We start from the raw sequence: 49,644 nt of genomic DNA, 5'->3' as shown, positions 1-49,644 counted from the left end.
CCGGTCGTGAAGACCGGGAGCACTGTGGGAGTGGACGAATCACGTTGTCTCCCGCAACCAGCCTCAATGGAACCCGGTCGTGAAGACCGGGAGCACCGACCGGGTCCGCGGTCGACGCCGAGTCGAGTTAGGCCTCAATGGAACCCGGTCGTGAAGACCGGGAGCACTGTGGGAGTGGACGAATCACGTTGTCTCCCGCAACCAGCCTCAATGGAACCCGGTCGTGAAGACCGGGAGCACGCTATGGACAAAACCCGCAGTGCCCATCAAGCCAAGTTGCCTCAATGGAACCCGGTCGTGAAGACCGGGAGCACGGCGGCACGATGCATAGGCTTCCCACAACGCCCACACCGCCTCAATGGAACCCGGTCGTGAAGACCGGGAGCACGCCATGTCAACGGCAGTGCCCCCACCCCCGGCGGTCATGCCTCAATGGAACCCGGTCGTGAAGACCGGGAGCACATCGCCTGGGCTTCACCGGGGTCCACAAGGAAAGCATCGCCTCAATGGAACCCGGTCGTGAAGACCGGGAGCACTCGCAAAGGAACTATTGGAATGGTCCGGTGGTTCTAAGCCTCAATGGAACCCGGTCGTGAAGACCGGGAGCACACCGAGCCGGGTGAGGATCTCCGCGCTGGTCAGCACCGCCTCAATGGAACCCGGTCGTGAAGACCGGGAGCACCTCGGTGTCGGCCCGGCTGTCGTCGTCGCCGCGCATGCCTCAATGGAACCCGGTCGTGAAGACCGGGAGCACAATAACCCATTCCGGTGGTCCGTCATGCTGATCTTGCCTCAATGGAACCCGGTCGTGAAGACCGGGAGCACACTCGCGCATGGACATGTTCTATCGGACATCACCGACAGCCTCAATGGAACCCGGTCGTGAAGACCGGGAGCACGTGTACTCGTATGCCGGTGAGTCAACTGAAGACATTCGCCTCAATGGAACCCGGTCGTGAAGACCGGGAGCACCCGCATCGGCGCACGCTACGCCGCCGAGAAGGCAGAGCCTCAATGGAACCCGGTCGTGAAGACCGGGAGCACTGGCACGAGGTGTTTCTGCCGTGACTGTGGGGCAGAAACGCCTCAATGGAACCCGGTCGTGAAGACCGGGAGCACTCGTCGATCGGGGCGATGTCGTCCGACTCGCCCAAGAGGCCTCAATGGAACCCGGTCGTGAAGACCGGGAGCACCCGTCAGCGCCGATGCAGGTCAGGTCATTGCCTGGCGAGCCTCAATGGAACCCGGTCGTGAAGACCGGGAGCACACCGGGGACCTGAATCCGCAGATGCACGTATCACCGTGGCCTCAATGGAACCCGGTCGTGAAGACCGGGAGCACTTGCTACGGTGGCGTCCACTTCTTCCACGGGGGCTACGCCTCAATGGAACCCGGTCGTGAAGACCGGGAGCACGAAGCTGCCCGCCGATGCGCCGCCGACGGAGACGATGCCTCAATGGAACCCGGTCGTGAAGACCGGGAGCACGTCGCGGTGCCCGAGTTGGAGATGCCGCCGTTGTCGCCTCAATGGAACCCGGTCGTGAAGACCGGGAGCACCTGGTCGCTGACGTCGTCGCCCCGAGCAGCGGCGACGGGCCTCAATGGAACCCGGTCGTGAAGACCGGGAGCACCGGGTGCCGCAGGCGTGGTGTGGGTGTTTTACCGATAGCCTCAATGGAACCAGGTCGTGAAGACCGGGAGCACAAGCCATCGACCCGATCGGGTGGCTCGGCGGCGCCAAGGCCTCAATGGAACCCGGTCGTGAAGACCGGGAGCACTGGTTCGTGCCCGGGATCTTCTGCACCTTCGTGACGGTGCCTCAATGGAACCCGGTCGTGAAGACCGGGAGCACGACGGCACTCCCCTCGTGGACATCGCCGTTGTTCAGGCCTCAATGGAACCCGGTCGTGAAGACCGGGAGCACGTCAACGATCTGCGGTCGTTGATCCGCCTGGCCTTGCCGCCTCAATGGAACCCGGTCGTGAAGACCGGGAGCACCCGACGGCATGTGCACCGCATCATCTGAGCGCCACCGCCTCAATGGAACCCGGTCGTGAAGACCGGGAGCACCCAACCGATTGACAGGTATGGCCGAGGTTCCCGCCCTTGCCTCAATGGAACCCGGTCGTGAAGACCGGGAGCACGCGCGAATGCCGTGAGTCCGTTCGACGCCGAGTTCACGCCTCAATGGAACCCGGTCGTGAAGACCGGGAGCACCGGTCGGTGGAGGCGAGCAATCCGCCACGGAGGATGCTGCCTCAATGGAACCCGGTCGTGAAGACCGGGAGCACATTGCAAGCTTTGCCCGGATGTCATCCAGCTTTGCGACCGCCTCAATGGAACCCGGTCGTGAAGACCGGGAGCACCCGCCATACTGTCCGTCCCCGCGACCGCCGCCCATCTCGCCTCAATGGAACCCGGTCGTGAAGACCGGGAGCACCAGGAGACCGTTGGTCGGCGTGCCCTCGGGGAGCTGGCCTCAATGGAACCCGGTCGTGAAGACCGGGAGCACGGTCTGTACGGCGCAACGGGCCCCACTGCTCTCGGTCAGCCTCAATGGAACCCGGTCGTGAAGACCGGGAGCACCTTCTTCGCCACGCCCATCTCGACCCGGCCGAGCAGGCCTCAATGGAACCCGGTCGTGAAGACCGGGAGCACCACGATGAGTTGCGCAATCCGATCACCCCGCTCGACTTGGGCCTCAATGGAACCCGGTCGTGAAGACCGGGAGCACCGCTGTTCGAGCACCTGGCGTGCCACGCTGTAGTCCCGGCCTCAATGGAACCCGGTCGTGAAGACCGGGAGCACCACCAGACTCACCAGCCTCTACGCCGACATCGACGTCGCCTCAATGGAACCCGGTCGTGAAGACCGGGAGCACCAGGTGCTGTCGCTGCCGGAGGTGGACGAGGACGACCCGCCTCAATGGAACCCGGTCGTGAAGACCGGGAGCACCCAGCACCGACACCGCCTGCGGGTCGGGGCTGTTGTTGCCTCAATGGAACCCGGTCGTGAAGACCGGGAGCACAGGGTGCGTGCGATCGCCAGCCGCCCGCACCGAGGGCGGGCCTCAATGGAACCCGGTCGTGAAGACCGGGAGCACATGGTGACGGAAGCTATACTCATGCGCGAGTGATGGGCCTCAATGGAACCCGGTCGTGAAGACCGGGAGCACCATGTCCGCACCGGCACGCCGCGGCCGACGATGTCATGCCTCAATGGAACCCGGTCGTGAAGACCGGGAGCACCCGCTATCCGGACCCGCAGATCCCGATCTACATCGCTGCCTCAATGGAACCCGGTCGTGAAGACCGGGAGCACTGGTGGATCAGATGATCGATCCGTTGCGCTCCAGGTTGCCTCAATGGAACCCGGTCGTGAAGACCGGGAGCACGCATCCCGACCCGCATCGTCCGCCGGACTGACTGGGAGCCTCAATGGAACCCGGTCGTGAAGACCGGGAGCACGTCAACGATCTGCGGTCGTTGATCCGCCTGGCCTTGCCGCCTCAATGGAACCCGGTCGTGAAGACCGGGAGCACCTCGAAGGGCGGTAGCGGCCTCGAGGGCCTCGCCCACGCCTCAATGGAACCCGGTCGTGAAGACCGGGAGCACGCTATGCCCTGCCCTTGGTGCCGCCTTAAGTTGTAGAGCGAGGCCTCAATGGAACCCGGTCGTGAAGACCGGGAGCACCTGGTATCCGGCTTTCCAGTCCGCTTCTGTTTTACCGCCTCAATGGAACCCGGTCGTGAAGACCGGGAGCACCCACGCCGAAGGTTCTGCGACAGTGTGCGTCTGGTGATGCCTCAATGGAACCCGGTCGTGAAGACCGGGAGCACAACAAGCGTGCGATCGCTCTGGTCGCGCATATCGACGGCCTCAATGGAACCCGGTCGTGAAGACCGGGAGCACCGGGCGCCAAGGCACCTCAACCAGTGAGGGCGCCGCGCAGGCCTCAATGGAACCCGGTCGTGAAGACCGGGAGCACACCACCAATGACATACACCGTGTGGGGCATACCGCTTGCCTCAATGGAACCCGGTCGTGAAGACCGGGAGCACCTGTCGGGCAGCCGAATCCGACGAAGTTCTGGTTGCCCGCGCCTCAATGGAACCCGGTCGTGAAGACCGGGAGCACCTCCAGGGTGAGGTTCGACATGCCCGCCGAGTTGGCGTTGCCTCAATGGAACCCGGTCGTGAAGACCGGGAGCACGCCGATACCAGGGCGTCACTGGTGACAGCATCGTGATGCCTCAATGGAACCCGGTCGTGAAGACCGGGAGCACAAGAAGACGATGATCCGCCGCCTGGCGAAGCGTCTCCCGCCTCAATGGAACCCGGTCGTGAAGACCGGGAGCACCCGTTGCATGGACATAGGTCTACTCACCACGTGAGTGCCTCAATGGAACCCGGTCGTGAAGACCGGGAGCACTCCCAGGGCAGGGCTGCATTCGTCTCCTGCGCGATGTTGCCTCAATGGAACCCGGTCGTGAAGACCGGGAGCACATCACCACGTCGATGTAGTGCGCCCACCACGGGATCGTGCCTCAATGGAACCCGGTCGTGAAGACCGGGAGCACGCGTGCCAGGGATTCCTCGACGATGCGCTCGATGAGGCCTCAATGGAACCCGGTCGTGAAGACCGGGAGCACCCGAGTACCCGGTGGTCACCAGCGAGCGGTCCGAGCCGCCTCAATGGAACCCGGTCGTGAAGACCGGGAGCACCCAGAACCCGTACCTCACCAACCCCGGGCTCTGGGCGGCCTCAATGGAACCCGGTCGTGAAGACCGGGAGCACCGGACCCTCGGCCCGTATGTCGCGCTCACCTCGACGTTGCCTCAATGGAACCCGGTCGTGAAGACCGGGAGCACTGGGCGACGGAACCGCGGTGACCTCGGATGCGACCCCGCCTCAATGGAACCCGGTCGTGAAGACCGGGAGCACGCCACCGGATCGGATCGGATTGCCGCCGGATATGCGCCGCCTCAATGGAACCCGGTCGTGAAGACCGGGAGCACCCCACCGGCCCGGGTTGGTCAACCAGTGAGCGTCACCCATTGCCTCAATGGAACCCGGTCGTGAAGACCGGGAGCACACCGCCTATATCGGATCAGCGATCGGCGGCACGTTCACGCCTCAATGGAACCCGGTCGTGAAGACCGGGAGCACATGGCCTCAAGGACTTTCCCCGTTCGGGAAATGCGATATGCCTCAATGGAACCCGGTCGTGAAGACCGGGAGCACCTGGCAACGGGCGGCAACGGGAACGACACGTCCACGATCGCCTCAATGGAACCCGGTCGTGAAGACCGGGAGCACTCCGCTCCGTCCTGGAAGTACTCGAAAAGCCGGGACGCCTCAATGGAACCCGGTCGTGAAGACCGGGAGCACCGGTCGGCCACACTCCGCGGCCGAGCACGCCGACGTCGCCTCAATGGAACCCGGTCGTGAAGACCGGGAGCACCAGGCTGCCGACAAGGCTGTCGCGGACGGCAAGGCTAAGGGCCTCAATGGAACCCGGTCGTGAAGACCGGGAGCACAACAATGGACCCGCAGCCTTAGCCGACGCCGAATTCACAAGCCTCAATGGAACCCGGTCGTGAAGACCGGGAGCACCCCACAACACAGTCACAACAACCCACACCAACCGTGCCTCAATGGAACCCGGTCGTGAAGACCGGGAGCACGATGCCATCGTTCGGGCGGCGTCAGGCGCAGATCAGCCTCAATGGAACCCGGTCGTGAAGACCGGGAGCACCTGATCATCCCCGACACATCGGTGATCCGGACCGTGCCTCAATGGAACCCGGTCGTGAAGACCGGGAGCACCTCGGATCGGTCGAGGTCGCCGCTGTCCTTCATGTGCAGGCCTCAATGGAACCCGGTCGTGAAGACCGGGAGCACACGTGCGCCACAGTGTGAACGCTAGGCTCGCGATCACGCCTCAATGGAACCCGGTCGTGAAGACCGGGAGCACGGGTTGGCGGGGGTGCGCTGGCGGGTGTGGGCCCAGCCGCCTCAATGGAACCCGGTCGTGAAGACCGGGAGCACCCCGTCCCGAGATCAAGGCCGTCGAGGTCGGCAACGAAATGCCTCAATGGAACCCGGTCGTGAAGACCGGGAGCACAACAGGTCCCAGCCTTCCGACTTGGGGGCCGGGTTGAAGGCCTCAATGGAACCCGGTCGTGAAGACCGGGAGCACCCACGAGTCGATGCGGGCCTGCAGCAACGACACCAAGCCTCAATGGAACCCGGTCGTGAAGACCGGGAGCACGCGACCGACGCACTCGGGCTGGTCGCACAGGCGATGCAGCCTCAATGGAACCCGGTCGTGAAGACCGGGAGCACCGCGGTTGGCCCTGAGGGTTACGCGCCGACAGGGTCGCCTCAATGGAACCCGGTCGTGAAGACCGGGAGCACCCTCGCGAACGGCGAGCTTCGCCTCCATCGCCGTCATGCCTCAATGGAACCCGGTCGTGAAGACCGGGAGCACAGGACCACGTTGTCGTCGTCGGTGTCGAGCTCTGACCAGCCTCAATGGAACCCGGTCGTGAAGACCGGGAGCACGCGCCGGTGCGGGCGGGTCCGGCGACCGGATTGACGCCGCCTCAATGGAACCCGGTCGTGAAGACCGGGAGCACCATGCGGTGGCACGACGGCGCTCGGTGGACAGACCAGCCTCAATGGAACCCGGTCGTGAAGACCGGGAGCACCATCAGCGTCCAGTGTGCTACGTTCAATTGCACACGGCCTCAATGGAACCCGGTCGTGAAGACCGGGAGCACCTACGTGGACGAGGCCAGCACGTTGCCCGAGAGCTTCTGGCCTCAATGGAACCCGGTCGTGAAGACCGGGAGCACGTTGCACCAGCCGGTGCCCATCGCCGTCGGAGAATGCCTCAATGGAACCCGGTCGTGAAGACCGGGAGCACCCGCATCGACAACCTCAAGGACATCCTCGTCGAGGACGCCTCAATGGAACCCGGTCGTGAAGACCGGGAGCACGTCACGAGTGAGGCAGCACCCGCAGTGACCATGATGCCTCAATGGAACCCGGTCGTGAAGACCGGGAGCACAAAAGGGCACACAGGGCTGGTCAAAGACCATGGACGAGCCTCAATGGAACCCGGTCGTGAAGACCGGGAGCACTGGAGAGGAAGTTCGCGGCGGTGTGCATGGCGTCGCCAGCCTCAATGGAACCCGGTCGTGAAGACCGGGAGCACCTGCGCGGTGGTCTCGGAGCCGTCAACGGCCCGGATCGCGCCTCAATGGAACCCGGTCGTGAAGACCGGGAGCACTCGACGGCCGACTGGTCCATATTGCCGACCTTGACGGTGCCTCAATGGAACCCGGTCGTGAAGACCGGGAGCACAACCTCCGCAACGGGCACCTGGGTCTCGTTCCATTTGCCTCAATGGAACCCGGTCGTGAAGACCGGGAGCACCCGGCGGTGAGTCGGTGACCAACTCCTGCGTTGACTCGAGGCCTCAATGGAACCCGGTCGTGAAGACCGGGAGCACATGCGGTGCTTCGGCTTGCCGGTCCACGAGTTGTCCGGGCCTCAATGGAACCCGGTCGTGAAGACCGGGAGCACAGAACGACGGCGAGAAACCGCCGACGCGCGCCGCATTGCCTCAATGGAACCCGGTCGTGAAGACCGGGAGCACAAGCGGGAAGACTGCTCGCACGCATTGGATCACCTTCCTGCCTCAATGGAACCCGGTCGTGAAGACCGGGAGCACAGGCGCTGGTGGTGGCGGTGGTCAGGCAGGCGCCATTATTGGCCTCAATGGAACCCGGTCGTGAAGACCGGGAGCACTCCGGCCAGTGTTTGACAGCCTAGCAGCGATGCTGACCGCCTCAATGGAACCCGGTCGTGAAGACCGGGAGCACCGTGAGCCGTCCGGCCGTCGTGCTCCCCACCGGGACCGGGCCTCAATGGAACCCGGTCGTGAAGACCGGGAGCACAGCGTGGCACGGTCGCCATGTCCTCGATGTCGGCCACAGCCTCAATGGAACCCGGTCGTGAAGACCGGGAGCACAGATACGCTTGTCGATGTCCGACAGATGCGAGACCCGGCCTCAATGGAACCCGGTCGTGAAGACCGGGAGCACCCGTCAGCAGATCGTCCTTGGACAGCCCGTGCCGGTTGCCTCAATGGAACCCGGTCGTGAAGACCGGGAGCACACGAGAAGACCAAACTGAAGGACGACCTCAAGGCCAAGCGGCCTCAATGGAACCCGGTCGTGAAGACCGGGAGCACCCTCGTAAGGTACACGTTCCCCAATTTTCTTCCAGCACTGCCTCAATGGAACCCGGTCGTGAAGACCGGGAGCACAGCTACCGTCCCCCAACACATTCCGATCACTTACTGGCCTCAATGGAACCCGGTCGTGAAGACCGGGAGCACCGCTCGCGAGATTCACCGCTTCTGACCTGCAGAAACCGCGCTTCTCGCGAGAGGTGCGGTAGGCGTGGTACTCGACGGAGCTTACCTTCGCGTCTGAAGTTCTCAAAGAGCGCTCTGACCAGCACGCGAGCGCTGCCCAGGGTTCGCGTGGTGGACTCACCGCTCGCGTCAGGATCACACGACCGTCGGCCCGGAGGCAGGCAGCGTGCGCGGTCGGCCCAACTGCATCACCGTCGCTGCACTCCCCACTGCACCCAGGTCGATCACCACCACAGAGTCTTCACCGTAGTCCATGACACCGTGAATATCGGTCCTCCAACGAGTGCGTTCCAGCTCCGAGAGGTCACAAAGAAAGACCGAGTACTGCAACCTGGTGCCGTACGCCTCCATGACCTTGCACACCCGCCTCAGTCTCGTGGGCTCACAAATGTCATACGCGATGAGATGACGTCGCCTGGCCATCGTGAATCACCTCGTGACCATCGGTGTGTACGCGGGCAGCTCACCAAGAATGACACCGGCAAGAATCCGCGCCTGAACGTCGAGCACCCGACGATACGAGACCTTGTACCTGAACACCGGATGGGTGACTTGCACGTCGAGTCTGCGTTCGTATGCACGGATCACTTTTCGTCGCCCCTGAAGGGTCAACCAACATCCACCACTGCGGCGTTCGAAATCACCCGCGGTGACCTCACCATTGTTGAGCATTCCGATCACCGCGGAATCGGCAAGTAGCGGGCGGAACTCCTCCATGAGATCCAGTGCGAGTGCGGGACGTCCGTACCGCGGTCGGTGATAGACACCGAAATAGGGGTCGAGGCCCACACCGATGCACACCGCAACGAGGTCTTTGACCAACAATGAGTACACATATCCCAACAGCGCATTGATCGGGTCAGGCGCAGGTCTGCGCTTACGACCATTCGTGTCGAACTCGGCGGCCATCTGCTCCTGCGCACCCCGCAGCAGGCCGCTGAAGTTCTCGAAATAGATTCTGGCCGCTGCCCCTTCAATGCCGAGAAGCTCCGCCGGCGACGCAGCGCCTCCCGCCGAATCTGCCATTGCGGCCAAGGATTGCACCGAGTGTTCGGTGTCGGTTCGAGAATTTCGGCGCAACAGAGTTCTCGAGTTCTTGATCTTCCCTGCGACGATCGCTCGTGAGATACCCAGCGCAGTATTGTCATCCAATCGGGCTTGTGCAGTGCGCAGCTGGACGTACTTCGACATCTCGCCCTGCGCCCAGCCACGCAGCCATCCGTTGTAGCTGAACCACAGAACCGGAATGCCGCGAGCCCACAACTCGGTCAAGACTTGCGAGCTCACCTGCACATTGCCGAAGACACACAGCTGGCTGACGTCGATGAGGAGAACCTCGGCCGGCTCCGAACCCTTCTGGACGACACGAATCCGGCCGCCCTTGAGCCCGACAGTCGCTCCGTGCTTCGTGACGTACAACGGACGACTGTCGGGGTCACGGGGAACGATCCTGCGCGGCGGTGAGTCATCGCGCTGCAGCAGCGCATTGGTCTCATCGGGCATGCACAACCCGAGAAGGGAGCAGCGTGGGCATCGCTTGCTTCCGACGAGCGGCAGAGGTGCGTTCTCTCGTGCGGCAACCTCGCGGGCCTCGTCTGCGATCTCCACTGCTGCCGCAACTTCGTTGTTGCCGATCGGAACAGTGACTCGCTTGTGGACTTCGGCGTAGTAGAGCACGCCCCTGTCCACCTCATAGCCGGCGTCCCGCAACAAGGCCGCCTGCGTGTAGAGCTGGACGACGTCGGCCGACCACGGCAATCCGTTCGCCGCGGGTTTTCCCTTCTTGGTGTCGACGGGTACCACGGTGCCGTCACCGCCGTCCTCAACCCGATCGAGTACCGCCACCAATCCCAGCGCGTGCGATTCGATTCGCAGTGACGTCACACGCTTCGCGGCATCGCCTGAGTCGGGCTCCGGCAGAGATCCTGTTCGTTTGTCGACGGCGCGGTGGGTGAAGTGGCCTTGTTCGGTGTCGTGGCTGTCGGCCCACCGACGATCGACCCACTCGAAATAGAACAAGCGCGGACAGTACACGTATTCGTTGAGCATTCGAGCAGGCAACAGTTCCGGCAAGTCGGTGGTCATGACGGGCTCCGTAAGGGGAAGTGGTGTGGAACCCCGGCCGTCGTTGGTCGGTGCGGGGCAACCCTCGCACCGACCTCCGACATCCCTGCCGTATGCCGTCGTTCGGTCAGATGATCACGACGAGGCCGGAATGAACAGGCCGGCGCCGAAGTGGCTGAGCTGACCCAGCATCAGCGGTCCGGCGACCGGCTTCGACAGTGTGACCTTGACGGCGAAGCCCTGGCGGGCATTCTCACGCTGCTCCCGCAATCGCCGACGACGGAAATGCACCAGATCCGACACCGTCGCCCGCGAGTCGTCGACGTCGACCGCTACGATCTCGACCCCTGCGGTTGCGGCTCGATAGCCGAGCTCCTTGTTGAGATCGACCTCGATCCACTCTTCCACCGACCGCCGTTTACGGTGTCGCACCGGGAAGTACGGCGTCGCCGAGACCCATGTGGTCGACCCTCCCCCGTCGGCAACGATCTCGGTCGCGACGTCGGACGCATCACCCAAGCCCGCGACCAGCAATCGTTGTTCCGGGAACGAGTTCTCGCTGACCCGGTCTGGCGTCCACAACCGTGCGATCTGACAGATTCGACCCACCGCCTCAACGGACATCCCTCGGGGCGTCCACAGCACCAAGGACTCGATCGGTGCACCTCCACGGAATCGCGCGTTCTTGCCGTCGGCCGGAATCGGTACGACGTGGAGGTGATCGTGCCCTTGTTGGCGTGGGTCCTTGCCGTCCCTCCCGATGATCGCCGCGACCTCGGGATCATCTCCCAGGGCGTGCAACGCTTTCCGAACCGCACTGTGCGCGACGTCGGTCGGCATCAGAAAGTCCCGCATCCGAACAGACGCCGGGCCATGGAGCTCGAGCCGGATAGCCGTGATCGGCTCACTCGACGTCGGCGACGAACGACGCGGCTTGGTATGACGAAAGGAACTGCCATCGAGTCGATCCCGCCCGTATCCCAGGAGTCTGGTTCCTGGCGGGAAGGTCATTCGCATCTTCGCGCGTACGGTCGTCGGGGTGGCTTCGAGTTCGGTCCGCGTCGGTACGCCCTCCGCCCCGAGTAACTCAACCGTCTCGACTCGATCGCCGACCGCCCCGATCCGCCACCACGTCGAATCCGGTTGCGCTGCCTGCTCGGCGACCACCGCCTCACACACGGACTCACTCCGACCGAGGTACGGAAGGTTCTCGACCAACACCGTCAAGAGCTTCAGGTCGTCCTCGGTCAGATCGGCATCCCAGTGGATTCGCAGATCGGGTACCGAGCTGCGTTGCCGGATCGACACATAGCTGTCGATCACGAGATCGGTACCGCCACGGTCGTCGGTGCGATGCTTGATGTCAGGCATGTAGTGCCGAGTGGAGCCGGGCGCAACCGGCGCGGACTCGAACGCCGATGGGTTACCCAGTCGTCCCAGTAGCGCGACCGTCTCGTCCACATCGACGAATCTGGCATGTGCCACTGCCAGCATCGCCCGCATCACCCGCCACGGCGACGGTGGCCACTCCACGTAGCCCGAGTTCGCCCCCGCATCCCACGGAGTCGCGTGATATCGGCCGAGCGGAAAGCTGATCTCAACCGTTGTTCCCATGTGTCACTAGCCCTTTGATCCGGTCCAAGTCAACTCGGTGACCCCGCCCAGCTCGGCCGCCGCGATGGCCTTGATCAGTCGCTCCTCCGATGCCTCGACGTCGGGGAGCTCGCCCGCCCCCTCCACACCGGTCACCTCGAGGTCACAGGCCGTGCGCAGTCGCAACCCACCGTCGAGGAGCGTCGCCACCTCCCAGTCGGCGAGCGCCAGCAGCAGTTCTGTTGCGGATTCAGGGAGCCCGTAGGAACGGATCTGTTGTTCGTCGATCACCACGAACAGTGTGATCTTCGCGGCCGTGTACTCGGTGCGATGATGCGGAACCATCCCGTAACCACGATCCGACGTACGGCCGGCCTCCTTGTCGAGGTTGTTGTTGACGCTGTCCTTCTTCACACCCCCACTGACTGCGGAGTTCACGCCTTCGGCTTCGATGAACGCCGACACAGCCCGGCTGATCTTCGGCTGCCACGGCCACGACCCCTGGGCGAAGAACACGCCGTGCAGCAGGCTCACCGGGTCCAGCGCGTAGATCTCCGAGTACACCTTCCTCAGGTCGAGGGGTTTGTTCTTCACCAGGCCGAACCGCTCCACCAGGGCCTTGCGAAACTCTGCCCCACCGTCCGACGCATCGAGGACGTACGCCGAGGCCAAACGGTGTGCTTCCAGCCGACTGCTGGTGAGAAATCCTCCGTCAGCATCGACGACCCGGACGTAGGGTATTCCCGCGACCGTCGAGACCGGTTGCTGTGCGGCCTCATCCCAGGTCGTTCCCTCGAGGTGATTGGCCAGGGACTGGACCGATTCCACGAGCAGTCGTGTGTCGCCACCCGGGCCGTCGTAGGTCGCCGCTCCCAGATCAGGAAAGCCGGTCGGCTGGAACCGGCTCCCTGCGACAGGTTCGAGGACGTACTTGCGGATGTCACGCTTGCTGGCCATGGGAGGCCTCACTTTCTGTTTCATGGTCGTATGTCAGGTCGGATCGCATCGGATCGTCGTCGATGGTCTTGGGCGAGAAGGTGAACTGTTGCGCCAGAACGTGATGCCGGGACCACGGCAGGAGCGCGGTTGCAATCTTCTGTGGGTCCGATCGGGACGGAATCGTGGACACTGCGATGCGACCTGACTCGCGGATACGCTGCCGTGCCAGCAGCACTGCCCGATCCACGTTGCCCCCGACGAGCGCCCCCAGGATCTCAGCAGTCAACCCCTTCGCTTGATCGTCGGAACGCCCCCCGCGGCCATGCGCTGCAGGAACTGGAGCCGCGATCCCATTGCGCAGCAAGCCGAGAAGACCCAGTGCGGGTTCTGGAACCACCCCATCGAGCCCGGATGAGCCAAGGTCGATCTGCTCGCCACTCCAGTCGAAGACGAGTAACGCATCGAACCAGTGGGCGACTGCCTCGTCGCCCAATGCGTCGGCGGCGAACTGATGCAGATGTGCCAGCGGCACGGGAATGCTCGAGGGCATCGCGACACCGGAAGCGGAATCACCCGCGATGCCGATGCTGTCATCGGCCGCACCCGCCGCGATCGCCACTCGTCCCAGGACGTCGGCCATCACGGCAGCGAGTGGACGAATCCCGTATCCCGCGACATCACTTCCTTCTGTCCACGCGGGCCTGGATGTCCCATGTCCGGACACAACCGGGAGCAGCAGGTCACGAGGTCCAACCCACCGCCCGTCCCGCCATCTCAACCGGAGCGACGCCAGCCCGAGCGCCACCCGGAACTCCGGAACGTCGACCACAGCATCGAGTAGCTCCGCATCCCGAAGGATCCCGAGCATCTCCTGTCCGCTCCCCCGCTTGGTCGCCCGTGGCCACACGGATTCCTTCACCGCCCGGCTACGACCGACTGCCACCTCGAGTCGGGTCAACGACCGCAGCATCGTTTGGAGCTGCCCGACTTGTTCCGCACGAGATCGTGTCCGCGCAAGGTCCACACGCGCGGAATCGAACCTCCGCAGTTCCTCGGTGACGGTTCCAGGCAGCCCGGCTCGACCGTTGAGCCGTTGGGGCCAATCCTCGACGAGCGCCACCGCGCGAAGCAGATGATCATCGGTGACACCGACGGCGTCGGCGCGAATTGCGGAGTATGCGAGACCATTTCGCTTGGCAATGCTGAAGCGGTCGAACTCTGATACCGCCGCCGACACCCCGCGGGTTCCGACGGCCAGGTACATGTCGCCAGATCTGGTCGCGGTCTTGCCGCGCCAGGTCGCGCGACCTTCGACAAAGATGCGCTGAACGGCCGGCCAGCGCAGCCAGTGGTTCCACCACGGTAGCCAGACCTCGCCGCGGATGTCCTCGTCGTCACTGCCAGAGTCAAACCCTGCGCTGGCCCCGCGGGTCATGAACGTCATTGCTGCGCCCTTGTCCACACTGGACTGCGCCGAGATCCGACGAGCCGGGGCGGCCTCGAACAGCGTTGCGCCCTCGACCATCAGGACGAACAGCCACGGATTCACCATTGCGGGTGCGGCTCCGTATGCGGAGGAGTTCGGGGTGCCGGCGGTTCCGGGATCGAACTGCCCGACCGACGCTTTCACGAGCTTCTCGCGTGACGTCCCGGAGAGCGCGTCCTGCGCCCACCCCAGGCTGGTGCTTTCGGCTTTCGCGTCGGTGGGCAGCACGTCCAGCAGTCGCTGGTGATAGTTGCTGGAGAATTCCAAACGCCCATCGTTGCCGCCAGAACCGAGCAACGGCGGGAACGCCAGGTCGTCGCTGCCAAGTACGACCACTGCTGAACGCAGCCACGGCAGCATCTCGTCGGGACATCTGTTGCCGACCTCCCGGATCAGGTCCCGTTTGTCCCATCCCTCCGCGCGATTCCGCTCCAGCAGACGATCGACGACGCTCACGGCGTCGCGCAACGCGCCCACCCGGTTCTGATCCGAGAACGCGGTCAGCGCATCGAGGTTCGCTCGTTGGTTCTTGTCCTTCTCCCCGAAGCCCGAGCCGCCGTTCCACGGGCTCAGCACGGGTCGCGGCCGGTAGTCGTCGACCAGCCACCGGGCGATGTCCTCCACCGTCGTGTCGATCATGAGGTCATCGCCATCGACGCGAGACCGCAGGTCGGGATCGCACTGTTCGGCGAGTACCCGCACCAATCCCAATGCAGCCAGCGACCGCTGCAGATTTCGTCCTCGTGCGGCCACGAACCGGTGTTCAGTCATGCGTGCTTCTGCCCTTCGTGAAGTGCACTCGCGTTCCAGTCGGCGACGCGTACCAACGCTTCGAAGTAGGCCAAGCGGAATGGGCCGTACTTCCCGAGGAGCCGATCCACCATGTCGGCCCACACCTCAGCGGTATCCGAGACCGCCGTGAACGGCTCGAGAACGATGGTCGCGGTGCGGGTTTCCACGTCGAGGAACGGAGGAATGGTGACCTCCCCCGGTGAGAGACCGAGTACACGTTCCGTGTCACCGGAGTCGTCGCGGATCTGCACTCGGATCTTGCCGTGGTGCGCCGCGATCAGGTACCGCACCAGATCCCGGTCATGAGCCGGTTCGATCAGATCCGAATATGCCGAGTCCAGCAATGCAACGCCGGCCAGCTCATGCCGGAACGACTTCACGCCGTCGGCGTAGACGAGCCGCCCATGTCCTGGCGACTTCGCCCAGACCTTGTCCGGTTGGGGCACCTCTGCGGTGTGCTGGAGTGCGTTCTGCCATGTCGGATGGGCCTTACCGATGTCATGAAGCCGTGCCGCCAGCACGATGTCGGCCCGGAGTTCCGCGTCGAGCGCAAGGTCGTTCACGATCGACACGGCTGCGGCTTCGGCCTCTGCGAGATGTTGGTCGAGTTCCAGCCACCCACCGAAGTCGATTGCACCGGTATCCGACGTGTCACCGTCACTCCCAGGCTCCTCGCCGCCCTGTGGTCCGTCCTCGGGCACATCGGCAGGTACCGGAACCGGCGCGGACGATTTGGGATCCAGCCCGACGTCCGTGGCGTACCCGCCCTTCGCTGCATCGATCACGAGCACCTGACCGGAGCGGACCGGCATACCGGCCTTCAGTTCCGACCATCGTGCGTCACTCCACGCCGGTTGCGCGACATCGAAGAACCACAACGTCTTTCCAGCGGCGACAAGATCCTTCACATCGCTGATCCGCGCGCGACAGCGGTGGTCGTGATCGGGCAACCGCAGCTCCGCGCTCGGCCTTCCGGCACCGGCAAAATCCACCCACGCCACCTGGACGTCGGGTTCGTCGGCGTCACGGATGAAAGGCGAAATGTCAGGATCGTTGCCGGAGAGATCCGGGGTGGTGTCGAAGAGTGCGTGAAAATCACTGCGCCGCAACACCTGAATTGCAGGAGCAGTGGTCTTGACCTCCCCCGCGAGGTCGAGTAGCCGGGCATTGGTCACTGCCCGGTTCTCGAGTACCCGCAGCGCCCCGGCGGTCGCCTCGACGTCATCCGACTCGTACGGGCCCTTCTTCCCGGAGGGAAACCACCAGAGTTCGGCGTCGTCGGTGGTTCCGGCACGGTTGCAGCGACCCGAGCGCTGGATGAGCGATGGCCATGGTGCGGCCTCGGTGATCAGGGTCCGAGCATCGAGGTCGACGCCGGCCTCCACGACCTGGGTGGAGACCACCACGACGTCATCGAGTCGGTGTAGCTCGTCGAGTTTCCCATCGCGATCCACAGGCCGGAACCGTGAGTGCAGGAGAATCACCGGCGTGTCACCGAGCGGAGGCTTCTTGCCCGCCAGCCGCTTGTACACCTCGACCGCAGTCGCGACGGTGTTGACGATGACCAGGGTGAGTCCCGGACGGTGATGTGCGGCAACCGCTTCGGCGATGGCCTTGGGATTGGCCTGAGCAATCGGGAGTTCTCGGACCGTGCGCTCGGCGTCGAGACGTTGCCGTACCGCTGGGGTCAGATCGCCGTCGGTCAGGCGGATCACGTCGGCGTCGGGGGCGAACGGATTGTCCACGGTACTCAACAGGCCCGCGTCGATGGTCGCGCTCATACAGGTCAGACCGACGTTCACGGCTGCGGACTCACGCTGGAATGCGGCGATCTGGCGAGCGGTGACGGTCGATGCCGGCGCGAGCTGCGTCTCGTCGACGACGAGATGGGTGTCGTTCCAGAGCAGGCCGGCGTCGATCGGATACACACCACGGCTGGAGCCATAGCCCCGCATCAGCATTCGGCTCACGATCATGTCGACCGTGCCGACGATGATCTGCGGCCTGCCGGGCGACCGACGCCAACCATGACCGTCGGGACCGACTCCACCGACGAGCTGCACCACATCGACGTCGTCGTCGAGCCCCAGCCCGTGAATCCACTGCGGGATCACCGACATCGCCTGTCTGGTGAGCGTCCGCATCGGGAGTGCGAGCACCAGGCGGCGCGGCACCTGCCCGGCCTCGGCGGTCCGGTATCGCCACAACCAGCCGAGAACGATGGCGGCGGTCTTGCCCAGACCAGGTGGCACGTCGATCACGTCGGGCAGCTTCGCGCCGTCGGTGGCGACACGGACCTGGTAGGGGTACGGCCTCTTCCCGGTCGCAGTGCGGAAGAAGTCGTCGAACGATTCGAACTGCGGCATGCACGGCTCCCTCGAGGTGCGCGGTACTTCACCGCCGGCGTGTCGGCAGCGTCTGATACCACTAAGAATGCGCTCGACGATCGGAATTTTCAAGACTTTTGCTCCGCAACGGTTACAAAGTCATCTGATCGAACGAACGGATCGCGGCGCCCTTTGCTTGCTCAGCAACAGTTACACCTCAATGGAACCCGGGACGGTGATCCCGAGAAGGCACAACAACCGCAGCGTTCTGTCGAACACCACGGGCGATCCACTGCCCACTGTGCCAGATCCGAAGCCGGTAGGCCGCGCCCTACCGGAACACACTCCCCTTGTTCTCCGATGCCTCCACCCGCTCGACGATCCACTCGACGATCACTTCGGCCTTGCGTTTGCGGCCGGTCTCCTTGCGGGTGTCGAGTTCCTGCTCGGCGATGATGTCGCGAAGCTGGTCGACGGTGAGCTCCCCCAGCCGAGAATTCAGGCCTGGGGCACCGGATTCGCGATAGACCACGAACGGATCGAAGGCGCCGGGCTGACGCTCCACCCGCTTCCTCGGTGCCGCAGCGCGTTTGCGAGGTGCCGGTGCCGGCGCCACCGCGACGACGGCGCCGTCGGTGGGGCGCAATGCCTCGATCACGCCGGTGAGCGCGGCCGCGAACCGTGACGAGCGATCGGCCTCCTCGATGATCACCTTGGTGAGTCCGGCGATCAGCTGCGCGGCCTGAGGGTTCTTGATGTCGAGCTGAGTCAGGGCGCCGCCGATGGTGGAGTACTCCATGCGTCGGCGGGCGTCATCGGAACTCATCGGATCTTCTCCTGTGCTTCGGTCATCACGTCCATGGTCAGGGCGCGGAACTGATCGAACTGTCCGGCATTGCCGTACTTGGTCTTGAGCGTGCCGTAGGGTGCGAACTCCGCCGATGCCGCAACGGCATTGGACTCGTTGATGTAGCTCGGCAACACATGCTGGATGGTGGGGTCACGACGCAGACGCTTGGTGGTCGACCTGTGCACCGCCGAGTTGGCCTTGTACTTGGTGATCACCACCCCGAGTTCGACGATGGTCCGGCCGATCTCGTCGCCAAACTTGCGGACCCGGGTCTGAATCTGCGGAATACCGTAGGTGGACAGCACATCCGGGATGGTCGGGATGATGTAGGCGTCCGCGGCCGCCAATCCGTTGAGGGTCACCGGCCCGATGTTGGGTGGGCAGTCGATCAGAACATAGTCGTAGAAGTCGATCACCGGCTCGATCGCCTTGCGCAGGAAATCGGTGCCGCCTCCGGGAACCCGGGCCTCCACACGCAACGCGCTCAGCTCTTCCTGGACCTCGATGAGGTCGAGCGACGACGCGAGCAGGTCCACCGTCGTCACCCGCTTCACCGGCGACACCCCGCGCTCGATGGCCTCGTCGAGCCGGAAGTACTGGGTACCGTTGACCGCGTCGGAGAACAGCGTCGCCAGTGTGCGGCCGTTGGTGTTCAGCTCGAACCATCGCTGCTCGCTGATCATCACGGTGGTGAGGTTGATCTGCGAGTCGAGGTCGATGAGTAGGACCCGCTGACCGAACTCCGCCGACATGAACTCCGCCAGCCCGCCGGTCACGGTGGTCTTGCCGACCCCGCCCTTCAAGCTGATCGTCGCGATCACCTTTGCCATCGAGTATTCACACCTTTCTTGTGATCACGCATCGACTATCGCCCCGGCCCCGACCTTGCGGACGGTGAACCCGATCTTGGGATCAGGATCGGCCAGGTACGGGAGTGCGTAGGAGAACAGGGTCGCCACGTCCCGTGGGTCGGCCTTACCGCGCTTGTGCGCCCCGAGATGCCTACTCCCTCTCGGCGGATCGCTGGCGAACAGCAGGATCATCGCGCCACGGGTCCGCTTCCGGAGCTGTGCGGCGAGCGGACCGCCGACGGTCTTGTTCGGGTTGCCCGCGATGTGCTCGATGGCATCGCGCTCACGCACCGCGGTGCCGGTGAATCCGGTCCGGTACTCGGCCTCTTCGCGTTTGCGATTGACCAGGGGAAGCTCGGCAGGGTAGTCGCCGATCATCACCGGCTTCTTGGTCTTCGGGATCGGCAACAGGATCGCAAGATCCTCGAGAGCCCCACGTTCGATCGCCGACTCGAAGGCCTTGCGGTGGGGTTCGAAGTCCCAGTTGACATCCCACACGAACTGGCTGATCACATCGAGCACCATCTCGGCGCCGACGATCCCGTAGCGTGCCTCGAAGATCCGCGGCGTCTGGTCCTTGTCGACGAACGAGAACGAACCGGGCTTGTCGAGCTTGTCGAGCAGCGGACGAACCGCACCGAAATGCGCGGCATTGTTCGCCCCGTCGCCACGCGGCGCCTGCATCGTGAAACTGAAACTCTGACCGCCGACGCTGCGATAGCTCAGCTCCGCGTTGTACATCTTGTTGGCGGCCGTCGGCTTGAGCCACGGAAGTCGCTGGAACACCATCGGTGGCACATCCCGTGGGGTGACCATCGGCTCGCCGGCCTCGTTGAGTCCCTTGAACCGTCGCAGTTCGTCGCGGAACTCCTCCTCGTCGCCGACGATGGCCTCGAACGCCGCATACATGTCGACCACTGTTCCGCCGGGTCCGGGCACCTCCCGACCGATGAACAGCCGCACCAGATCTCGGTAACCGGGCCGGAATCCGAACCACCTCCCCATCTGCATCAGCGTGTCCGCCTGCGCGGTGCGCCGGGTGTAGTAGGTGGTGGTCAGTCCTTCGACGGTGAACCCGCGACTCAGTTTGGTGCCGCCCACCAGGATCTTCCACACCGCACGTTCCTGGAAGTCCAGCGGCTCCTGCACATAGTCCTTGTCGGCGGCACCGTTGACGACGATCACCGGGCTGATGCCCGCCCCGATCCGGTCGCAAGCCTGGCCGATGAACATCTCGAGCTCGTCGAAGGTCGCCGGAGCCGGCGTCCCCGGATCGGCCCGATGAGCCGACACCACACGGAAGTCGCTGTCCCACAGCTTCTCCAGGCGATCGAGGCCATGCGGCTGGCTGTATCCGGCGTTCTTCCACAGGCTTGCGAAGTCGGCGGCCAGCGACTCGTGCTCCTGCTGCTTGACCGACTCGTGGACGAGCATCGTGTGATGCCGGAAGTTCCCGGGGACACCGCGATCCTGGCGGAACAGTTTGATCGCCCCGGACAGAACGTAAGAGTCGAGCGCCCCCAGTCGTTCGGCGTCGCGGTCCTCGTCACACTGGGCCCGCAGATCCCGGACGAACGCCTTCTCGTTCGAGTTGGCCGGTGTCTTCTCGACGTCCTCACCGAGATCGTCGTCGATGTCGACGACTCCGTCGTGGAAGTCGGCGCCACCCATGTACTGCTTCGGGCGGTCGAGGCTGACGATGAAGTCGTTCGGGAAGATGTTCACCGAATCGTCCGGATCGACAAAGACATTCGCGAACGGGGTGGCGGTGTATCCCACGTACTGGCTGCGTCCGAGCCGTCCCAGCAGCAGCGAGATCTGCTCGTTGATCGCGGTCCGCTCGACCCGACCGGCAGCAAAGTTCTTCGGATTCTGGGTGTTCACCGACGCCTGATCGGCTTCGTCGTCGATGATCAGGGTCGGGATCTGGTCGAGCGGGGTGGGTATCCGGCCGACGTCGGCGACGAGTTTCTTCAGCACCGCCGCATTCTTCTTGACCACGGCCACCCGCACATTGCTCGAGTACAGGTTGACCGGGTCGTACAGCGCCTTCGAATGGTCGACGAACTCGTAGTGCAGGGTGCCGATCCCCTTCGCGAGCGCCTTGTAGTCGTCGACACGACCGGTCAGCCGGCGGATCGCGGGTTCTTCGTTGGAATGATTCGGGTCCAGAACGTGATTCAGGAACCTGCCCGCATGCCAGTCCTCGTCGTTGGCGTACTCCACCTCGTCGATGTTCTGCATGCCGATGAGTTCCATGTCGAGGCGGCGCTGGGTCTGACTGCGAAGCAACTCGATCGTCCCGGTCAGCACGATGACCAGTCGGTACCCGGCATCGATCGCCTTGGCGATCACCCCGGTGAAGTTGGCGGTCTTACCGCTCTGCACATAGCCCACCACCAGCCCCTTGGACTGGTACGGCTCACCCCGGCTGGGATCGGCCAGGCGCTGCACGACTGCGCTCGTGGCCGCGCCCAGGTCCTCGACGGTGTCGGCCCCCCACCCCTTCTCGACGAGGAGCCGACTATACGCCGACCAGTAGAAGTCGTGGGCCGCACGACGTTCCGGAACATACCAGGGTTCCCAGGGTTGCGGTGCGACGATCACCGTGGGCCCGCCCGCGATCGGAAACGCCTCGGTGAGCGGGTCGAAAGCCTCGCCGGGGATGCCGAGAAGGGTGTAGATGAGGGTCCGCCGCTCGGGGGTCTGGGCTGCGGTGCCACCGACCCACGCTGCGGCCTCCTCCGCATCCCATCGGATCAGTGCCGATCGCACTGCCGACTGAACCGCGGTGGCCTCGTCGGCCACGATGACGCCGACCACCATCGCCATGGTGACGGCGGCGGAATCGTGTCCGGCGTCGCTCACCCGACCGGTCACCGCACCCAGGAACCGGGCGGGCGCGAGGTCTGCCTTGAACTCACGGACCAGTGCGTCCATCACCACATCGATCACTGCGGACTCCCCTCGTCGGCGGCGAGCGCCGCGATCAGGACACGTTGCCAGGCATCCATCTGCTCGACCTGCCTGGCACTGTGCCGCACGGCGTCGAACATGTCCTGGGCCAACAGGTACACCAGGGTCCGCAACACCGGGACGTCGTCGGCGGAGCGCCGCCGCCCACCCAGTTGCCTGCGGAATCGTGCGTTCAGCCACAGGGTGCGTGACTCCAGATCGACCTCGAAGAACCGATCTGCTGCCAGCACACGCCACCCGATCTGGACCGGGTCGGCCGTCTCCACGAACGAGAAACTGTCGGCGAACTCGTCGGCCACCTCATCGGGCAGACCGATCCCGGGTTCGACGACGCTGATCGGACGACGCTGCACCCGACGCGCGGCGACGGCCGTCGTGGCGGCGTCATCGAGGTAGCCGTCGGTCACCGCATCGTGGAGCGCAGATGCGAGGGTTGCGTCGAGGGTCACCCCGGACTTCTCCGGGTTGATCGTGATGTGCTGGGCCAGAACATCATCGAGGTCGATGGCCACACGTGCCAACGCCCAGTCCGGCCGGGGACGGAGCACACCGAGCCAGCCACCCGCCTGCAGAAGCCGGTCGTTGCGATAGATGAACAGTCCCTGTGAGTCGCGACCGGGGAGACCGCCGAGTTTGTATTCGGGTGCCGAGCTGCGGGCCGACCAGATGTGCGCGGTCACGGTGTCACCGGCGAGGACCGACAGCGGCCGCGGGTAACCGAGCCGTCCGCTCGCGCGGTAGCCGAACGGGTCGATCGCCCGCACCGTCCGCGGTGCGCCGGCCCGGCCGACCGCCTCGTCGAGGACATCGATCGTGACGGTCAGGCCCGACGCGATCAGCCGGTGGAACACCAGCCCCAGCCGGTCCTGCAGGTCACCGATGGTGGTCTCGAGCCAGGCGCCCTGATCCTCCGCCGACGCGGTGTTGGGGAAGGTGCGGATGCCGCGCCACTCGACGATGGTGCCCGTGTCGAACGGAAAGCGAGGACGTGTCGCGGCGATGACCTTGGCGGCATCGGAGTCGGGCAGGACGGTCAGTCGCGGCGCATCGTGGCGATCCTCGACGGCGAGTCGACGTGCCACCGGATCGGTCTCGGCCGCATGCGAATACACGGTCACGGTGTCGGCTTGACTGAGGGAAGCAGCCTTCAGGCCCACCCCGAAGTGCCCCTGCTCACGGTCACCGTAGCTGCGCTGTACCCCGTACCGCATCGCGGCGTCGACGGTGCGGGTGTCCATCCCCCGGCCATCGTCGATGATCCGGAGACCGATGATCCGTTGGCCGGACTGCAGGAACCGGACCAGCACGTATCGGGCCCCGGCGTCGATGCTGTTGTCGATCAGATCGGCGACAGCGGTCGCGACGGTGTGATGCAGGCCCAGCGCGCGTGCGGTGGCGGTGATCTCGGCCGGTTCGGTCGTCATCGCACCGCCACCGTCCAGGCATGCTCGAGGAGTGCGGCGACAGCGTCGTCGCGGGACTGGTAGCGGCTGAGGATGCGACGCGGCTTGGTGTCGGGGTCGAGTCCGATCGCCGCGGCGAGCAGCGGCGCGACGTCAGCATCGGCGACGCCCTGCGGGTCGGCGACCCCGATCAGCGCGAGCGCCCCGCGAACCGGGTCGGCGATGTCGGTTGCCGCGAGGGGCACCACATCGAATCCGCGTTCCGCCGAGTAGGCGAGAAAAACCAGGTCTTTGGGCTGCGAGGATGACTCGGCCAGGAACCGGCGGATGGTCCCGCAGGTCGGATTGGTTCCGGTCCACCGCACCATCTGCGTGCCGAGACGGCTGGTCAGTTCACGCACCACGCCCTGCGTGCACCCCAGCGCCTGCGCCACGCCGACCGGGACGGTGAAGCCGGAACCACGGAGATGCTCGGAGGTCACCCGCAGACGGAAGCACCACGTGTCACCGATCCGGTACAGACGTCGGGTCGGCCGGACGACAACGGTGGTCGCCGTCGGCTCCGGCTCTGCGGCCGACTGGTCGGTTCCGGTCGGCTGTTCGGCCGGTTCCGCGTGTGCGGTTGCCGCAACGAGGGATTCGGTCAGGCACCACTGTCCTGCGTCCGTGCAGGTGAAGCGCTCGTCGTCGGCGAGGTGTCGCACGACGTGGTGTTCGGCGCGATCGGTGTTCAGCAGATCGGTCAGACGCCCGATGCCAGTGGGGGCGCCGAGAACCTCCAGGATGCCCGCCGCATGGTCGGCGAGTCGACGCGTGGACAGCAGCACATTGTCGTCGAGAACCGGAATCTCGCAGTACCGCAACCACTCTCGGACCTCGTCGGTCGACAACTGCAGCGTCGTGGCCGCGGTGTCGACGGACACCACGGCGTTGTCGGACTCGAACTGCTCGAGCATGACGATGGTCCGGCCCTTGGCCGAACGCAGATCCGGGGCCACCGCCCAGGGACCCGTGACCTCGAATCCGTCGTCGAGACGATCGAGGGCCAACCACAGGGGCACCCCCAGCGAGGGCACCTCGGTGCGCAGCACGGGTTGCATGTCGAGCAGCCGGTCCAGCGAGGTCACCGGCCGGATCTCGGCCCGGATGCTCGCCAGCAATCCGCCTGCGGTGGTCTCGAACTCACACGCCGCGGCCAGGTTCTGCTTGAGCTTGGCCACGATGCCACCGGCACGCCCCTTGCTCACGTGCAACCGGACGCTGAGCTCCCCCATGCCGATCGGCTCGGCAGCCATCACGAACTCGGTGAGCGCCACCAACTCCCGTTCACCGAGCTGCTCGATCAGGTTCTCGAGCTCGTCGACCGGATTCGCCTCCACCATCCCGGCGAAGTCCTTGCCGGTGATCGCCGAGATCCGCGTCGCGACCTCCTGTACCTGTTCGGGTGCGTCGTCCTCGATGTCGACGTCGATCAGCGACGACCCCAGACTGCCGCGCAGACCACGCCAGCGTGCCAGCACCCGGAGGTCGTCGACGAGCTGTGTGGCGACCGGGCTGTCGGTCTCCTCGTCGGGCAGGACGCCGACCTCCGGCGCGAGCAACATGGAGGCACCGAGGACGCCTGCGGTGACCTCCTGCACGGTGTCGGGGCTCGTGCCCTTCAGCGCGAACAACGACTCGACGCTCGCCCACAGCAGCGTCTCGACGAGTGCGCGGTCCCCGAGTCGTCGCACGACGGTCTCGGCACGCGGGTCGAGCCGCAGGGCGGCCACCGGGATCGCCGGGTCGAGTCGTGGTGCGAGCTCACCGAAGGTGGCCTCCCGATGCCGCCGGACGGCGAGGCGGGCCAGGCCGACGACGAGGCCGTCGAGATCGGTATCGGCGGCGGTGTCACGGGGCGAGTCGGCGATCCACCAGTCCGACACGTTCGGGACGAGTTCTTCGAGGCAGGCGGCGTCCGCCGATTCGTAGGCGTCCAGCCACGGGAAGAGGTCCACCCAGGTGTCATCGCGCAGATCGGCGGCGTCGTACTCCGAAAACGCGAACATCACCCTCGAGCTCCAAGATTTCGCCACCACGCACGAGGTGATGATCTCCTCAGGGAGCTTATCCAACCCCCGGCGCAGCGCACGTCGAGCGTGTGTGTGCACCCGTGGGTTCGTTCACCCGGCGGACATCGGCGCATCCGCCGATCGCCACCGGCCCGAACGTGTCGGACCCCCGTGCTGTCATGGACGCACCTCGAACAAAGGAGCGACCCATGGCCGATCACGCAGCTGCCATCGCCGGACTTCCGCGGTGGCATCCCGACCCGTTGGTCCGTGGAACCATCGACACCATCCGCCGGGCAGGCTGGGCGGTGACCGCGGTCGGTGACGCCTGCACGTGCGGCCGCGCCGACTGTGTGCCGCCGCTGTGCGCATTCGCCTACACCTCCGGGATGGGGCTGCACGACATCCCCGAGCTCGTGGTCTACGGACTCGACTCGCGGACCGCCACCGTCGTCCTCAACACCCTTGGCCACCTGTTGCACCGCCACGATGGGGAGGCGCTGGTCGATCGCGAGGTCGCCATCGATCTGACCGGCACGTTCGATGCACCGATCCGCCTGATCGAGGTGGTCGACAAGTCGGATCTGCTCATCTCCAACGAGTTGTTCCCCGATCTGCCCGCGCTGCAGGTGGTCTGGGCCGACGAGCTGGGCACCTTCCCGTGGGAGGCGGGATACACCCTGCGACCGATGCAGCAGCCGGTGAAGGGGGTCCCGCGCGCCGACGGAGGGTTCGTGCGTGGTCAGCGGACCGTACTCGGCGCCAATCGGGCGCAGCGACGGGCCGCCCGACGTCGTACGCCGCGCGAATGATCGTCTGCTCGCAATTCGGCACAATGGAGTGCGTGATGTGGGCATGAGGCAACTGGCACCCGGTGAGAACACCGTGCTGCCCGGCACCGTCGTGGCGGTGTCGGTGCGCTCGGTGTCACCGGTGAACACATCGGCGGTGCTGCTCACCGCAGCCGGGCGCGTCCGGTCCGATGCCGACTTCATCTTCTACAACCAGCCTGCCGGACCCGGCGTCTCCTACCGTTCCGAAGGACCGGTGGACGTGATCACCGTCGACACCGCCCGCCTGCCCGCCGACATCGAGACGGTGGCGATCGCCGCGAGCCTCGACGGCACCGGACCCACCGCCTTCGCCACCGCGGGCACCCTCGAGGCGTCGGTCAGCTCACCGTCGGGCGGGGAGCCGCTGGGCTTCACCCCACCCGGGCTGACGAGCGAGTCCGCGGTGGTCTGTCTCGAGATCTACCGGCGCTCGGGCGCATGGAAGGTCCGCGCCGTCGGCCAGGGTTACGACACCGGGTTGACCGGTCTGGCAACAGCGTTCGGAATCGACGTCGAGGACGATCCCCCTCCGCCCGGCCACTCGCCACGGATGGCCGATCCCCAGCCGTGGCCACCGCCGCCCACCCCACCGACACCCACCCCGGCACCGTCCACACCCAACGGGCCGGCCCCGACCGTGTCCACGTCACCCGCGTCCACCCCCTCCGTGTCGAGTGCACCCGGCCCCACCCCCACGCCCCGCGGCCCCGCGCCCGTTCGCCCAGCACCCGTCTCACCGCCTCCGGGAGTCTCCATGCACAGTGACCTGTTCGCCCCCAGCCACGCCGAGGTCGACGGGATCGGCATCCAGAAGCAGGGCAGCAAGATGTGCCGGGTGGGCCTCAACGGCGAGATCATGGCCCGCGCGGGATCGATGGTCGCCTACCAGGGCGACCTCAAGTTCGAGGCCCTCGGTTCGGGCGGGTTCGGCCGCATGATGCGGCAGGCGATGTCCGGTGAGGGCGTCCCGCTGATGAAGGTGACCGGTCGTGGCGACCTGTTCCTCGCCGACGCCGCGTCGGAGGTGCACCTGATCGATCTCGACGGTTCCGACGGACTGACCATCAACGGTGCCAACGTGCTCGCCTTCGACCCGTCGCTGCAGTACGACGTCCGGCGCGTGCACGGCGCCGGGTCGATGAGCAACGCCGGCATGTTCAACTGCGTGTTCACCGGCCGTGGCCGGATCGCGATCACCACCGACGGATCGCCGGTGGTGCTCAACGTCGACTCCGCCACCTACGCCGACCCGCAGGCCGCCGTGGCCTGGTCGTCGAGCCTGCAGACCTCGGTGAAGTCCAACGACTCGTTCAACCTCGGCACCCTGATCGGCCGCAGCACCGGTGAGCGGTTCACCCTGGCGTTCGCCGGCCACGGATTCGTCGTCGTGCAACCGTCCGAACTCCCCCGCCGCGGCATGATCAGCGGCAGCGGCAGCGGTGATCAGGCCGGTGTCGGCGGCATGCTCGGCGGATTCCTGGGGCGCTGAACCGCTCTCGCCCCGGCGGCGCCGCATCGAGGGGACGCGCGCCTGTCAGCGCGCCGCGCGCACCTTGTCTCACATCGCAGACCGCAGGTCCGCGACGCCGTCCTCGACATAGGTGCCGAGCGACCGTACAGCACCCGCAGACACCCACTGTGCAAAGGCGACCTTGAAGACCGCCACCCCGACCTCGGCGACCACGGCGGCAGGCCCCGCGGGCGTTCCCCGCTCCTCCAGACGTGCCGCCACGGCGTCGGCGAGCATGTCCAGCTTGCGTAGTTCCCGCTCGCGCAGGCTGCCACTGGCATCGATCACGGCGGCACGGCGCAGCGCGTAGTCGACCCGTCCGTCGAAGAAGTCGGCCGTCGCGGCGAATGCGGTGGCCACCACCTCGATCTCCGGTAGACCCCGCGGGCATGAGTCCATCGCCGCGAGCACCACGCCCTGCAGGGTGTTGCTCCCGTCGAACAGCACTTCACGCTTGTCGGCGAAGTGCCGGAAGAAGGTGCGCTCGGTGACCCCGGCCCGCGTGGCGATGTCACCGGCGGTCGTCTGATCGAAACCTCGCTCGGCGAACAACTCGACAGCCGCGCTCGCCATGCGGGTGCGCGTGTCCGGCTCCCAACGTCCCATGGACGAATAATAGGTGATGACAGTTTCTGACATCGGTGCTACCGTCGATGATGTCAGAAACTGACATCGCAACATCGCTGTGCTGACGATCGATCACCGACGATCTCAGCACCAATCCTGTTCCCGTTCCCACAGAGGAGTCACCAATGCGCGTATTCGTCACCGGCGCCACCGGCTGGGTCGGCTCGGCCGTCGTTCCAGAACTCGTCGATGCGGGCCATGACGTGGTCGGACTCGCCCGATCCGACGCCGGCGTCCGGGCACTGACCGCCACCGGCGCACAGGCCGTGCGCGGCAGTCTCGCCGATCTCGATGTGCTCCGGCATGCCGCAGCCTCCGCCGACGGTGTCGTCCACCTCGCCTTCATCCACGACTTCACCCGGATGGCCACCTCGATCGAGACCGACCTGGCCGTCCTGCACATGTTCTGCGACACGCTGGCCGGCAGCGACCGACCGTTGCTGTTCGCGTCGGGTATCCCGTTGCTGGGCGGATCGAAGATCGCCACCGAACTCGACACCAGCGCGGCAAGCCCCCGTGGAAGCGTCGAGGCACAGATCCTGCCCGCCGCCGAACGCGGAGTCCGGACGGCGGCGTTACGCTTCGCCCCCACCGTGCACGGCACGGGCGATCACGGATTCGTCGCCCGACTCACCGACGTCGCACGCCAGGCCGGCCATTCCGGATATGTGAGTGCCGGCGAGAACCGTTGGCCTGCAGTGCATCGCAGCGATGTCGCGACCATGACCCGGCTGGCGCTGGAGAAGGCACCGGCCGGGTCGGTCATGCAGGCCGTCGGCGAGGAGGGCATACCCACCCGGATCATCGCCGAGGCGATCGGCCATAGCATCGGCGTCCCCAGCCGCTCGGTCACCGCCGAACACGCCACCGAACAAGCCGGATTCATCGGCACACTGTTCGGCGCGGACCTACCCGCGTCGAGTGCACGGACGCAGGACCTGCTCGGCTGGACCCCGGTGGGACGCACTCTGATCGAGGACATCGAGGCCGGCGCGTACACCGACACCGCACAGGTCGGCTGAGTCCGGTCCGGTGGTTCGGAGTCCGCACGACCAGGATGTCCCGCCGCAGGATGTCAGTACCTGCTGCAGGTGTGCAACGCCTTCTCGATGGCCTGGTGTGTGGCCTTTCGCTGCTGCGCACCCACGCCGCGGTCATGTCGGAACCCGACCACCGCAGACCGGTTCGGATGGTCACGACGTTCCTTGTCCCGCAGCTCCTTTCGTTGCGCGAGAGACAACAGGAGCATCTCGTCGAAGTGCTTCTTGAGCTTCGGATGAGAGTTGATCTGCTACCCCAGATGCGGATCCAGCGCGGAGAGCGCCTTTCCACCTACCCCACCGTGCAGGACGTTCCGTAGGCGTGATGCGGCGCCGGTGGAATCGTGGGGGCGGCACCGGCGATACCGGCGCCCCCGATCGCCAACCCGGCGACGGCGACCGTCAGCCGCAGCCTCACGCTTCGCGAACTCTTCGACATTCTCGACCTCTTCCCGTACTCGTTCCCGACCGGCGCCGGCGACGCACACACAACCGCGAAAACCTATGTGCAGCATGAGGATCAGCCGCGAGAGCACTCCAGTGGGACTGGGTACGAGCAACGGTCGAGAACTGGTCAACCCGCATCACGACCAGCGCCGGGGGAACCGCATCGATGGTCGGCTCTCACCATCACAGCGGCGGGCGACAGAGGATCGGCGGCGATGACGCAGCGGCGACGCCGGCCTGCGAGCGAGAGCGCGTGAACGCTCAGACGAAGATCGCGACCGTCTGGGTTCCGGTCATCACCAGGCGCCCCTGCACATCCCACGCCTCCATCGACTGATAGGAGTAGCCACCTCGTGACACGATGCTCGACGAGCGCAGCAAGAACCACCCGGTGGCATCGGCGATCTCGTCGCAGACGTCGATCGACCACATCACCGTACTGATCGGCGCCACATCCGAGAACGCCGTCATCGCCGCGGGCGGGAGACTGTCGCCGAGTGCGACGAGCGCGACCGACGGGTCCACCCCCGAGGCGTCGCGGTGGCGTACCCACCAGATCATCTCGGGGACTTCGGTACCTGTCACCGGCATCGCGCCACCGGCCACGCGGCGTTCGAAGTTGCCGGCGAACGACGGCTCCATCGACGACGATCCGTCGAGGCCAGGGCAGTCATCGGGGCCGGCGACGTCGGGCCGCGCGATCCGATCGTGCTCGACGGCGCTGTCGCGCGGAGCGGAGAAGATCAGGGTCGAGTGTGCTGCAATCGAATCGCCACTGCGCGTCTCGACCCCCACACTCGTCACCGATCGACCCTCGCGCAGACGGCGCGCACTCACGGTCATCGAGGAGGCGGCGGGCGCCGTGAACGCGAACTGCGCGGCACGCAGCTGGGGGAGCACGACTCCGTCGGTTCGCTGGGCAGCCGCGACCGCGAGCGCCGCGGTGAGGCCGCCATACGCCGTGCGCCCCTGCGTCCATCCCGCGGGGATCGCGACGTCTGCGTCCGGACGGAAGTCCGCGAGGGCCTCTGCCAATGACACCCTGGGCACTCCGCTCTCGATTACCGTCATGCGGCCATACTATGCAGCCCGTCATAGTCCGGTGACAACGGGGCGCCGCCACCCACCCGTCGCCGTACCCTCCCCCACCACCAGGTGTCGCAATCTGTCGGCCCGACCACGATGGTGTGCGAATGCTGTTCCAACTGCCGGCGATCGACATCCCGCTCGACGCCCACCTCGATCGGATCTGCGCTCCCCTCGGCATCGCAAGCCTGCCGATCGGTCGTGACCGTGAAACGCCACACCCCGGGGCATCGACCACCGCACGCACCGACGACGCACAGCCGACTCGTCAGGACACCCCGTGCCCGATTCCGTCGTGGTCGGACCGCGCACGCCACCGACACCGACACCGACACCGACACCGACACCGACACCGACACCGACACCGACACCGACACCGACACCGACACCGACACGATTGCATCAGTCAACCAGTGGACAGCGAATGTCTTTGTTACACAAAATAATCAACCTGCCCATCGGCAACCGACCAGCGTAGCGTGGGCTACGCACCATGTCACAGCAACCCGCACTGTCATCGATTCGCATCCGAGGCGATTCATCATGCTCGAAGCCGGCTCCACCGTCACCATCGCACACCCCGTCGACGTCGTCTGGGAGTACTGCATCCAGCCCGACCACGTCATGCACTTCACCCCCGGCACCATCGAACTCCGCTCCCTGACCGACGGACCGGTCGCAGTCGGCACGAAATGGGAGGGCACCACCCGCATTCTCGGCCGCACGATGAAATGGAAAGGCGAGTACGTCCGCGTCGATGCCGACAAGGGAAGCGAGTTCCGCTCCACCGAGTCGCCCTTCCGGTTCACCATCACCACGGAGGTCACCGAGACCTCGGCCGGCACCGAGTTCAGCTATCACGTGCTCAGCGAGCAGGGCCTCGGCGGCATCTTCGGCAAGATGGCCGATCCGATCGTCGTCCGCGCCTATCAGCGGTCGCTGAACGCATCGGTCGCCGACATCCCCGACCTCATCGACGACTGGCTGACCGAGCACTGAATCACTGCCGGACACCGAGAGCACGATCGGCCCCACCTCCGCGGGGAGGTGGGGCCGATCGCACAGATCAGTGTGCCGCTAGACGCGGCCTGAAGTCACCAGCTGGACTTCTGCACACCCGGGAGCTCGCCGGCGTGCGCCATCTCACGAAGGCACACACGGCACAGGCCGAATTTGCGGTACACCGAGTGCGGACGACCGCACTTGTTGCACCGGGTGTAGGCCCGCACGGCGAACTTGGGCTTCTTGTTGGCCTTGTTGACCAGAGCCTTCTTTGCCATGTCAGTTGTCCTTGCTGTTGTTGTCCTTGAACGGGAAGCCCAGGTGACGCAGCAGCGCCCGGCCTTCGTCGTCCGTGGTGGCAGAGGTCACGACAGTGATGTCCATACCGCGCGGCCGGTCGATGTTGTCGATGTTGATCTCGTGGAACATCGACTGCTCGTTCAGGCCGAAGGTGTAGTTGCCATTGCCGTCGAACTGACGGTCACTCAGGCCACGGAAGTCGCGGATACGCGGCAGGGCGATCGACACCAGGCGGTCGAGGAACTCCCACATCCGGTCGCCACGCAGGGTGACGCGAGCACCGATCGGCATGCCCTCACGCAGCTTGAACTGCGCGATGGACTTGCGGGCGCGACGGATCTCGGGCTTCTGGCCGGTGATCAGGGCGAGGTCGGCGACCGCACCGTTGATCAGCTTGGCGTCACGGGCGGCGTCGCCGACACCCATGTTCACGACGACCTTGACGACGCCCGGGATCAGCATCACGTTGGCGTAGTCGAACTCGGTGTTCAGCGCGTCCTTGATCTCGGCGCGGTAGCGGGTCTTCAGCCGGGGCTGAACCTTTTCGGTACTGGTCATGTCAGATGTCCTTCCCGGTCTTGCGCGAGATACGGACCTTCTTGCCGGTCTCCTCGTCGACGCGGTAGCCGACGCGGGTGGGGTTGCCCTCGGAGTCGACGACCATCACGTTCGAGACGTGGATCGGGGCCTCCTGGGTCACGATTCCGCCCGAGGATGCGCCACGCTCGTTGGCCGAGGCGGCGGTGTGCTTCTTGATGCGGTTGACGCCCTCGACCAGAACACGCTCTTCCTTCGGGAAGGCCTGGATGACCTTGCCCTTGGCGCCCTTGTCCTTGCCCGAGATGACGATCACGGTGTCACCCTTGTGCACCTTCATGTCAGATCACCTCCGGTGCCAGCGACACGATCTTCATGAACTTCTTCTCACGCAGCTCACGGCCGACCGGGCCGAAGATGCGGGTTCCACGCGGATCGTTCTCACCCTTGAGGATGACGGCGGCGTTCTCGTCGAAGCGGATGTAGCTTCCGTCCGGGCGGCGGCGCTCCTTGGTGGTGCGCACGACGACGGCCTTGACGACCTCGCCCTTCTTCACGTTGCCGCCAGGGATCGCGTCCTTGACGGTGGCGACGATGACGTCACCAATGCTGGCGTAGCGCCGAGACGAGCCGCCCAGCACGCGGATGCAAAGGATTTCCTTTGCCCCGGTGTTGTCGGCGACCCGCAGGCGAGACTCCTGCTGAATCACTCGATTCTCTCCTTGACCTGGATGTCGTCGATGCACTGGACCGCTTGCACGATCCACCGCATCTGTGCGCCGGATTTCCGACCCAGGCGCACACGGTCTGTTGCCACCGAGCACACGCCTGCCTTGGACTTTCCGCAGGTAGCGGGCCATCCCAGTGGGTTCGTGTGCCGATTCGCGGTACTCGCGTACCGCAGGCAACCCGTCAAGTGTAGGGGAAACCGCTGGTCGGAACCAAATCGCGGTCCGACGGCCGGTATCCGAGCGCTCCGAAGATGATCTCTCACCGCCGATGAGAATCCAATTCTCGTCAGGTTCGAACCGTGTTCGCGGTCGACCGCCCGTGACTCGCAGCATGAAAGAGCGCCACGATCGGCGTGGACGGCCGGCGACGACCGCCGCGGTCGGCGTGACCTCCTCGAGGAGGCTCCACACCGAGGACTGCCCTGTCCCGCGGGGTAGATCGCTCCCACGACGTCCCACCGCGGCTGTGCGCGTCCATGCCGTGCCTCGACGTCGGCAGGCCCTTGGCCGACGTTTGCGCCACACTGCCGTCGATCTGCAGATCACCCTCGTGCGTCCGACTACCATCCGGACATGACCTTGTCTCCCGGACGGGACCGGTGCCGGGCATGATCCACGTCGTCGACGCACATTCACCCCCCGATCCGGAGTTGCCGCCGGTCACGTCACTGGCACCACCGATCGTGGCGGTCATCACCGACACCGACCGGCCGCCCTCGCCGTACTGGCTCGGTCTGGCGTCTTTCACGCTCACCGAATCGCCCACCGATGACCCCCGTTGTGTTCGGGTGGACTCCATCGACGACTCCCTCGCCGTGATCGAATCCGGCTGTACCCGGATGCCGATCACCGCGGCGACCACCGCGGACGTGTTCCGGGTGGTCAACACCGACGGTGATGTCCGGCCGGCGCTGGTGACGGAGTCGTTGGCGTATTCCACGCTGCAGTCCGGCCCCGAGTTCGCGCAGTGGATGGCCGAGCGCGGACCGACCCGGATCGCCACCGACCCTGAGGAACCCGTCGTCTATGAGCGGGACGGCGATGCACTGCGCATCCTGTTCAACCGCCCGTACCGCCACAACGCCTTCACCGACGCCATGCGTATCCGGCTACTGGAGGCGCTCACCGTCGCACAACTCGACACCTCGATCACCGACGTCGAGATCCGGGGTGCCGGGCGATCGTTTTGCAGCGGTGGCGATCTGGCCGAGTTCGGCGCCTTCGAGAATCCGGCAGCGTCTCACCTCGCCCGGACACGACACAGTCCGGCACTCGCGCTCGACGCCCTCCGCGGGCGCCTCGGCTCCCGCTGCCGCGCCATCGTGCACGGCCAGGTCCTCGGCAGCGGCCTGGAGATGGCGGCCTACTGCGGACGCGTGACCGCCCACCGGGATGCACGGCTCGGGCTTCCCGAACTCAGTGTCGGACTGGTCCCCGGCGCGGGTGGAACGTACAGCATCTCCCGACGGATCGGCCGTTGGCGCAGCGCCTACCTGGTACTGTCCGGCCACTCCATCGATGCGTCGACGGCGTTGGAGTGGGGTCTCGTGGATGATGTGGTCGACGATGCGGGCTGAGCCCCGTGCCGACCGGAGACATCGTTCTCCTCGCTGATCGTGCCTACGTCACCGGTGTGGGCATCTCGCTCGCCGGGTGAACGCCCGATGACGTCAGTGGTGAACCGCCGGAAGTGCCCTGCGGTCAGCCTGACCTGCAGGCACTGTGCTCAACCGACAGCGGACTCAACCGACGCCGGGTGACGCCGACGAGGGGTGATCCCGACTCAACGAGTCGCTGTCACCCGATCCACCCGGACGTCCCCGGGCGCGGCGATGACATCGGCCCACGGGCGATCGAGGATCAGCAGGTCACCGGGATCGCCGACCCGTACGCGCCGCGGCGGACCGTCGGGCCGGGCGGCGGGGGTGCAGTGTGCGGCGACGGCCTGCGCGACGCCGATCCGTTCACCGGCGTCGCCGACGAGCCGGCCACTCGCGGTCCGACGTTCGGCGGCCGCGGCGATCGTCTGCCACGGGTCGAGCGGACCGTACGGTGCATCACTGCTCAAGGCCACGGGCACCCCGGCACGGATCAGTGACCCGCAACGATAGAGATCTGCGCGCTCGGATTCCGCTGTGCCATCGAGGAAGTCGTCGCCGCGATGCGGGAGGAAGCCGGGCTGGGTGACGACGATGACGCCGAGTCGCGCCAGCAGGGCGCCGCCTTCGGGCGGCACCATCCCGGCGTGCTCGATACGGTCCCCCGGCCTGACCCCGGCGATCTCCCACGCGGCGAGCAGGAGCGCGAAGGCGACGCGACTGACGCAGTGCACCGCGACCGATCGGTGGTCGGCGTGCGCTGCGGCGATCCGCGCGACCAGATCGTCGAGGCCGGGGAGGTCCGAGTCGGCGATGACGATCTTGTACGGCCCCACCGTGATCCGCGGATGATCCAGCCGATGCCCGACGGGCACTCCGAGCAGGTGCAGGTGCCCGGTCACCAGCCCGTCGTCCACGGCCCGGATCAGCGCGCCGAGCCGGTCCTCGTCGAGATCCGGAGTGGCATCGGTGGATTCGACGATCCCGAGGTCGTACAGGCGCCGCCCGACGTCGGTGAGATCCGGCGGTCCCGACCTCGGGAGTCGCGATCGCAGCCAGTCGTCGGCGCGCCAGACACGTCCGGTGGGTTCGCCGTGTGCGTCCACCTCGACGCCCGGATGACCGCCCGCGCCGACCCCGGCGGCCCGGAGTGCGGCGGTGTTGAGCATCCACAGCGCTCCGCTGCGGTGCTGGACCCGTACCGGCCGGCCCGGTTCGATCCGGTCGAGGTCGGTACTCGTGAGGTCCCCGGCCACCGATTCGACGTACCCCACGCCCCGCACCCATCCGTCGGGTCCCACGGGGGCGGTGTGCAGTGCCTCGGCCAGGGCGGTGCTGTCGGGGACCGCCGGTGGGCCGCACTGCACCGACGTCGACGCCGCGGCCATCGCGTGCATGTGCAGATGATGGTCGGTGAACCCGGGGATCACGGCGGCGCCGGCGGCGTCGACGACCTCGTCACCGGGCCTTCGTATCCCGGTACCGACGGCGTCGATGATCCGGTCGCCGCCCGGTGCGGGCGCGATCCGGATGTCGAGGGTGCCCGAGCGCCCGAGGTCGGCCCGCTCGATCACCACACCCGCGTCCATCCGGTCAACCTACCGGTAGCGTGATCGGCGACGGCGAAGGAGACCTCGATGACCGGCGACCGGTGGGAGCAGTCCGGCCTGGCCTTCCTCACCGGCGATCCCGACGGCCCGCCCGATCACAGCCGCGCCCCCCTGCTTGATCGCGCCCAGGCCAACCTCGACCGTTTCCGCACGCTCACCGGGGTGCGCACATCTCACCCCGATGCCGCCGAATTCCTCAGTGGCCGAGCCGCACTCACCGGTTTCCGGCGCGGCGGCCGGATCTCGGCGGGTGGTGCCACCCGTCTGATCGCCGCCCGGGACACGTGGTGTGCGCTGTCGCTCCCCCGCCCCGACGACGTCGATCTGGTCCCGGCACTTCTCCAGTGCCCCCTCGAGAGCACCGATGTCTGGCCTCATGTGGAGGCCGTGGTCGCCGAGTCCGACGCCGCCGAGTTCGTGGCACGAGCGCGACTGCTCGGACTGGCGGCGGCGGTTCTCGGTGAGGTCTCCCCGGCCCCGACCCCCATCCGATCCCGCGGCACGACACGGGCGCACCGCCCGATGGGTGATCTCCTCGTGGCCGACCTCTCCTCGTTGTGGGCGGGACCGCTGTGCGGTCGGCTGCTCGCCGATGCCGGCGCGACGGTGGTGAAGGTGGAGGGCGCGATGCGCCCGGACGGTACGCGGCGCGGGAATCCGGAGTTCTTCACCTGGATGAACGGGCCGAAACTCGCCTATGCGGCCGACTTCTCAGGAGATCCCGCAGCGGTGGCCCGTCTCCTCCGGGCGGCCGACGTCGTCATCGAGGCCTCACGCCCTCGTGCCCTGGCCCGGCACGGCCTGGATGCCGATCATCTCGCTCCGCGCGCAGGTCAGGTGTGGCTGCGGATCACCGGCCACGGGGCCGAGGGCGAGGCGGCGCAGTGGGTCGGATTCGGGGACGACGCCGCGGTCGCCGGCGGGCTGGTCGGACGAAGCCCGCGGGGACCGGTGTTCTGCGCCGACGCGATCGCGGATCCACTCACCGGCATCGAGTCGGCACGACTGGTGACCGAGGCACTCGACCAGGGTGGTGGGGTGCTGATCGACGTCGCGTTGTCGGCGGTCGCGGCCCGGCACGCGGCTCTCGGGACGTCCGAACACCACGTGGGCGCCATCGCCCGGGACCGAGCCCCCCTGAGACAGGTCCCCCAGACACAGGACCCACAGCCACTGGACCCAGAGACACAGCGACGGCCGGGTCTGCATGAGACCCGGCCGTCTGTGCCGCTGGTCGGCGGTCACCCGATCCGTGCGGTCGGGGCCGACAACCCCGTGGTGGACGCGCTCGTCGACGAGCGGCTCACCAGTCCTCGAGACGGGTGATCCCGTCCTGCAGCGCCCGCGCGAGCAGGTGCGTCTTGGTGGGAGCGGGCCGACCCACTGCGGTGTACTTGGCGCGGATGCGGGCCAGGTGGGTACTGACCGTGGACGCTGCGATGAACAGCGCCTCGGCGGCTTCTTCCTTGGAATCGGCTGCGAGCCACGCCATGAGCACCTCGACCTCGCGGCGAGACAGCTTCGGTTTACGCACCGGCGGCGCCACCGGCACCACCGGCTGCTGATGCTCGACGCCGGGCGCGACGGGCCGTCCGGGGATGGGGCGCTCGAAGTGCGGACGGCGATAGTCCGCGATGCGGGTCACCGGCGGGCGCATCGGCTGACGCGCCTGGGGTAGGGCCCGTCCGGGCACACGAGCGGGGGAAACCGGGATATCGGTACTTGCGGTCGTCACCGTAAGTCCTCCTGTTCCGGTGGTCGCGGGGCCGACCACTCACCTTCTGACTTGGTTCGTCACAGGAGATTTTAAGGTGCTACACAGTCTGGCAACAGTCCCCTAACAGGGGACCACACTTGCACCCTCAACTATTTTCGCACGTCAGCGGGGGTGTCCCCAGTTCTGGGGCCATCGGCGAGCTCGATCGCCGACACAGGATGGTCCCTCAGGACGTGGTAGTCGACTCGTCTCTTGGTGTCCCCCTCGCGGATGACGATCGTCGCGAACGGATCGCGACCCGGCGGACTCACCCGGACGGTGACCGCCGCACCCGCCCCCAGCCCGGACAGGATCTCCACCACCACCGACCGCACCCCGGCCAGCGCCTCGGGCCGCGCGGCATTCCTCGCGTCGTCGAGCAAGGTCACGGCGACGCCACGTTCGCGCGCCGCCCACGCCGCGTCGACGACCTCCGGGGCATCGAGTGCCGGTGCACGGATCCCATCGCGCAGGCGCCGCTCCAGCAGGCCGGCCCGGAGGGTGTCGGCCTCGGTCAGCACCTGCGCCGACGCGATGCACTCGAGCAGGACACGCGCCTGCTCGTCGAGCCGTGCGAGCTGTGCATCGCGTTCGGCGAGGGTGGCGCGGGTGGCCGCCTCCTCGGTCACCTCCAGCAACGTCTGCGCCCGCAGCGCGTAGATCTCGCGGGCGGCCGGACGGATGATCGTCGCGAACAGCGTCGACATCAGCAGGACCGCGACACCGGGGATCTCCGCACTCAACCATGCCTGCGTCCCGGTGAGGAACAGCCCGCCCGCCACCGAGACCACCACCGACGCGACGAATCCGATCCACGCGGCCAACACCCGTCCACGGACGCACAGGAACGCCAGGGTGGCCGAGATGCATCCGGCGACCACCCCGAACGCCACCGCCGGCGGCGGCTCGACGGAGGTCATCACCAACAGCACCGTCACCGACGGCGTCCCGGCGATGACGACGGTCGCGGGTGCGGCGATCGGATCGTCGGGCGCGAGCAGCAACACCACCGCCCCGATCACCGACAGCGCGAGAGCGACCCCGAAGACCGGCCACCCCACGACGCCGCCGGTCCCGTACCCGCTGGCCACCACCGCCGCGGTGGCGAACCAGATGATCACCCCGAACGCCACCGGAGACTGCATGCCGATGATCGTCGAGGCGTCGTTGCGAGGACGACGCCAGCGCCGACCACAGGTCACGTCCGGACCGCCCGCTCCGGCGGGCCGCACGCTCACGCCCACACCTCCGTGGGCCGTTGCCACCAGACACCGACCGTCGTGCCGTCGCCGGGTTCGCTGCGCACCCGCGCACCGCCCCCGCGGACCGATGCCATCCGGAGTCGAATGCTCACCTCGATACCGAGGCGTTCGGGCGGAACCGCAGCAGGATCGAACCCGGCGCCGTCGTCGACGGCACCGGCGCGGATGTGATCGGCACCGAGCTCGACGAACACCGCAGCCTGCGCGTCCGGGCCACCGTGGCGGACGCTGTTGCGGACCGCCTCGGCGAGGGCCTCGCTGATGGCCGCCACCACCTCCGCCGGGTAACGGACCTCGCCGCCGGCGGGGAGGTCGGTGATCCGCACCGACACCGCGTCGTCGACCGAGGCGACGGTGACACGCAGGCGGACCGCCGCGTCGTCCCGGGACAGATCGGTGATCTCGGGCGACCGTGTCAGCTCGTCGAGCGCGTCCGGGGCGCGGCGTGCCTGGGCGGCCAGCCGCTCGTCGACCCTGCCGGGCTCCGCCGCCAGCAGCGTCGCGAGCACGTGGTCGTGCACGAGCGCGTCGAATCGCGCGCGTTCGACGTCCCTGGCCGCGGTCGCGGCGGTCGACGATGCCGCGGCGAGCGCCGCCTCACGCGTCTGGTCGAGCGTGCGGCCGGTGCGCCGCACCATCGCGGCGGCGATGAGAAAAGTCGAACTGTAGGCGATACCCCACAGCGCCTGGGTCACGGTGGTCCACCCGAGTTCGCCGTATCTCCCGACACTGGTCGACACGGTCGACACCGAGACGCACACCACCAGACTCGCCGCGCCGACCGGGAACGGACCGACCAGCACGGCCGCGAGGCTGGGCAAGCCGCCGAAGCTCATCAGCCAGGACACCCGGTCGAGATCGCGGGACACGCCGTCCCAGGCGAGGAACCACAGGCCACTCGCGAGCAGATAGCCGACCGACGTCGACAGCGCGATCGCCGCGAGGAGCCGCTGGTCGAGGCGTTCACGAAAGCTGTAGGCGAACAGCACGATCCCGGGACCGAACGCGACGATGGCACCGACCGGGGTGAACCACGGCGCGACGAAGACCGCCGTGGTGGCGAATTCGCCGATCGACACCACGAGGTAGGCGATGAACCCCCCGCCGACGAATCGCGCCATCAGTCGCTGGATGCGCGCCTCGCGACGACCCACAGACACCGCGATCAGGGCCATCCCGTGTCCTGGGGCCCCTGCCGGCGGCGCTCGTCGACGCCGGACTGGTTGCGTTCGGGCACCGGGAGCCAGCCGTCCTCGATGGCCCGCTTGTACAGGTCGATCTTGGTGCGCGTCGGGCGGCCGGCATCGGCGTACTTCTGGCGGATGCGTTTGAGGTACTCGTTGACGGTCTCGGCCGTCACGCCGAGGGTGTCTCCGACGCTCGCCGAGGTCTCCCCGGAGGCGTACAGGGCGAGCACCCGCTGCAGCTGTGGACTCAGGTCGACGGCGGCGAGTTCCGGGTCGCCGTCGATGGCCGCGGCCCATTCGGTGGTCAGCACCGCAGTGCCCTCACCGGCCGCGCGGAGGGCCGCGCGGATCTCGTCTTCGGAGGCCGATTTCAGGACCACACCGAGCGCGCCGGCCTTGGCCGCCGAGCGCAACAGCGCCGGATGCTCGCCGGAGGTGTAGACCACCGCACCGATTCCCACGTCGCGGAGCCGGTTGACGTTCTCGCGCGGCGTCGTGCCGTCGTCGAGGCGCAGGTCGAGGAGCACGATGTCGAGATTCGCACCGTCGGCGAGCAGTTCGTCGACGGTCGCCGCGGCGCGCACGAGTTCGAGATCGGACTGGTCTTCGAGAATGCGTTCGATACCCCAGATCGGCGATCGATGGTCATCCACCATCCCGATTCGTAGAATCCGTCCAGGCATGACACCACTTCCCGATCATCCACCACTTGCCCTGCTCCCTGTGGGTATCACGGTGATGCGACGAAGTCCGCTCCACACGGCCAAACCTCGCGTGAAATCGTTCGAATGGCGGCCCCGCGGGGCGCGGATTCATCAATCGAGTAAAGCCGCCCGACGCCGAAAGTAGAACGTGTTCTAATGGGCCGGTGAACGCACAGGAGGCCCGATGAGCACCCGGGCCCACCACGACGTCCTCGGCACGACGGTCACCATGCCGGTCGAGATCCGCGAGGCACGCTGCTTCGTCGCCGGATTCACCGCCGACGCCGGTGCCATGCAGGCGGCGATCGACGCCGCCGGTACCGGCGGGCATCGCCCCACCCCCCTGCGCATCCGGCCCGGGCGAGGAATGTGCATGCTCGTGTTCGTCGACTACGTCGACGGCGACCTCGGCCCGTACAACGAGTTCGGGGTGTGCTTCCTGGTGGACGACCCGACCGCCCCGGCCTCACCGGTCACCGCACTCCGTCGACTCGTCGCCGGAAACGCCCGCGCCCTGATCCACCGGCTGCCCGTCGACGGCGAGTTCACCCTGGCCGCCGGCCGCGGTATCTGGGGCTTCCCGAAGATCCTCGCCGACTTCGACGTCGACCACGACTCGCGCACGCGGCACGGTCGGGTGAGCCAGGACGGCCATCTGATCGCCGATCTCACCGTCAAGCCGGGGCTGTCGGTACCCGCGTCGGCAGCCGAGACCACTCTGCACGCATACTCACAACTCGACGGCGTGCTCCGTTGCACGCCGTGGCGGCTGGGGTCGATCACGGGCACCCGCACCCGGATCGGCGGGGCGAGCCTGACGCTCGGCGACCACGAGATCGCCGACGAACTGCGCGCCCTGAAACTGGGCCGACACGCCCTGATGACCACATCGGTGCAGCGTCTGGCGATGAGCTTCGACGACGCGACCATGGTCTGACGGGCGCACCGACACGCCACCGTAGACTGGGCCCACACGTCCGGCCCGACGGTGAAAGCGTGGTGTGCGATGAGCAATCTGGAGACCGAACCCGCCGAGGTGCACTGTCACACCGAGGCCGCACCGGCCGAGGGTGCCGGCGCGATCCGCATGGACATCCTCACCGCACGCGATGTGCCACTGGGTGGCCCGCGCGCGATGACGGTGCATCGCACCCTTCCGCAACGGGAGCGATCGCTCATCGGGGCGTGGTGCTTCGCCGACCACTACGGACCCGACGACGTCTCGGCCACCGGAGGTATGGATGTCCCACCACATCCGCACACCGGTCTGCAAACGGCCAGTTGGCTTTTCACCGGTGAGATCGAGCACCGCGACACGATGGGCAACCACGCCATGGTCCGCCCCGGCGAACTCAACCTGATGACAGCCGGTCACGGGATCGCCCACACCGAGGTCTCCACCCCCGACACCACCGTCCTCCACGGGGTACAGCTCTGGATCGCCCTGCCGGCGTCGGCGGCCGATACCGCCCGCGGCTTCGCCCACTACGCGCCACCCCTGATCACGGTCGGCGAGGTGACCGCCCGGGTCTTCCTCGGCGAACTGCTCGGGTCGGTGTCACCGGTACCGACGTTCACCCCGCTCCTCGGTGCCGAGCTACTCCTGCCCGCAGGCAGCCAGGTGGTGCTCGATCTCGATCCGGGCTTCGAGCACGGCTTCCTGGTCGATTCCGGCAGCGTGGCCATCGACGAATCAGCTACGCGCACAATCGAACGGACCGAATTGGGGTACGTCGGACTCGGGGCCGAACGGATCACGCTGGTCAACCGTGGCGCCGATCCCGCCCGGGTGATCGTCCTCGGTGGGCGGCCACTGGGCGAGGACATCATCATGTGGTGGAACTTCCTGGGGCGCAGTCACGACGACATCGTCGCGTTCCGCGAGGAGTGGATGGCCCACAGCGACCGGTTCGGCCAGGTGCAGGGCTATGACGGTGAGGTGCAGCATCTTCCCGCACCCCGCCTCCCGGGGACCCGACTGCGTGCCCGGGAGAACACACCGGGCCGCGCGCACGACTGATGCGCCATTCCCGCGGCGCGGCTTGTCTCGAGCATGTCGACGATGGTTGCGGACACGTCGATCTCACGGGGTTTCGACACGGGTCCTCGCGATGCTCGGTCCCGGCTCAACCAGCAAGAGGCAGTTGATGGCTGAGCCGACGCCCAGCTCAACCAGCAAGAGGCAGTTGATGGCTGAGCCGACGCCAGTCTCAACCAGCAAGAGGCAGTTGATGGTTGAGCCGACGAGGAGCGCAGCGACAAGTCGAGTCGAAACCCCCGCCGGCCGAAGTCGCCAGGCCACTCACCCCGAAGAGGGTTACGCACCGACGTACGCTGCGAAGATTTCGACACGGGTCCTCGCCCTTCCGGCTCGGTCCCAACTCAATCACCAACCACCCGTTGATGGTTCAGCCGACGCCCAACTCAATCACCAACCACCCGTTGATGGTTCAGCCGACGCCCAACTCAATCACCAACCACCCGTTGATGTTTGAGCCGATGCCCAACTCAATCACCAACCACCCGTTGATGGTTGAGTCGATTCTCTCAGTCACCGATGTCGGCGACCAAGATCGCGCTGCGTCGCAACGCCCTGCGGGCGGCGTCGGGAAGCCCGTCGGCGTCACCGCCGACCGGCACGATCCGCGGGTTCACGATGTGCAGGTCCGCACCGGACGACGCGACGTCGGCCTGCCCCGCAGCGAGTATGTTCCGGACCCAATCGGTGGTGCCGTGGATCATCGCGACGGCGAGGACCCCGTCGCCGCGGAAGGCGCGCACCGGGGTCCGGAACGACCGGCCGGTCACCCGACCGCGATGGGTGATGGTGGCCAGGGCCGGCGTCCGGCGAGCGATCGGCCCGAGCACCGGTTGGAGCCCCAGCACGATGCGCTCGATCGGCTCCGGCAGGAGGACCGGGGTGTCGGGGGTGTCATTGCGGGGTGGGTAGCCGGCCACGGGACGCCTCCTCGAGGAGAGTGGTGAGATCCCCAATTGTCATCCAGATCCCGGTACCCGGCCAGGTGGGGCCCCGCATCACCGCATCACCGGCCCAGCAGCCGCGCGAAGTTGTCGATACCCGCCTGTTCGGCGCGACGGGTCGGAACCGAACCGTCGGCGCCGGTGGTGTCGTCGGCCGAACGGCGCGCGGCGCGCTCCACGCGCGTCGGGCGGGTGTCCACCACGGACGCGAGTTCTGCTGCGGCACGACCTATCCGGGTGTCCAGAGTGGTGGTGTCGCCCGAACCGCCGGCCCAGTCCTCGGACGCCGCGTACACCCCGGTCGGGACCACCACGGTGCGCAGGTACCCGAACAGGGGTCGGAGCGCGTGGTCGAGCACCATCGAATGTCGGGGGCTGCCCCCGGTCGCCGCGATCAGGACCGGCGTGCCCGCCATCGTGTCGACGTCGACGAGGTCGAAGAAGATCTTGAATAACCCCGAATAGGAGGCGTTGAAGACCGGGGTCGCCACGATCAGTGCATCGGCCTGCTGCACCTGCTCGATCGCGGCCCGGGCCGCGCCGGTGGCGAAACCGGCGGCCATCGAGGCCCCGAGATCGACGGCGAGGTCACGCAGGTCGATCACCGTCACCGCGGCATCGACCCCATCGGAACCGAACTCGGCGCCGGTGGCGGCGACGAGCCGGTCGACGAGCATCCTCGTCGACGACGGCTCACCCAGTCCGGCATTGACCGCAACGAGATTCACGGTCGTCATGCGTTCACCTTCTCGGTGGTGTCGGTGGTATCGGTCTCGGCGTCGCGGGCGGCGACCAGCGCCGCATGGGTCGGGGCGTCGGGGACGTCGCCCGGACGGCCCTCGGCGAAGCCCTTGCGGAGTTCCGGCAGCACCTCACCGAGTTCGTCGAGCTGTTCGAGCACCGTCTTCAACGGCAGCCCGGCGTGGTCGACGAGGAACAGCTGACGCTGGTAGTCGCCGAAGGTGTCGCGGAACGACAGTGTGCGGTCGACGAATTCGGCCGGGCTGCCGACGGTCAACGGGGTCTCCCGGGTGAAGTCCTCCAGCGACGGGCCGTGTCCGTAGACCGGCGCGTTGTCGAAGTACGGCCGGAACTCGCGCACGGCGTCCTGGGAGTTCTTGCGGATGAAGAACTGTCCGCCGAGGCCGACGATCGCCTGGTGCGCCGTCCCGTGTCCGTAGTGTTCGTAGCGCTCGCGGTAGAAGTCGATCAGCCGCTTGGAGTGCTCGGCCGGCCAGAAGATGTGGTTGGCGAAGAAGCCGTCACCGTAGTAGGCGGCCTGCTCGGCGATCTCCGGGCTGCGGATCGAACCGTGCCACACGAACGGCGCGACGTCGTCGAGCGGGCGCGGGGTGGAGGTGAACGAGGTGAGCGGGGTACGGAACTTGCCTTCCCAGGTCACGACGTCCTCGGTCCAGAGCCGGTGCAGCAGGTGGTAGTTCTCGATCGCGAGCGGGATGCCCTGCCGGATGTCCTGGCCGAACCACGGGTAGACCGGCCCGGTGTTGCCGCGGCCGAGCATGAGGTCGACGCGTCCGTCCGCGAGGTGTTGCAGCATCGCGAAGTCCTCGGCGATCTTCACCGGATCGTTCGTCGTGATCAAGGTGGTCGAGGTGGACAGGTTCAGGGTGCTGGTCTGGGCCGCGATGTAGGCCAGGGTGGTGGTGGGCGACGACGAGAAGAACGGGCGGTTGTGGTGCTCACCGAGAGCGAAGACGTCGAGGCCGATGTCCTCGGCCTTCTTCGCGATGGTCACGATGGCCTTGATCCGCTCGTTCTCGGTGGGTGTGATGCCGGTCGTGGGGTCGGTGGTGATGTCACTGACGCTGAAGAGTCCGAACTGCATGGCGCGCCTCCGAGGTGCCGGTGGGAACTGTCACCCAGAGTAACCGGACCTTGGTCCGCTTAATTCCCCCGCGGGAGTCCGTGCGGGCGCACCCCGCAGGTAAGTTAGTGTGGGCTTACCTAATCCTCGATGGGAGTCACGATATGACGCTTCGGAAGTCCGTCGCCGCGGCCCTGCTGGCCGGCGCTGCCGTCTTCACCGTCGCCGCATGCTCCGGCGACGACGACACCACCTCGACCACCACGACGTCGGCGTCTGTATCGGCATCCGCCGAGGCGAGCACCTCGGGCGAGGCCCAGGCGATCGATCTCGACGTGGCGTCGGCGCAGACCATCCTGCGCACCGCACTCAACCCGGAGACCTCGAGCGACCAGCTCGACACCGTGGTGGACACATCCAACCCGGCCACCAAGCCTGCCCTGCAGGCCTACAACAAGGGCGCGTCGGCCGCAGGCTACGGCCCCGAGGTGTACGAGGTGAAGACCGTGAAGGCCGACGGCGACAAGGCCACCGTCACCGTCGCCGTGACCAGCCCGCACGCACCCGATCATCCGGTCGACCTGGACCTGACCTACGTCGACGTCGACGGGACCTGGAAGCTCAGCGGCAGCGTCGTCGAGCAGCTGTCGTCGATGATGCCCGGCGGTCACTGACCCGCGCCGCACACCGAGAACCGATGCCCCACCGGACCCCTCCGGTGGGGCATCGGCCGTCCACACCCGGAACGGGCACCAGCTGTCGCCGGCCGCGGCGGGCCGGAATGTCCGGGGACGTCGGTACACTCGGTCAAGGCCCATGGACCAGGAGGAACGGATGACGCGGACCGATCACCCCACCAGTCCGATCGCGCCCGCGGTGACCGATCAGCATCTCCGATGGCCGACGGTCAACGACGACGAACCACTCCCCACCGCGGATTCGGTTGCCGCCGACGCCGCGACGCCCACACCGTCCACCCCGCCCCCGGTCGAGTGCGCCCCGGTCGAGGTCGCGGCACCGACGCCGAACACCGGCAGCTTCTGGTTGTCACCGCGCGCCCGGCAGAACGATTCCCCGCTGCCCGCGGTGGGCGACTACTGGGACCTCGGCCGGCCCGATCCGGTCCCCTACACCCCGCTGCAGCCCGTCCTCCCGCCGATGCGCCGGACCGCGCCGGTCGCACAGGCGGCGATGATCTCGGGGTTGGCGTCGGTTCCGCTGATCCCACTGGCCGGCCTCGGCGGCGTGGTCGGTGCGCTGGCCGCCGTCCTCGGGCTGGTGGGCGCCCTCCAGATCGGCAGGCGTTCGGATTACCGGGGCACCGGACGCGCGATCACCGGGATCGTGCTCGGCACCGGCAGTGCCATCGTCGGGTTGCCGATCCTCTTCCTGGTACTGCTGATCGCGGGGCTCTGAGCCGGCTCGGTCAGCCGACGGCGCGCAATCCGTCCGCACCACCGGTGTCGATGCCCCGGCCGAGCCACGTGACGACATCGTCGAGCACACGCTCGCAGCTCTTGCCGTCGATCACCGACGCGAGCGACGGTGCGCAATGGAGCAGGGCCGCGAAGAACGCCGCGTGCGGTGAGAGCCCCCGGGCATCCATCACGATGGTGTACTCACGGATGGATCGGTCGAGATCACCGAAGGTGATGGCCTCACCGAAGACACGCACCGCCACCAGACTGGGCGTGATCAGCGCGCGGCGCCCCACCTCTGACACCACGGCCTCGACCTCACGATCGGTTACCACATCGGCCTCCTCAAACGGCCACCACTGAGGGTCCGCCGACGGAACACGTTCAGATCACTGTGCCCGACCGAGGCGACCCACGCGGAGTGGCCATCGGTAGCTGTGACGAATCACACAGTCCAAGATCACATACTTTCGCAGCCGACGATACAAGCGCAACCAAATGAGGAAGATGTGAAAGATGGGGCTGATGTGAAAGTGTTACGAGGGTGACACCCGGCGGCGACATGGACGCACCGCCGGGCATCTCCTACGGCTCACTGGCCGCCGGCGTCCCCGCCTCCCGCCCGGGCCGCCTTGTCCGCCTCCATGGCGTCGATCAGGCTCTGCGGCCGCAGATCGGTCCAGTTCTTCTCGACGTACTCCAGACATGCGGCCCGGCTGTCCTCGCCGAAGACCTTGGTCCAGCCCGCCGGGATGTCGGCGAAGACCGGCCACAGCGAGTGCTGGTTCTCGTCGTTGACCAGCACGAAGAATCGACCGTTCTCGTCATCGAAGGGGTTCGTCATCTACCTCGTCCTCTCTCTGGCGCCGGCGTCACGCGGCCGCCGTTCCCACCATTGTCTCGTCGACGCGCGCATTCGTGCGGCGACATCGTCAATTCATCATTCGTTCGACGTCGGCACCCTGGATAGGGTCCCCTAACTACTTTCAGGTTACGGTCCGAACCCAGGCCCTCCCCACACCGGCCTCCACGTGGACGAGCCGTGCCGGTCCGCAGTCGTCAGCACCTCGTCGAGCACCGGGCCGATCACCTCGAGCGACGACTCGTCGGCCATCCCGAGATGGTGTGTGTCCACCTCGGTGTCGCGCACCGAACCCGACACGTACGGCCGCCACGCGTCCACGACACGCACCGGGTCCTCCTTGTCGGCGGTGGCGACGAAGACATGCGCACCGCCGCCGAACACGCCGGGCCGGTACCCGAGCACGGCCTCGTCGGAGGCCGCGAAACTCTCCATGATCCGCTCCACCTGATCGTCGGCGAGCAGGCCCATCCCGGCGATCTGCGCCCGGATGATCGCGGTCAGTTCCTCCGTCGACTCGGCGCGGACCTCGTCGCCGAGATCGAAC

General features: G+C 66.6%; 39 protein-coding genes and 1 CRISPR repeat array (1 of these 40 cut by a window edge). Of the genes, 10 read left to right on the top strand and 29 right to left on the bottom strand.

Annotated features, from left to right (window positions below):
* Nucleotides 1-60: 60 nt before the first annotated feature.
* Nucleotides 61-8,409: a CRISPR direct-repeat array (repeat unit 36 nt; unit sequence GCCTCAATGGAACCCGGTCGTGAAGACCGGGAGCAC).
* Nucleotides 8,410-8,583: 174 nt separating this feature from the next.
* The 11 genes from cas2 to ACWDUA_RS14975 form a co-directional block, all read right to left on the bottom strand.
* Nucleotides 8,584-8,871 (bottom strand): CRISPR-associated endonuclease Cas2, encoded by a 288-nt coding sequence (gene cas2 / locus ACWDUA_RS15025; RefSeq protein ID WP_449751800.1) that lies wholly within the window; start codon nt 8,869-8,871, stop codon nt 8,584-8,586.
* Nucleotides 8,872-8,877: 6 nt separating this feature from the next.
* A complete protein-coding gene (gene cas4g/cas1g / locus ACWDUA_RS15020) occupies nt 8,878-10,533 on the bottom strand; it encodes a CRISPR-associated endonuclease Cas4g/Cas1g (RefSeq protein ID WP_449751799.1) in 1,656 nt (551 codons plus the stop codon).
* Between the two features lie 114 nt (nt 10,534-10,647).
* Nucleotides 10,648-12,126 carry a type I-G CRISPR-associated protein Csb2 gene (gene csb2, locus ACWDUA_RS15015; protein WP_449751798.1) on the bottom strand — a complete coding sequence of 493 codons (1,479 nt, stop codon included), beginning with the start codon at nt 12,124-12,126 and terminating at the stop codon, nt 10,648-10,650.
* 6 nt (nt 12,127-12,132) lie between these two features.
* A complete protein-coding gene (cas7g, locus tag ACWDUA_RS15010) occupies nt 12,133-13,062 on the bottom strand; it encodes a type I-G CRISPR-associated RAMP protein Csb1/Cas7g (RefSeq protein WP_449751797.1) in 930 nt (309 codons plus the stop codon).
* Nucleotides 13,046-15,283 (bottom strand): type I-G CRISPR-associated protein Cas8g1/Csx17, encoded by a 2,238-nt coding sequence (cas8g1, locus tag ACWDUA_RS15005; protein WP_449751796.1) that lies wholly within the window; start codon nt 15,281-15,283, stop codon nt 13,046-13,048. The genes cas7g and cas8g1 overlap by 17 nt, the downstream gene beginning before the upstream one ends.
* Before the next feature lie 14 nt (nt 15,284-15,297).
* On the bottom strand, nt 15,298-17,688 hold the full coding sequence (gene cas3g, locus ACWDUA_RS15000) for a type I-G CRISPR-associated helicase/endonuclease Cas3g (protein WP_449751795.1): 2,391 nt from the start codon (nt 17,686-17,688) through the stop codon (nt 15,298-15,300).
* 292 nt (nt 17,689-17,980) lie between these two features.
* Nucleotides 17,981-18,475, bottom strand: a complete 495-nt coding sequence (locus ACWDUA_RS14995; protein WP_449751794.1) for a hypothetical protein — start codon at nt 18,473-18,475, stop codon at nt 17,981-17,983.
* Nucleotides 18,472-19,329, bottom strand: a complete 858-nt coding sequence (locus ACWDUA_RS14990; RefSeq protein WP_449751793.1) for a ParA family protein — start codon at nt 19,327-19,329, stop codon at nt 18,472-18,474. Before ACWDUA_RS14990 ends, ACWDUA_RS14995 begins: the two co-directional genes overlap by 4 nt.
* 24 nt (nt 19,330-19,353) lie before the next feature.
* Nucleotides 19,354-22,305, bottom strand: a complete 2,952-nt coding sequence (locus ACWDUA_RS14985) for a Z1 domain-containing protein (protein WP_449751792.1) — start codon at nt 22,303-22,305, stop codon at nt 19,354-19,356.
* Nucleotides 22,302-23,750 carry an ATP-binding protein gene (locus tag ACWDUA_RS14980; protein WP_449751791.1) on the bottom strand — a complete coding sequence of 483 codons (1,449 nt, stop codon included), beginning with the start codon at nt 23,748-23,750 and terminating at the stop codon, nt 22,302-22,304. The genes ACWDUA_RS14985 and ACWDUA_RS14980 overlap by 4 nt, the downstream gene beginning before the upstream one ends.
* On the bottom strand, nt 23,747-25,777 hold the full coding sequence (locus tag ACWDUA_RS14975; RefSeq protein WP_449751790.1) for a hypothetical protein: 2,031 nt from the start codon (nt 25,775-25,777) through the stop codon (nt 23,747-23,749). Before ACWDUA_RS14975 ends, ACWDUA_RS14980 begins: the two co-directional genes overlap by 4 nt.
* Before the next feature lie 212 nt (nt 25,778-25,989).
* Here ACWDUA_RS14975 and ACWDUA_RS14970 point away from each other — a divergent pair, with 212 nt between their 5' ends.
* Together ACWDUA_RS14970 and ACWDUA_RS14965 are read left to right on the top strand one after the other, a co-directional pair.
* Nucleotides 25,990-26,592: a DUF4262 domain-containing protein gene (locus tag ACWDUA_RS14970; protein ID WP_449751789.1), complete on the top strand. Its 603-nt coding sequence runs from the start codon at nt 25,990-25,992 to the stop codon at nt 26,590-26,592.
* 43 nt (nt 26,593-26,635) lie between these two features.
* Nucleotides 26,636-28,102 (top strand): AIM24 family protein, encoded by a 1,467-nt coding sequence (locus ACWDUA_RS14965; protein ID WP_449751788.1) that lies wholly within the window; start codon nt 26,636-26,638, stop codon nt 28,100-28,102.
* Between the two features lie 69 nt (nt 28,103-28,171).
* Here ACWDUA_RS14965 and ACWDUA_RS14960 read toward each other — a convergent pair whose 3' ends face one another.
* Entirely contained in the window at nt 28,172-28,762 is a 591-nt protein-coding gene (locus ACWDUA_RS14960) for a TetR family transcriptional regulator (protein ID WP_449751787.1), read from the bottom strand.
* Between the two features lie 113 nt (nt 28,763-28,875).
* Here ACWDUA_RS14960 and ACWDUA_RS14955 point away from each other — a divergent pair, with 113 nt between their 5' ends.
* Nucleotides 28,876-29,772 (top strand): SDR family oxidoreductase, encoded by an 897-nt coding sequence (locus ACWDUA_RS14955; protein WP_449751786.1) that lies wholly within the window; start codon nt 28,876-28,878, stop codon nt 29,770-29,772.
* Between the two features lie 726 nt (nt 29,773-30,498).
* Here the strand turns inward: ACWDUA_RS14955 and ACWDUA_RS14950 are convergent.
* Both ACWDUA_RS14950 and ACWDUA_RS14945 read right to left on the bottom strand, forming a co-directional pair.
* Nucleotides 30,499-31,308 (bottom strand): thioesterase family protein, encoded by an 810-nt coding sequence (locus ACWDUA_RS14950; RefSeq protein WP_449751785.1) that lies wholly within the window; start codon nt 31,306-31,308, stop codon nt 30,499-30,501.
* A complete protein-coding gene (locus ACWDUA_RS14945) occupies nt 31,305-31,733 on the bottom strand; it encodes a hypothetical protein (protein ID WP_449751784.1) in 429 nt (142 codons plus the stop codon). The genes ACWDUA_RS14950 and ACWDUA_RS14945 overlap by 4 nt, the downstream gene beginning before the upstream one ends.
* A 133-nt stretch (nt 31,734-31,866) precedes the next feature.
* Between ACWDUA_RS14945 and ACWDUA_RS14940 the strand changes: the two genes are divergently transcribed.
* Nucleotides 31,867-32,322 (top strand): SRPBCC family protein, encoded by a 456-nt coding sequence (locus ACWDUA_RS14940; RefSeq protein WP_020791081.1) that lies wholly within the window; start codon nt 31,867-31,869, stop codon nt 32,320-32,322.
* A gap of 95 nt (nt 32,323-32,417) precedes the next feature.
* On the opposite strand, the gene ACWDUA_RS14935 is transcribed toward ACWDUA_RS14940, so the two are convergent.
* From ACWDUA_RS14935 to rplN, 4 genes are read right to left on the bottom strand one after another with little or no spacing between them, the layout of a single operon-like run.
* Nucleotides 32,418-32,603, bottom strand: a complete 186-nt coding sequence (locus ACWDUA_RS14935) for a type Z 30S ribosomal protein S14 (protein WP_007319192.1) — start codon at nt 32,601-32,603, stop codon at nt 32,418-32,420.
* A gap of 1 nt (nt 32,604) precedes the next feature.
* Nucleotides 32,605-33,183, bottom strand: a complete 579-nt coding sequence (rplE, locus tag ACWDUA_RS14930) for a 50S ribosomal protein L5 (RefSeq protein WP_449751783.1) — start codon at nt 33,181-33,183, stop codon at nt 32,605-32,607.
* A 1-nt stretch (nt 33,184) separates the two neighbouring features.
* Entirely contained in the window at nt 33,185-33,502 is a 318-nt protein-coding gene (gene rplX, locus ACWDUA_RS14925; RefSeq protein ID WP_449751782.1) for a 50S ribosomal protein L24, read from the bottom strand.
* Between the two features lies 1 nt (nt 33,503).
* Nucleotides 33,504-33,872 (bottom strand): 50S ribosomal protein L14, encoded by a 369-nt coding sequence (gene rplN / locus ACWDUA_RS14920; RefSeq protein ID WP_449751781.1) that lies wholly within the window; start codon nt 33,870-33,872, stop codon nt 33,504-33,506.
* A 629-nt stretch (nt 33,873-34,501) separates the two neighbouring features.
* Here rplN and ACWDUA_RS14915 point away from each other — a divergent pair.
* Entirely contained in the window at nt 34,502-35,470 is a 969-nt protein-coding gene (locus tag ACWDUA_RS14915) for an enoyl-CoA hydratase/isomerase family protein (RefSeq protein WP_449751780.1), read from the top strand.
* A 206-nt stretch (nt 35,471-35,676) separates the two neighbouring features.
* On the opposite strand, the gene ACWDUA_RS14910 is transcribed toward ACWDUA_RS14915, so the two are convergent.
* Nucleotides 35,677-37,080, bottom strand: coding sequence for an amidohydrolase family protein (locus ACWDUA_RS14910; protein ID WP_449751779.1), 1,404 nt, complete (start codon nt 37,078-37,080; stop codon nt 35,677-35,679).
* A 48-nt stretch (nt 37,081-37,128) separates the two neighbouring features.
* Here ACWDUA_RS14910 and ACWDUA_RS14905 point away from each other — a divergent pair, with 48 nt between their 5' ends.
* Complete coding sequence (locus ACWDUA_RS14905) at nt 37,129-38,427, top strand: CoA transferase (protein ID WP_449751778.1); 1,299 nt, start codon at nt 37,129-37,131, stop codon at nt 38,425-38,427.
* On the opposite strand, the gene ACWDUA_RS14900 is transcribed toward ACWDUA_RS14905, so the two are convergent.
* The 4 genes from ACWDUA_RS14900 to ACWDUA_RS14885 all read right to left on the bottom strand — a co-directional run bounded on the left by ACWDUA_RS14900 (nt 38,405) and on the right by ACWDUA_RS14885 (nt 41,989).
* Nucleotides 38,405-38,836 (bottom strand): LuxR C-terminal-related transcriptional regulator, encoded by a 432-nt coding sequence (locus ACWDUA_RS14900; protein WP_449751777.1) that lies wholly within the window; start codon nt 38,834-38,836, stop codon nt 38,405-38,407. The two genes, ACWDUA_RS14905 and ACWDUA_RS14900, sit on opposite strands and share 23 nt — an antisense overlap.
* 131 nt (nt 38,837-38,967) lie before the next feature.
* Nucleotides 38,968-40,095: a hypothetical protein gene (locus tag ACWDUA_RS14895; protein ID WP_449751776.1), complete on the bottom strand. Its 1,128-nt coding sequence runs from the start codon at nt 40,093-40,095 to the stop codon at nt 38,968-38,970.
* The gene (locus ACWDUA_RS14890; RefSeq protein WP_449751775.1) at nt 40,092-41,294 is read right to left on the bottom strand and encodes a sensor histidine kinase; all 1,203 of its coding nucleotides are present in this window, start codon (nt 41,292-41,294) and stop codon (nt 40,092-40,094) included. The genes ACWDUA_RS14895 and ACWDUA_RS14890 overlap by 4 nt, the downstream gene beginning before the upstream one ends.
* Nucleotides 41,285-41,989 carry a response regulator transcription factor gene (locus ACWDUA_RS14885; RefSeq protein ID WP_449751774.1) on the bottom strand — a complete coding sequence of 235 codons (705 nt, stop codon included), beginning with the start codon at nt 41,987-41,989 and terminating at the stop codon, nt 41,285-41,287. The genes ACWDUA_RS14890 and ACWDUA_RS14885 overlap by 10 nt, the downstream gene beginning before the upstream one ends.
* A gap of 205 nt (nt 41,990-42,194) precedes the next feature.
* Here ACWDUA_RS14885 and ACWDUA_RS14880 point away from each other — a divergent pair, with 205 nt between their 5' ends.
* Entirely contained in the window at nt 42,195-42,947 is a 753-nt protein-coding gene (locus ACWDUA_RS14880) for an acetoacetate decarboxylase family protein (RefSeq protein ID WP_449751773.1), read from the top strand.
* Nucleotides 42,948-43,016: 69 nt separating this feature from the next.
* Complete coding sequence (locus tag ACWDUA_RS14875; RefSeq protein WP_449751772.1) at nt 43,017-44,030, top strand: pirin family protein; 1,014 nt, start codon at nt 43,017-43,019, stop codon at nt 44,028-44,030.
* Between the two features lie 527 nt (nt 44,031-44,557).
* On the opposite strand, the gene ACWDUA_RS14870 is transcribed toward ACWDUA_RS14875, so the two are convergent.
* The 3 genes from ACWDUA_RS14870 to ACWDUA_RS14860 form a co-directional block, all read right to left on the bottom strand.
* Nucleotides 44,558-44,968, bottom strand: a complete 411-nt coding sequence (locus ACWDUA_RS14870) for a nitroreductase family deazaflavin-dependent oxidoreductase (RefSeq protein ID WP_449751771.1) — start codon at nt 44,966-44,968, stop codon at nt 44,558-44,560.
* An 86-nt stretch (nt 44,969-45,054) separates the two neighbouring features.
* Complete coding sequence (locus ACWDUA_RS14865) at nt 45,055-45,729, bottom strand: CE1759 family FMN reductase (RefSeq protein WP_449751770.1); 675 nt, start codon at nt 45,727-45,729, stop codon at nt 45,055-45,057.
* Nucleotides 45,726-46,838 (bottom strand): LLM class flavin-dependent oxidoreductase, encoded by a 1,113-nt coding sequence (locus ACWDUA_RS14860; RefSeq protein WP_449751769.1) that lies wholly within the window; start codon nt 46,836-46,838, stop codon nt 45,726-45,728. Before ACWDUA_RS14860 ends, ACWDUA_RS14865 begins: the two co-directional genes overlap by 4 nt.
* 143 nt (nt 46,839-46,981) lie before the next feature.
* On the opposite strand from ACWDUA_RS14860, the gene ACWDUA_RS14855 reads away from it, so the two are divergent.
* Both ACWDUA_RS14855 and ACWDUA_RS14850 read left to right on the top strand, forming a co-directional pair.
* Nucleotides 46,982-47,491 carry a DUF4878 domain-containing protein gene (locus ACWDUA_RS14855; RefSeq protein ID WP_449751768.1) on the top strand — a complete coding sequence of 170 codons (510 nt, stop codon included), beginning with the start codon at nt 46,982-46,984 and terminating at the stop codon, nt 47,489-47,491.
* A gap of 160 nt (nt 47,492-47,651) precedes the next feature.
* Nucleotides 47,652-48,233, top strand: a complete 582-nt coding sequence (locus ACWDUA_RS14850; protein WP_449751767.1) for a DUF4190 domain-containing protein — start codon at nt 47,652-47,654, stop codon at nt 48,231-48,233.
* 10 nt (nt 48,234-48,243) lie between these two features.
* Here the strand turns inward: ACWDUA_RS14850 and ACWDUA_RS14845 are convergent, their stop codons facing one another.
* From ACWDUA_RS14845 to ACWDUA_RS14835, 3 genes are all read right to left on the bottom strand, one after another.
* Nucleotides 48,244-48,570, bottom strand: a complete 327-nt coding sequence (locus tag ACWDUA_RS14845; RefSeq protein ID WP_449751766.1) for a hypothetical protein — start codon at nt 48,568-48,570, stop codon at nt 48,244-48,246.
* A gap of 257 nt (nt 48,571-48,827) precedes the next feature.
* Complete coding sequence (locus ACWDUA_RS14840; RefSeq protein WP_449751765.1) at nt 48,828-49,079, bottom strand: MbtH family protein; 252 nt, start codon at nt 49,077-49,079, stop codon at nt 48,828-48,830.
* Nucleotides 49,080-49,226: 147 nt separating this feature from the next.
* Nucleotides 49,227-49,644: the 3' end of an amino acid adenylation domain-containing protein gene (locus ACWDUA_RS14835; RefSeq protein ID WP_449751764.1), read on the bottom strand. 13,322 nt of this gene lie beyond the right edge of the window; 418 of the gene's 13,740 nt are visible here — the last part of the coding sequence; the start codon falls outside the window, past its right edge; it ends in the stop codon at nt 49,227-49,229.

The organism is Gordonia sp. NPDC003376, assembly GCF_053589235.1.
Note: the sequence above shows the minus strand (reverse complement) of the source record. Positions and strands in the feature narration are given on the sequence as shown.

Bases quoted from the DNA above. Each gene is read 5' to 3' on its own strand.
- cas2 (WP_449751800.1), bottom strand. From the start codon at position 8,871: ATGGCCAGGCGACGTCATCTCATCGCGTATGACATTTGTGAGCCCACG.
- cas4g/cas1g (WP_449751799.1), bottom strand. From the start codon at position 10,533: ATGACCACCGACTTGCCGGAACTGTTGCCTGCTCGAATGCTCAACGAA.
- csb2 (WP_449751798.1), bottom strand. From the start codon at position 12,126: ATGGGAACAACGGTTGAGATCAGCTTTCCGCTCGGCCGATATCACGCG.
- cas7g (WP_449751797.1), bottom strand. From the start codon at position 13,062: ATGGCCAGCAAGCGTGACATCCGCAAGTACGTCCTCGAACCTGTCGCA.
- cas3g (WP_449751795.1), bottom strand. From the start codon at position 17,688: ATGCCGCAGTTCGAATCGTTCGACGACTTCTTCCGCACTGCGACCGGG.
- ACWDUA_RS14995 (WP_449751794.1), bottom strand. From the start codon at position 18,475: ATGAGTTCCGATGACGCCCGCCGACGCATGGAGTACTCCACCATCGGC.
- ACWDUA_RS14990 (WP_449751793.1), bottom strand. From the start codon at position 19,329: ATGGCAAAGGTGATCGCGACGATCAGCTTGAAGGGCGGGGTCGGCAAG.
- ACWDUA_RS14980 (WP_449751791.1), bottom strand. From the start codon at position 23,750: ATGACGACCGAACCGGCCGAGATCACCGCCACCGCACGCGCGCTGGGC.
- ACWDUA_RS14975 (WP_449751790.1), bottom strand. From the start codon at position 25,777: ATGTTCGCGTTTTCGGAGTACGACGCCGCCGATCTGCGCGATGACACC.
- ACWDUA_RS14970 (WP_449751789.1), top strand. From the start codon at position 25,990: ATGGCCGATCACGCAGCTGCCATCGCCGGACTTCCGCGGTGGCATCCC.
- ACWDUA_RS14965 (WP_449751788.1), top strand. From the start codon at position 26,636: ATGAGGCAACTGGCACCCGGTGAGAACACCGTGCTGCCCGGCACCGTC.
- ACWDUA_RS14960 (WP_449751787.1), bottom strand. From the start codon at position 28,762: ATGTCAGAAACTGTCATCACCTATTATTCGTCCATGGGACGTTGGGAG.
- ACWDUA_RS14955 (WP_449751786.1), top strand. From the start codon at position 28,876: ATGCGCGTATTCGTCACCGGCGCCACCGGCTGGGTCGGCTCGGCCGTC.
- ACWDUA_RS14950 (WP_449751785.1), bottom strand. From the start codon at position 31,308: ATGACGGTAATCGAGAGCGGAGTGCCCAGGGTGTCATTGGCAGAGGCC.
- ACWDUA_RS14940 (WP_020791081.1), top strand. From the start codon at position 31,867: ATGCTCGAAGCCGGCTCCACCGTCACCATCGCACACCCCGTCGACGTC.
- ACWDUA_RS14935 (WP_007319192.1), bottom strand. From the start codon at position 32,603: ATGGCAAAGAAGGCTCTGGTCAACAAGGCCAACAAGAAGCCCAAGTTC.
- rplE (WP_449751783.1), bottom strand. From the start codon at position 33,183: ATGACCAGTACCGAAAAGGTTCAGCCCCGGCTGAAGACCCGCTACCGC.
- rplX (WP_449751782.1), bottom strand. From the start codon at position 33,502: ATGAAGGTGCACAAGGGTGACACCGTGATCGTCATCTCGGGCAAGGAC.
- ACWDUA_RS14915 (WP_449751780.1), top strand. From the start codon at position 34,502: ATGATCCACGTCGTCGACGCACATTCACCCCCCGATCCGGAGTTGCCG.
- ACWDUA_RS14910 (WP_449751779.1), bottom strand. From the start codon at position 37,080: ATGGACGCGGGTGTGGTGATCGAGCGGGCCGACCTCGGGCGCTCGGGC.
- ACWDUA_RS14905 (WP_449751778.1), top strand. From the start codon at position 37,129: ATGACCGGCGACCGGTGGGAGCAGTCCGGCCTGGCCTTCCTCACCGGC.
- ACWDUA_RS14890 (WP_449751775.1), bottom strand. From the start codon at position 41,294: ATGGCCCTGATCGCGGTGTCTGTGGGTCGTCGCGAGGCGCGCATCCAG.
- ACWDUA_RS14885 (WP_449751774.1), bottom strand. From the start codon at position 41,989: ATGCCTGGACGGATTCTACGAATCGGGATGGTGGATGACCATCGATCG.
- ACWDUA_RS14880 (WP_449751773.1), top strand. From the start codon at position 42,195: ATGAGCACCCGGGCCCACCACGACGTCCTCGGCACGACGGTCACCATG.
- ACWDUA_RS14875 (WP_449751772.1), top strand. From the start codon at position 43,017: ATGAGCAATCTGGAGACCGAACCCGCCGAGGTGCACTGTCACACCGAG.
- ACWDUA_RS14865 (WP_449751770.1), bottom strand. From the start codon at position 45,729: ATGACGACCGTGAATCTCGTTGCGGTCAATGCCGGACTGGGTGAGCCG.
- ACWDUA_RS14860 (WP_449751769.1), bottom strand. From the start codon at position 46,838: ATGCAGTTCGGACTCTTCAGCGTCAGTGACATCACCACCGACCCCACG.
- ACWDUA_RS14855 (WP_449751768.1), top strand. From the start codon at position 46,982: ATGACGCTTCGGAAGTCCGTCGCCGCGGCCCTGCTGGCCGGCGCTGCC.
- ACWDUA_RS14850 (WP_449751767.1), top strand. From the start codon at position 47,652: ATGACGCGGACCGATCACCCCACCAGTCCGATCGCGCCCGCGGTGACC.
- ACWDUA_RS14840 (WP_449751765.1), bottom strand. From the start codon at position 49,079: ATGACGAACCCCTTCGATGACGAGAACGGTCGATTCTTCGTGCTGGTC.